General features: G+C 32.7%; 47 protein-coding genes and 1 tRNA gene (1 of these 48 running past the window's edge). 15 read left to right on the top strand and 33 right to left on the bottom strand.

Annotated features, from left to right (window positions below; translation table 11 throughout):
• Nucleotides 1–493, bottom strand: the 5' portion of a protein-coding gene (locus AABL87_RS11305; RefSeq protein WP_341277357.1) for a hypothetical protein. The gene continues 197 nt to the left of window position 1, outside the view; 493 of the gene's 690 nt are visible here — the first part of the coding sequence; its start codon is at nt 491–493; its stop codon lies beyond the left edge, outside the window.
• 180 nt (nt 494–673) lie between these two features.
• Entirely contained in the window at nt 674–1,228 is a 555-nt protein-coding gene (locus AABL87_RS11300; RefSeq protein ID WP_006265373.1) for a lipocalin family protein, read from the bottom strand.
• A 215-nt stretch (nt 1,229–1,443) separates the two neighbouring features.
• Between AABL87_RS11300 and AABL87_RS11295 the strand changes: the two genes are divergently transcribed.
• The 5 genes from AABL87_RS11295 (at nt 1,444) to AABL87_RS11275 (ending at nt 5,853) form a co-directional block, all read left to right on the top strand.
• Nucleotides 1,444–2,442, top strand: a complete 999-nt coding sequence (locus AABL87_RS11295) for an OmpA family protein (RefSeq protein WP_341277356.1) — start codon at nt 1,444–1,446, stop codon at nt 2,440–2,442.
• An 87-nt stretch (nt 2,443–2,529) separates the two neighbouring features.
• Nucleotides 2,530–3,420, top strand: coding sequence for a helix-turn-helix domain-containing protein (locus tag AABL87_RS11290; protein ID WP_016649351.1), 891 nt, complete (start codon nt 2,530–2,532; stop codon nt 3,418–3,420).
• Nucleotides 3,421–3,487: 67 nt separating this feature from the next.
• Nucleotides 3,488–4,513 (top strand): DUF6268 family outer membrane beta-barrel protein, encoded by a 1,026-nt coding sequence (locus AABL87_RS11285; protein WP_006263656.1) that lies wholly within the window; start codon nt 3,488–3,490, stop codon nt 4,511–4,513.
• Between the two features lie 31 nt (nt 4,514–4,544).
• Entirely contained in the window at nt 4,545–4,946 is a 402-nt protein-coding gene (locus tag AABL87_RS11280) for a hypothetical protein (protein WP_016649350.1), read from the top strand.
• Nucleotides 4,939–5,853, top strand: coding sequence for an NmrA family NAD(P)-binding protein (locus tag AABL87_RS11275; protein ID WP_016649349.1), 915 nt, complete (start codon nt 4,939–4,941; stop codon nt 5,851–5,853). The genes AABL87_RS11280 and AABL87_RS11275 overlap by 8 nt, the downstream gene beginning before the upstream one ends.
• A gap of 128 nt (nt 5,854–5,981) precedes the next feature.
• On the opposite strand, the gene AABL87_RS11270 is transcribed toward AABL87_RS11275, so the two are convergent.
• The 5 genes from AABL87_RS11270 to AABL87_RS11250 form a co-directional block, all read right to left on the bottom strand.
• Nucleotides 5,982–6,746, bottom strand: coding sequence for a hypothetical protein (locus AABL87_RS11270; protein ID WP_016649348.1), 765 nt, complete (start codon nt 6,744–6,746; stop codon nt 5,982–5,984).
• A gap of 128 nt (nt 6,747–6,874) precedes the next feature.
• Nucleotides 6,875–7,012, bottom strand: coding sequence for a hypothetical protein (locus tag AABL87_RS11265; RefSeq protein ID WP_006260146.1), 138 nt, complete (start codon nt 7,010–7,012; stop codon nt 6,875–6,877).
• Nucleotides 7,013–7,100: 88 nt separating this feature from the next.
• On the bottom strand, nt 7,101–7,919 hold the full coding sequence (locus AABL87_RS11260; RefSeq protein WP_006260145.1) for a GLPGLI family protein: 819 nt from the start codon (nt 7,917–7,919) through the stop codon (nt 7,101–7,103).
• A gap of 217 nt (nt 7,920–8,136) precedes the next feature.
• Nucleotides 8,137–8,925 (bottom strand): PhzF family phenazine biosynthesis protein, encoded by a 789-nt coding sequence (locus AABL87_RS11255; RefSeq protein WP_006261303.1) that lies wholly within the window; start codon nt 8,923–8,925, stop codon nt 8,137–8,139.
• A gap of 18 nt (nt 8,926–8,943) precedes the next feature.
• Nucleotides 8,944–9,474: an NAD(P)H-dependent oxidoreductase gene (locus AABL87_RS11250; RefSeq protein WP_016649347.1), complete on the bottom strand. Its 531-nt coding sequence runs from the start codon at nt 9,472–9,474 to the stop codon at nt 8,944–8,946.
• Nucleotides 9,475–9,576: 102 nt separating this feature from the next.
• Between AABL87_RS11250 and AABL87_RS11245 the strand changes: the two genes are divergently transcribed.
• Nucleotides 9,577–9,945: a winged helix-turn-helix transcriptional regulator gene (locus tag AABL87_RS11245; protein ID WP_006260142.1), complete on the top strand. Its 369-nt coding sequence runs from the start codon at nt 9,577–9,579 to the stop codon at nt 9,943–9,945.
• Nucleotides 9,946–9,955: 10 nt separating this feature from the next.
• On the opposite strand, the gene AABL87_RS11240 is transcribed toward AABL87_RS11245, so the two are convergent.
• The 10 genes from AABL87_RS11240 to AABL87_RS11195 form a co-directional block, all read right to left on the bottom strand.
• On the bottom strand, nt 9,956–10,204 hold the full coding sequence (locus AABL87_RS11240) for a hypothetical protein (protein ID WP_006263662.1): 249 nt from the start codon (nt 10,202–10,204) through the stop codon (nt 9,956–9,958).
• Between the two features lie 171 nt (nt 10,205–10,375).
• Nucleotides 10,376–11,398, bottom strand: coding sequence for a cytochrome-c peroxidase (locus AABL87_RS11235; RefSeq protein WP_006263663.1), 1,023 nt, complete (start codon nt 11,396–11,398; stop codon nt 10,376–10,378).
• Between the two features lie 79 nt (nt 11,399–11,477).
• The gene (locus AABL87_RS11230; protein WP_006260139.1) at nt 11,478–12,344 is read right to left on the bottom strand and encodes an MbnP family protein; all 867 of its coding nucleotides are present in this window, start codon (nt 12,342–12,344) and stop codon (nt 11,478–11,480) included.
• Between the two features lie 25 nt (nt 12,345–12,369).
• Nucleotides 12,370–14,358, bottom strand: a complete 1,989-nt coding sequence (locus tag AABL87_RS11225) for a TonB-dependent receptor domain-containing protein (protein ID WP_006263664.1) — start codon at nt 14,356–14,358, stop codon at nt 12,370–12,372.
• Between the two features lie 5 nt (nt 14,359–14,363).
• Nucleotides 14,364–15,260: a hypothetical protein gene (locus AABL87_RS11220; protein WP_341277355.1), complete on the bottom strand. Its 897-nt coding sequence runs from the start codon at nt 15,258–15,260 to the stop codon at nt 14,364–14,366.
• Nucleotides 15,261–15,661: 401 nt separating this feature from the next.
• Entirely contained in the window at nt 15,662–16,024 is a 363-nt protein-coding gene (locus AABL87_RS11215; protein ID WP_225581577.1) for a hypothetical protein, read from the bottom strand.
• Between the two features lie 375 nt (nt 16,025–16,399).
• Entirely contained in the window at nt 16,400–17,680 is a 1,281-nt protein-coding gene (locus AABL87_RS11210; RefSeq protein WP_341277354.1) for an erythromycin esterase family protein, read from the bottom strand.
• Between the two features lie 14 nt (nt 17,681–17,694).
• The gene (locus tag AABL87_RS11205; RefSeq protein ID WP_341277353.1) at nt 17,695–19,761 is read right to left on the bottom strand and encodes a S41 family peptidase; all 2,067 of its coding nucleotides are present in this window, start codon (nt 19,759–19,761) and stop codon (nt 17,695–17,697) included.
• A gap of 721 nt (nt 19,762–20,482) precedes the next feature.
• Nucleotides 20,483–22,282, bottom strand: a complete 1,800-nt coding sequence (locus AABL87_RS11200) for a WG repeat-containing protein (RefSeq protein WP_341277352.1) — start codon at nt 22,280–22,282, stop codon at nt 20,483–20,485.
• Nucleotides 22,279–23,625: a hypothetical protein gene (locus AABL87_RS11195; RefSeq protein ID WP_341277351.1), complete on the bottom strand. Its 1,347-nt coding sequence runs from the start codon at nt 23,623–23,625 to the stop codon at nt 22,279–22,281. Before AABL87_RS11195 ends, AABL87_RS11200 begins: the two co-directional genes overlap by 4 nt.
• 123 nt (nt 23,626–23,748) lie before the next feature.
• Between AABL87_RS11195 and AABL87_RS11190 the strand changes: the two genes are divergently transcribed.
• On the top strand, nt 23,749–24,765 hold the full coding sequence (locus tag AABL87_RS11190) for a PTS transporter subunit IIC (protein WP_006263671.1): 1,017 nt from the start codon (nt 23,749–23,751) through the stop codon (nt 24,763–24,765).
• Between the two features lie 181 nt (nt 24,766–24,946).
• On the opposite strand, the gene AABL87_RS11185 is transcribed toward AABL87_RS11190, so the two are convergent.
• Nucleotides 24,947–27,433, bottom strand: a complete 2,487-nt coding sequence (locus AABL87_RS11185; protein WP_016649337.1) for an outer membrane beta-barrel family protein — start codon at nt 27,431–27,433, stop codon at nt 24,947–24,949.
• Nucleotides 27,434–27,812: 379 nt separating this feature from the next.
• On the opposite strand from AABL87_RS11185, the gene AABL87_RS11180 reads away from it, so the two are divergent.
• Nucleotides 27,813–28,505, top strand: coding sequence for a hypothetical protein (locus AABL87_RS11180; RefSeq protein ID WP_244154041.1), 693 nt, complete (start codon nt 27,813–27,815; stop codon nt 28,503–28,505).
• A gap of 43 nt (nt 28,506–28,548) precedes the next feature.
• Here the strand turns inward: AABL87_RS11180 and AABL87_RS11175 are convergent, their stop codons facing one another.
• The 3 genes from AABL87_RS11175 to AABL87_RS11165 all read right to left on the bottom strand — a co-directional run bounded on the left by AABL87_RS11175 (nt 28,549) and on the right by AABL87_RS11165 (nt 31,169).
• The gene (locus tag AABL87_RS11175; RefSeq protein WP_006263673.1) at nt 28,549–29,757 is read right to left on the bottom strand and encodes a TCR/Tet family MFS transporter; all 1,209 of its coding nucleotides are present in this window, start codon (nt 29,755–29,757) and stop codon (nt 28,549–28,551) included.
• Nucleotides 29,758–29,836: 79 nt separating this feature from the next.
• The gene (locus AABL87_RS11170; protein ID WP_341277350.1) at nt 29,837–30,712 is read right to left on the bottom strand and encodes an AraC family transcriptional regulator; all 876 of its coding nucleotides are present in this window, start codon (nt 30,710–30,712) and stop codon (nt 29,837–29,839) included.
• A 106-nt stretch (nt 30,713–30,818) separates the two neighbouring features.
• Nucleotides 30,819–31,169, bottom strand: coding sequence for a winged helix-turn-helix transcriptional regulator (locus AABL87_RS11165; protein WP_006263675.1), 351 nt, complete (start codon nt 31,167–31,169; stop codon nt 30,819–30,821).
• Nucleotides 31,170–31,255: 86 nt separating this feature from the next.
• On the opposite strand from AABL87_RS11165, the gene AABL87_RS11160 reads away from it, so the two are divergent.
• Entirely contained in the window at nt 31,256–31,771 is a 516-nt protein-coding gene (locus AABL87_RS11160; protein ID WP_341277349.1) for a dihydrofolate reductase family protein, read from the top strand.
• 181 nt (nt 31,772–31,952) lie between these two features.
• Nucleotides 31,953–33,407, top strand: coding sequence for an aminotransferase-like domain-containing protein (locus tag AABL87_RS11155; protein WP_341277348.1), 1,455 nt, complete (start codon nt 31,953–31,955; stop codon nt 33,405–33,407).
• Nucleotides 33,408–33,558: 151 nt separating this feature from the next.
• Here AABL87_RS11155 and glyA read toward each other — a convergent pair whose 3' ends face one another.
• Entirely contained in the window at nt 33,559–34,836 is a 1,278-nt protein-coding gene (gene glyA, locus AABL87_RS11150; RefSeq protein ID WP_341277347.1) for a serine hydroxymethyltransferase, read from the bottom strand.
• A 272-nt stretch (nt 34,837–35,108) separates the two neighbouring features.
• Here glyA and AABL87_RS11145 point away from each other — a divergent pair, with 272 nt between their 5' ends.
• Nucleotides 35,109–36,062, top strand: coding sequence for an alpha/beta fold hydrolase (locus AABL87_RS11145; RefSeq protein WP_341277346.1), 954 nt, complete (start codon nt 35,109–35,111; stop codon nt 36,060–36,062).
• 114 nt (nt 36,063–36,176) lie between these two features.
• Entirely contained in the window at nt 36,177–37,613 is a 1,437-nt protein-coding gene (gene pdxR / locus AABL87_RS11140) for a MocR-like pyridoxine biosynthesis transcription factor PdxR (protein WP_006263680.1), read from the top strand.
• Between the two features lie 265 nt (nt 37,614–37,878).
• Here the strand turns inward: pdxR and AABL87_RS11135 are convergent, their stop codons facing one another.
• The 5 genes from AABL87_RS11135 to AABL87_RS11115 form a co-directional block, all read right to left on the bottom strand.
• Nucleotides 37,879–38,274, bottom strand: coding sequence for a cytochrome C (locus tag AABL87_RS11135; protein ID WP_286417631.1), 396 nt, complete (start codon nt 38,272–38,274; stop codon nt 37,879–37,881).
• Nucleotides 38,258–38,545, bottom strand: coding sequence for a hypothetical protein (locus AABL87_RS11130; protein ID WP_006260114.1), 288 nt, complete (start codon nt 38,543–38,545; stop codon nt 38,258–38,260). Before AABL87_RS11130 ends, AABL87_RS11135 begins: the two co-directional genes overlap by 17 nt.
• A complete protein-coding gene (locus AABL87_RS11125) occupies nt 38,545–39,558 on the bottom strand; it encodes a cbb3-type cytochrome c oxidase subunit II (RefSeq protein ID WP_341277345.1) in 1,014 nt (337 codons plus the stop codon). The genes AABL87_RS11130 and AABL87_RS11125 overlap by 1 nt, the downstream gene beginning before the upstream one ends.
• A 5-nt stretch (nt 39,559–39,563) precedes the next feature.
• The gene (locus AABL87_RS11120; RefSeq protein WP_341277344.1) at nt 39,564–41,699 is read right to left on the bottom strand and encodes a cbb3-type cytochrome c oxidase subunit I; all 2,136 of its coding nucleotides are present in this window, start codon (nt 41,697–41,699) and stop codon (nt 39,564–39,566) included.
• Nucleotides 41,700–42,102: 403 nt separating this feature from the next.
• Nucleotides 42,103–45,840, bottom strand: coding sequence for an nSTAND3 domain-containing NTPase (locus AABL87_RS11115; protein WP_341277343.1), 3,738 nt, complete (start codon nt 45,838–45,840; stop codon nt 42,103–42,105).
• A 744-nt stretch (nt 45,841–46,584) separates the two neighbouring features.
• On the opposite strand from AABL87_RS11115, the gene AABL87_RS11110 reads away from it, so the two are divergent.
• Nucleotides 46,585–47,382 carry an aminoglycoside adenylyltransferase family protein gene (locus AABL87_RS11110; RefSeq protein ID WP_059050918.1) on the top strand — a complete coding sequence of 266 codons (798 nt, stop codon included), beginning with the start codon at nt 46,585–46,587 and terminating at the stop codon, nt 47,380–47,382.
• A 384-nt stretch (nt 47,383–47,766) separates the two neighbouring features.
• Here the strand turns inward: AABL87_RS11110 and AABL87_RS11105 are convergent, their stop codons facing one another.
• The 4 genes from AABL87_RS11105 to AABL87_RS11090 all read right to left on the bottom strand — a co-directional run bounded on the left by AABL87_RS11105 (nt 47,767) and on the right by AABL87_RS11090 (nt 50,511).
• Nucleotides 47,767–48,459 carry a CPBP family intramembrane glutamic endopeptidase gene (locus AABL87_RS11105; protein ID WP_016649322.1) on the bottom strand — a complete coding sequence of 231 codons (693 nt, stop codon included), beginning with the start codon at nt 48,457–48,459 and terminating at the stop codon, nt 47,767–47,769.
• A 34-nt stretch (nt 48,460–48,493) separates the two neighbouring features.
• Nucleotides 48,494–48,721, bottom strand: a complete 228-nt coding sequence (locus AABL87_RS11100; protein ID WP_144964297.1) for a hypothetical protein — start codon at nt 48,719–48,721, stop codon at nt 48,494–48,496.
• A 90-nt stretch (nt 48,722–48,811) separates the two neighbouring features.
• Nucleotides 48,812–48,896: transfer RNA gene (locus AABL87_RS11095), tRNA-Ser, on the bottom strand.
• A gap of 214 nt (nt 48,897–49,110) precedes the next feature.
• Nucleotides 49,111–50,511 carry a serine hydrolase gene (locus AABL87_RS11090; RefSeq protein ID WP_341277342.1) on the bottom strand — a complete coding sequence of 467 codons (1,401 nt, stop codon included), beginning with the start codon at nt 50,509–50,511 and terminating at the stop codon, nt 49,111–49,113.
• Nucleotides 50,512–50,768: 257 nt separating this feature from the next.
• On the opposite strand from AABL87_RS11090, the gene AABL87_RS11085 reads away from it, so the two are divergent.
• Complete coding sequence (locus AABL87_RS11085; protein WP_006260072.1) at nt 50,769–51,440, top strand: endonuclease III domain-containing protein; 672 nt, start codon at nt 50,769–50,771, stop codon at nt 51,438–51,440.
• 295 nt (nt 51,441–51,735) lie between these two features.
• On the opposite strand, the gene AABL87_RS11080 is transcribed toward AABL87_RS11085, so the two are convergent.
• Entirely contained in the window at nt 51,736–52,323 is a 588-nt protein-coding gene (locus tag AABL87_RS11080; RefSeq protein WP_006260071.1) for a sigma-70 family RNA polymerase sigma factor, read from the bottom strand.
• 727 nt (nt 52,324–53,050) lie between these two features.
• Here AABL87_RS11080 and uvrA point away from each other — a divergent pair.
• A complete protein-coding gene (gene uvrA / locus AABL87_RS11075) occupies nt 53,051–55,864 on the top strand; it encodes an excinuclease ABC subunit UvrA (RefSeq protein ID WP_341277341.1) in 2,814 nt (937 codons plus the stop codon).
• Nucleotides 55,865–56,074: 210 nt separating this feature from the next.
• Here uvrA and AABL87_RS11070 read toward each other — a convergent pair whose 3' ends face one another.
• The gene (locus AABL87_RS11070) at nt 56,075–57,370 is read right to left on the bottom strand and encodes a glycosyltransferase family 4 protein (RefSeq protein WP_016649319.1); all 1,296 of its coding nucleotides are present in this window, start codon (nt 57,368–57,370) and stop codon (nt 56,075–56,077) included.
• Nucleotides 57,371–57,671: the final 301 nt, after the last annotated feature.

Genomic DNA, 57,671 nt, shown 5'->3' with positions numbered 1-57,671 from the left:
CTGTATGTGGAAAACCAATAGAAGCTGTAGCAAATAGTACTCCTGGGTGATCACGAACCAACATCTCTACTGGTCTCCCCCATTTAATAAACCTTGGTATCTGTAAGAACTTCATCCTAGCCACTGTAACTGCTACAACTGAAGCGGATTGGTCTTCGCTAATAATCTCTAATTCCTCTGGTACAAACCCTGAAACATTTCCCCATTGTCTGATTAATTTTAACTTGAGATACTCTCCTTTTGCAAGTGTTCTACCAACCTTATTATGGGTTAAAAAATAATCTAATATACGTTCATCTTCCCATTGAGCAAATATAACTACATGCCTAAGTTTTAATCTGGATAGGGAAAAAATAGGAGAACCTAACACCATGCTAGACATTACTTCTATATGTAATAAACCTTTTTGTCTCTTTAATCTATATAAATTAAATAGCAATTTTAGTCTCATCCATAAAGATACTTTCACTAAGTGATAACTATATATAGTCATAGATTTAAACGTTTTATTACATTATCATTTGTACCCTACCTGTAATATAACGATATATATTTAAAAAAACATATCCTACAGTAAATAATGGTTAGATACTCACAACTGTGTTAATAATAAACGTAACTTACATATTCCTAAGCTATATCTATAAAGTCTCTTTAGAGAATACTCTTCTTATTATTTTAAATAGGGATTATTGTTCTTATCATGCTCTACCCATATAAGCTTGCTAGTATTATATCCAACTTCTTTAGCAATTTCTAAATACTTTACTTTCACATCTTCAGGCAAAGTTTTTTCTCTAGATAGAATCCATAAATAATCAAGATTCTTCCCTGCTATTAAAGCATATCGATAATCTTCATCTAAAGCAATGACATTATAACCAGAATAGAAAGGCCCAAAGAAACTAACTTTTAAAGCTGCTGTTCCTTTATCTTTTCTAAACTTTGCTACTCCTTTTGCTACAGACCACTCCTTCTCTACGTAATTATATCCACTATTAAGAACCTCTACATTCCCATCTTTATCTAGACTGTACTGAGCTGAAGTATTATTCAAATCTTTTTCAAATCGAAAGTCAAAACGCGCTATCTCATACCACGTTCCCAAATAACGGTCAACATCAAAATTAGTAACTGGCGTAGCTTTCTCTGGAATATCACTATTATTACACGATATTAAGAAGGTTGCACAAAAGAATAATAAACTGAAACGGATAAAGTAATTCATAATTAGTACATTTTGAGTTTTATCAAAAATAAAAAAACTACTTTTAATACAACTATATTATTTAGAATTATTTTAAACAACATTTATTATTGAATAAAAAGGTCTATCTATATTAAGTTTTCATTCCTTTTTAAAATTTAATATCCTATCTATCATTTTTTTACCGATTTTTGAATTGTCAAAAAACAACAATAATCGAATCAAAAGCTCAGATCATGAAAAAAACCACACTTTTATTAGCAATGGCATTAATCGTTATGTCTTGTAACCAAAAGAACAAAGAAGAAAATAACCCCGAAATAACAACTGAACAAACCTCAACAAATGTTGAAGAAATAGACACACCTAAAGCTGGATTTAATATTGAAGATATAGCTTATAGCAAAGCAGATATAGGTACTTTCCCATTCTTTACCTTACCTAAAGGATTAAAAGAAATGAACAAACCATTTCAGAAAAACTTTGATGTATGTTACTTCCCTATTGATGGAGTAATGATTCCTATTGAAGGAAAACTGTATAAAACTAATGTAACTGCTGTAGCAGGGGAAGAGTTTTCTCAACGCTACTTTGAAAAAAGCTTAGAGGATTATTTAAATTCTATAGGAGCAGTAAAAGTTTTTGAAGGAGAAATCACAGGGGAAGAATATGAACGTTATAATAAACAAGATCCGAATAAAGGAGATGAAGGAGATATCGGATATACTGGAGAATTAATTAAACTTTATATTATCCGTACACATAATCAAGGAAACGTTTATATCCAATACACTGCTAATAATGCAGGTGGTAAGCTTAATATCTTACAAGAAGAAGCCCTACAGCAGACAATTACTAAAATTACAGCAGACGAAATAGTAAAAGACCTAACAGAGAAAGGTAAATCTATCTTATATATCAACTTTGATATCGATAAGTCTACACTTACTCAAGATGGAGAAAAAACAGTTGATGAAATAGCAGTTGCCTTAAAGAAAGATTCTTCTTTAAAGATTTCAATTGAAGGACATACAGACAATACAGGCGAAGCATCTCATAACAAAAAGCTATCTACCGATAGAGCTAATGCAGTGATGAATGCCCTAATAAAACAAGGCATCGCTAAAGAGAAACTATCCGCTAAAGGCTTGGGTGCAGAGAATCCATTAGTTGCTAATGACTCTGATAGCAATAAGGCTAAGAACAGAAGAGTCGAATTAATTCGAATAAAATAATCTACAAAAAGCTACTCACAAGATAGCTTTTTGTTTACAATATTAATCAGATATTTGCACTGAGGTATAATCAATACTATTTGTGTTATGACGAAGATAAAGAGAATAACTCCCTTAGACTTTAGAGGAGAGTTTATGTCAGAGATGTCCGCAGACTTTGCTGTCTTGCGCACGCCTATACAAATACACAATATAGCACAAACCTCAGGGTTTATCAAAGTACCTACACCACTGCACAGACCAGAGTTTAACTTTATCGTGCATATCACTAAAGGTACAGCAGTACAACAAGTAGATGCAAACCAAGTCGCTTTAAAAGAAAACGAGATCTTATTCGTCAGACAGGGCAATGTAACTGCTCTTAATGCCGTAAGCCCTGATGCTGCAGGATATATCATACTATTCGAAGATCAGATACTCAATCAAATCTTGTCTAAACAAGAGTTGATTAAACTCTTCTCGGTTAATATGGTGATTAACTTACCACAAGAAACCAGCACTTGGCTAAACTCATTATTTGAACTACTCAATGTAGAATTGTACCAAAGCACTCCTAACCTTGGTATTTGTTATTCTCTATTTCAAGCAGCCTTGCAAAAGGTATTCTCTTCTACTGCCGAATTAAATACAACTATGAATAGAAGTGCCGAAATTACCTTTCACTTTAAAGAATTGGTCTATAAGCACTATCAAGATCAAAAGTCAGTTCCTTTTTACGCTACAGCCCTATCTGTATCAGAAAACTACTTGCACAGATCTATTAAAGAAACCATAGGCGAAAGTCCGAAAGAATGGATTAATAAGGTAAGTATCTTACAAAGTCAACTACTGCTACAAGACCTAACTAAAAGCATTTCAGAGATTGCTTTTGAACTTAATTATGGAGATCCGAGCTACTTCGGCAGACTGTTTAAAAAGGTAACAGGAGTAACTCCATCCGAATACAGAACTTCTATCATGCAAGATTTGTCCGAGTAAAGCGTGGTTTAGTTTTAATGGTTGAGCTGTTTTCAAACCATCTTTGCATCAATAAATACAAAGAAAAATGAAAACAACAAATAGCGCTAATAGCTATAAACTAAGCAATAAACACTGTAATACTCTTCACAGTAAAAGTAAACCAAATACAAAGTGGCTGAACCTCTCTATGGTCACCCTAGCCACAGCCTTCTACACACACGATTCTTATAGTCAGATTATTCAGGATGTAGGTGGAGTATCTTTTACGGCTCATGCCAAAGCTACTTTTAAAGATATGCCCTCTTCTGGAGATAATCAAGATACGAAGTTTCAGTTAAACACGTACGATGCTTGGCTACCTCTACCTCCTGTTACGATAGGCAAAACGACTATATTCAGCAATTTGAACTATCGTCTGATGGATTTTAACTACGATAATAATAGTACAGACGATCCTAATCACATCCAAAAGATACAAGAGACGAAGTCGGTTATCATAGTCAGAAGACCTGTCACTACTAGATGGTCTATACTAGGGATTATTATGCCAACATTAGCCTCTGACACAAAGACTAAGATCTCTTTTGACGATTTTTATATGGATGGTATACTAGGGGTGTCTAGACGCTTTGGTCCCCATTCTAATCTAGAGATTGGTTTAGGGGTACACGTTATGTACTCTTATGGAGAGACTATCGTTACGCCAGGTATATCTATTGACTACCGCAGTACAGATGACAAATGGTTAGCTCAGTTCTATTGGCCAAGACTAAATGTATTGTACAGTATAACACCTAGAACACAAGTGGGGTTTGCAGGATCTATTGATTGGACGCGATTCAACCTAAAAAACTATACTCATAAGCAAGAGAACAAAGAGGTAGACTATGCACAATTCTCTACTGTACACTTTGGACTACAGGCGCATCAGCAAGTCTTCAAAGGGCTTACTCTGCAAGTACAAGCAGGTATGGGGCTAATCAATAGTTATGAGTTATATGACAGCAATCAAAAGTCTATAAACAAATACTCTGTCTCTAGTTTGCCTTATACCAAAATAAGTTTGAGCTATCGCATCAGTGGTCAACCTAATCAGACTAGACGCAAGTAAATAAACTAATCCTTCAAACAATTTAAGCACCATGATAACAACCAATATACAGCCATCAGCTTTTAACACAAAAAGTCTAATAGCAGCTGCGCTACCAGCTTACTTCTTCCCTACTGTGATGTCATTCATACCAGGATATATCACTAATAATCACGAATTAATGAATGCCAGCTATAGCACCATTGGGCTTCCGTCTCTTCTCGCTACTATCTTGAGTTTCTTTATTCTGTGGCAATTTGAGTGCAGACAAATCTTAGTACACAGTAAGGCATTAAGAGCCTTGCTTATTATCCCTTTTATGGTAGGTTTAGGGGCACTTAGTGCTTATGTACTACACTTACCTTCAGAGTACTTTAATATTATGTTATCTGCCTTTATAGGCGCTACAATTATCACTATTCGTCAAAAACTAACGATTTATACACATGAATAACATAAAACCAACCATAGTTATTTTTGGATGTACAGGTACTGTCGGAACAGAAGTAATGCGTCTGTTACAACATCAAAACTGCAATACAAGAGGAGTTTTAAGATCCCCAGAGCGCCCATACCCTATCCCTGCAAGTGCTTATCCATCTAATATCACTTACATCAGTGCTAACCTACTTGATAAAGAACAGTTGCGCAATGCCTGTTTAGGTGCTAATGCTGTATTTTTACTTACAGCAACTTCGCCACAGCAAGTAGAATATGAAATAAACATCATCGATGCTGCCAAATATTGTGGAGTAAAGAGAATCGTAAAACTATCTGCGCCTATTGTTCAGTCTAGTGCACACGTTGAGGTTAGCCAATGGCATCATCAGATAGACAATTACTTAATTGAGCAGATGGATGAGTATTGCTGTTTAAGACCTCATTCTTTTATGCAAAACTGGGAACGCAATACCTTCACCATTCAGCATTTTGGCAAGATATACGGAGCCTTAGGTACTTCCAAAAGAAACTATGTAGATTGCAGAGATGTGGCTACTGTAGCTGTACACTATCTATTGACACAAGAAGAAGTTAACGTACTTTCGATAACCTTGGCAGGACCACAAGCTATCAGCAATCAAGAAATGGCTACTAAGCTATCATTAGCTACCAATAGAACAATAGAATACATCGATATCACAGCAGAAGAGCTATTCAAACAATTGACCAAAAGGGCAAACCTACCTACTTGGCTCGCTAACCACATCGTAGAGTTAGACAACTTAGCGATACAAGTTCCCGAACCTAAAACAGACAGCATCACAGCCCTAATCGGTGAAAAACCTCGTACAATGGACGAATACCTTCAAGAGAACAGACACCTCTTTAAAAGAAAACCTCTCTATAAAATGTTGTTTTAATTGTCAAAAAAAACACCAACAGATATACTGCAGGTCGTTCTATCTGAATATCGTATTAAAATCATATTATATATTTGTATCATGTGGTATACACAGAACATAATATGCAATTACCTATTTCTAATACATTAAAATATTCCCTTAAACGTAGGAGGACTAAACTTAATTCGCTTTCCTTCCCATTCAGTTATATTACCAGAACTATCCATAAAGGCAAACTCTATTTCATAATCATTATCCCTTTTAAAACTAAAAGCCCCTGAACACATACCATGCCCTACACTAATAGTATCTTTATAAGCAACTAAATAATAAGTAGTTTCTTCTTTTGTCTTTACATTTTTCATTGTAGTCTTTACTAAGAACTCTGAATCATCTTTGGCAGGATTAGAAAATATCACATTAGAAGAAGGACCACATCCATACATAACGTTTTCTTTCTTTTCTATCTTAGGCTTAGAAGCAACCACAGGTTTATCAGTATCTACAGTAGGCAATACCTTATACTTTATGGCTTCATATTCACCCGACTCTGTATTACGTCTTTCTAATTTGTCATGTTGAGGTAGATTATCAATTACTAAGGTATATTCAAGGCCTGCCTCTAACTCGGTCTTAGGCTTTAAGATAGCTTGTGTCAAATTAAAACTGCCTACGTAAGTCTCTGTCACAATTAAAGGCACTATCTTATCCCCACTTTTAAGATATATGGGATATTCCTTATTAAGCGCTTTAATGATTGATTGACTGTCAGCATAGCCCTCTATCATAAAGATAGCGTTCTGATTAATGGTCGATCCATTAGGGAAAGCACTTAAGCCAAACGATCCACATTTTGCATAAACAGACATCATGCTAAACAAAGCGATAAGTAAGGTTAAAACTTGTTTCATATTATTACTCTTTATTAATACCTTATCTAAGATAATCTATTCTTATAAAAATTATAGCTAGTAAGCATAAAAAAGCCTATATCAATAGTAATCCCTTTGATATAGGCTTTATATTTTATGTCCAAAAACTACTTCTTATTAGCCATTTGGTTAACTATCTCTTTTAGAAGTGCTTTGCGTTTAACAGCTGCTTCCTGTTCTTTCTTCTTCTTTTTGTCTATTTTATCCTTGACAGCCTTTCTATTGGCAGGTGTATTTCTTCCCATTGTTATCTGTATTACTATATACTTTAGTGCAAAGTTATCATACTCCTATCAATCAGCATTACTTCCATCACTAATAAATATGATTTAATTAAAAATCTTTTTCTATAGGATTACTACTTAAGATCAGTTTCTGTTTCATCCCTGCTGGATATTGATCTATATTTTTTGCATTTCCAGGATTTAACTCTATCAGTAAATCTACAGCTGTTTTATTATAAAAAACCTTATCTGCTTTCTTAGCTTGTTTTTTAGACACCTCTTCATAATTAGCTAATCCATCTAAAGCATCCTTAGCTAATTTTATATTTTGGCTGTTGGTAAATTCAAAAGCGTACTCTCCTGCCGCATCCCATGCCTTAACTACAAACCCCGGTAGATTATTAAACTTATAAGGGCCATTTAAGGCAGGAATGTCTGTTGTAAATAAAGCATACCACACACGTCCACCGTAGCTTGTTGTAGCCTCTTGTACCTTATATCCCTCCCATTGAGTTACTTCAGGAGCAATTGTCCATTTGATACTATTTTTATCCTCTTTATAATAATACTTTTGTCTATTTTGTTCAAGATAAAACTTATTTTCATCAGCATTACTATATATAGACCAAGCAAAACCAGATTTAAACTGCCTTAGTTTATTCATTATATCCATTCTAGACAATGATTTATCTGTCTTCGAGATTGTCATAAACTCACTTCGCTGTAGGCTTCCATAATCAGTAAAACGAGAGTTACTTTGATTAATATCTAGAATAGCTACCCCTTCCGTTATCTGATCTGTTTTTTGAGGATCCTTTAAGATTTTTGTGCTATAAAAGAATCTACTGACAGCAATAGAATCATTAGACTCTTGTGCAAAAGTGTTACCTACCAATGCTAAGGTTAAAATAAGACAAAGTTTTTTCATGATAAATATTTAGTTTTTTTAAGTGTTTATTACTAGACTAGTAAACATATAAAAAAACTTCTAATTACCTCCTAAATATTTAATATTGATTTTATTGCCTTGATAACAATCTAGAACTAATCTCCATCTGTCATTAAGAAATAGACTGTTAATAATCAGTAAACTCCCCCTAAAATACAAAAGAGGATAAGCTTTACTTATCCTCTTTTGAGTTATATTATTCTATCCCAAACTGTCCCTTAGAATAAACTCTTGCTTTACCAGCTACGATTACCCTTTCGGCTTTATTCTCACAGTATAACTCACCACCTCTTTCTGATATTTGCTTTGCAAAAAGTATATGCTTGCCTAATCGTGATGACCAGAATGGAATAAGAGAACAATGTGCTGATCCAGTTACGGGATCCTCAAGAATAGTAGACTGAGGTGTGAAATATCTAGAAACAAAATCACTCTCTACCCCTGTTGATGTTACCACCACACCCCCTGGGTCTAGGTTGATTAAATCTAATACAGATTGATTCACTTTAATATTCTTTATCTCTTCCTCTGACTCATAGACTAAGATATAATCTCTAGATTTAAAAACTTCTTTAGGCTGTATATTAAGTGATTTAGCAATAACATCAGGTAATGATGAAGCCTCTGGCATTCTTGAAGGAAAATCCATATAGTACATTCCGTCCTTAACCTCTACGATTAGCTCACCACTTTTGGTGTCAAATACAATTCTGTCCTTTGGATAGTTTAATATACTAGATAGACAGTGTGCTGTAGCCAATGTAGCATGACCACATAAGTCCATTTCTATCTCAGGAGTAAACCATCTCAAATGAATACTATCTCCGTTATCAATAAAGAATGCTGTCTCTGCAACCGCATTCTCTCTTGTTATTTTAAATAATACCTCGTCAGGTAACCAACTTTTTAAGGGTACAACACAAGCTGGGTTTCCATGAAAAATATGTTCTGTAAAGGCATCTATTTGATATAATTCTAATGTCATTATCTACTTTTTAAAATATTATATTGTTTCTATAAATTGTACGTAAGGAATTACACTGTTTTTGATGGTTTCTACTGAGCTATCCTGCTCTATACCATAGTATGCATAGAATCCTTGATAGTCAGCCTTAATGTAATTAAAGGTTACTTCAAAAGGGGCTAACAGTTGTTCTAGAGTATATTTATACTTTCCATCTGCACTATATTCCTGCTCATCAATCCCAGCTGTTATAGCTAATCCTATTTTCTTATTACTCATCTTATAACCACTCTGACTACCATAAGCCCAACCATAAGTCAGTACTTCATCTAACCACGTTTTAAACAAAGGAGGACAATTAAACCAGTAAAAGGGAAATTGAAATACAATATGGTCATAGGATTCTATCAATTCCTGTTCTTTTTGAATATCAAGTATTCCGTCAGGATATTCACTGTGTAAATTATGAATACAGTATCGCTCAGGAGATTGTTCTAACTCCTTTAACCATAACTTATTTACAATAGATTCTCCAAAATTAGGATGGATTAAGATCACTAATGTACGCATCATTTCTTAGCATTAATCGTTATTACTACCGCAAAAATAGGGAGTTCAAACAGCTTTTTGTACCTTAGCGCCCAATTGTTAGATACTATCAAAAAAGTAAGTATGACCAAAATTAAGGAGACTTCTACTCACTTCGAAAACAAAAAAGCCCTTGAAAATGAATGTAATGAGGTATATGCCACAAGTATAATTGGAGGGCAATGGACGATGGCTATTTGTTGTTATTTACTTGAAGGGAAGATGCGTTTTGGAGAGATTAAAAAGGTATTACCAAATATTACAGAAAGAGTGCTTACTCTTCAACTACGCAAATTAGAAGAGAATAAGGTTATTATCCGCACTATTTATCCAGAAGTACCGCCACGAGTAGAATACGAACTTACACCTATAGGTCTAAAACTAGCTCCCATTATTAAAGCTCTAGGCAAATGGGGAGCTGAGCATAAAAACCTTGAAGAAGAAACTAAATAAACATAGCAAGTTATTTCTCTTGTCTAGATTCTATCTCTTTTCTAATATTTTTAGCAGTAGTGAATAAGTTTATCACAATTGGCAAAAGTGCAAAAGGAACAGCTATTAAAGCATTGAAGCCTTTTGTCAAAGCTCTATATCCCAAGAACACCAAGAGAACAAGAAGCATCCCTACCAATAAACCAGCTAATACTTTTGACTGTTTTTCTTTTTGTTTTAATTCTTCAGTAGTGTAATTTGTGTAATCTGCCTTATTCATCTTTTTTAGTATTTAATATCTTATCTAGCTAATAAGTAGTTCAATATAATAATTTGTTACACTCTTTTTAAAGTATTCAATTAAAATAACTATCTATAAAAGAATATCCTAACTACAAACAAACACTTTACATAACAACCAATAAAACACACCATATCAATAACTAACACATTACTTACCAATAAACTTAGAATCACTTAAAGTAGACATAAAAGCAATTAAAGCTTCTTTCTCTGCTTCACTAAGTGCGATACGATTGTTTGCCTCTTTGAAAATAGGGTCTAAGTTATCTGCATCTAATACTCCTCTATCAAAGTAATCCAACACCTCTTTTAAAGAGCTAAACTGCCCAAAGCTTCCATAAGGTGCAGTATATTCAATATTTCGAAGAGAAGGTACCCTAAAGCTCATATAGTCTTTTAAATCACCCGTTACCCTAGCTCTCCCTGCTTCATTACTATCGAGATTGATAGGAAAACCAATATTTCTAAAACTTTGATCTGTAAAAAGTGCTCCACTATGGCAGCTACTGCACTTCTGAGTAAACACCTTGTACCCATAAGCCTCTTGACTAGTAAATTTCTCTTGTCCTAACTGAACACGATCGTACTTACTATCAGCAGAGATCAGCGTATACTCATACTGAGCGATACTCTTATATATTCTCTCTGGAGTCATAGACTCATCTCCATAAGCTTTTTTAAACAGCTTTTTATACTCTATATCAGTTCCTATTTTATCTAGTACTTCTACGATAGAAGAGTTCATTTCTTCATGTGTAATAATAGGCACGATAGGTTGATTCTCTAATTGAAGTTTACTACCATCCCAATTGTAATATTTCATAAAGAGTAAGTTCTGAATAGGAGGCGCATTGCGAAGCCCTACCCTTCCTTCTATACCTATCGCTTGAGCGTGATGATCTGCATAAGCAGATTCTTGTATATGACAGCTAGAACAGGAGATTGTATTATCCTTGCTCAACCTTGGGTCTGTAAACAGCTTTTCTCCTAATTCAACTCCATATTTTGTAGGTTTATTTTTTAAAGCAGCGGAGTTCCACTCTGGAAAACTAGTAGGAATTCCTAACTCTATCTCTGGATTGTCAATCACAATATCTTCATACTCATCCTTATTACAAGAGATTAAGCACAGTAGAAGTAATAGTACACTTATTTTTGTTGTTGTTTTCATTTATAATAGCAATTATATAAAACCCTTTAGAAGACAAAGAGCTGTTATGTAGATAACAGCTCTTCTATACTTGTACTTCTTATTTTACACTGATAATAGAGAACATTCCAGTAACATCACTCGTTCCATTTCCTCCTAAATTATCTACAAACTTCACCATCTGTACTGCTGTATGAATATTAGGTGTAGCATTGTCATTTGGTCCTTTACCTGTACTTAATTTAATTGTATTCGATTTCCCTGTTAATAGTTTATCAAAGTCAGCTTTAATCTTAATCGTTGGCGCAGAACTTCCCACCACTGCATGCGTTGGTAAGTTTAAGACTACCTCTCTATACGCATCTACACCTTGTATTAGCTCACCATTATCTCCATCATCTAGAGTACTTCCTGTGTGTATAGACATCTGCTTTTTATCAGCATCATAGAATCCTTCTATTTTAGTAAAACGATATCCTGTTCCCCATTCCCACATCATTTCAGTATCATTAGCTCCAGCGTTAGCATAAAAAACAGGAAACTTAATTTGATCAAGGACATTTAAATCACTGCGTACCCCTAGACCAAATTTGATTTGTTTATACTCTCCTCTAGGGATATTAGTTAATAAGTAATTTAATGTCTCTGTCTTCGCTTGATTAACAACAGTCGCTCCTTTATCTAAGTCATTCACATGATAAGGAATCTCTTTTCCATCATTTTTAATTAGGCGAATATTACTAATCACATATTTTAATTCAGAAAATTGATGTTCTTGCCCCTCTGCAGATTTATTAACAGTAGCAGAAGAAGAACTAGCGTCACCTAGAACAATTACTTTATCCTTAAATGTATTTGTAAACTCTAAAGTCACATTATTAGCAACAGCATTACTATCATCATTAGAACAAGAAACAACAGCTAATGAAGCTGCAAATAGTAAAAAGCTCTTTGTTAAATTTTTCATTTGTCTTATTTATTAGGTTTTATTTTTAAAAGTTTATTTTTAGAGACGTGAATACATTACGTCCCATTCTAGGGATATTACCCCAATCTGCATAAGTACTATAGTACTCATTCAGTAAATTCTCTGCTCCTACTTGAAACACTGTTTTAAAGTTTTTGATATAAAAAGTGTAATCAACTGAAGCATTCCAAATCGTGTATGATGGAGTCAAACTCTCTCCGTATTCTGGACTAAAATCTCGTTGTTTCGCATCACCATTGATAGAAGTCTGTATACTAAAATCTCTGAATAGATAGTGTAAAGATGTTTGATAACTAAATGGTCTAATGAAAGGCAAGTTTCCCTTCTCGTTATCTTGACCTCTAGCATACGTCACACCACCTTTCCAATGCAAATCATCCATGATGTGATAGTCTGCATTAAGAGCGAAGTTAAATAGCGTAGCGTAGTCTAAAGAGGTATATCCTTTTACACCAACTGACTGATAATTCATCGGACTACCTAAGCTCAATATTCTTCCGATAACATAATTCTTGATATAGAAGTAATTCACCTTAGCTTGTAGTGAAAATTTATCTCCTTTATACCCAACACTTGCATTTAACTCATTAGAAATCTCATTTTTCAAATTAGGATTTCCGATGTAGTCATAGCGATCATAACTATTGTAGATATAATATCCATAAGCTTCCGACACAGAAGGTGCTCTATGCCCATATCCTACACCAACAGAGAAATTAAATCGATTAATATCCATTTCATAGCTAGTGTGTAGACTTGGTAAGAACCTTGTCTTCTCTTGTGGGCTACCTGGATGAAAAATCCAGTTAAACTCTATATACTTTGAGTAATTATAGTTTATTCCTGCTGATCCTCCGAAATTCAGTCTATGATCATCTGAGAACTCTATCGTATTGTTCAATGATACCCCTGCATAAGTCGTCGTTACCCATGGCCAACTATATGCAAACATTGTTTGTTTAGAGCGATCCTGTGGGTACATACGCATTTCTGCAATAGAGAGATTATTATAAGCGTTCAATTGTAATTCAGAAGAATACTTTCCACTTTTAAAGTTTGCTTTAGACAGTAACCCGTAAGTAGTACTCCACCCTGGCATATCCATGTGTACCAAATTCTCTGGACGTGTAGTATCATCCATATAATGCTCTATCGCATTAAAATAAGCCTTGGTATCCCAAACACGTATAAATTTGTCCTCAAATAACTGTTTATAGGATACAGAAGTAATCAATGCACGAGAAAGCCATAAGTCCATTGGTAAAGCAGGGAAACCAACATCTTTAGCAACGTCAAAAATAACATCTGCTCGCAATGAAGATAATCCACCTGTCTTATATGCCAACCCTAAAGCTGTATTAAATTTTTTGTACTGTGAGTGCTTTACTTCATCGTTATTTCCATCTTTATAATTACTCGCCTCTCGATAAGCAATACTAGCATCACCAGCTAGTTTTTCACTCGAAAACGAAATATTACCAAGATTAAAGAATTGTTTATTATTAAACTCGAACCCACTTTGATAGGCTCCAGTCCATACCTGCCCTATCCCAAAGGCTGTAGTTTTTCGTTTAAGATCAATACTCCCAGCCACAGTAGCTCCGTGCATTCCTCCTTCTTGACCAGATTTAATATCTATAGTAGATAGATTATTACTCTCTACATAAGAAGTAACAGGGTCCATCTTATCTGTACATGCACCAAAAATATGCATCCCATCAATAGTCAAGGTAGAGCGTTCTGTACTCATATTATTCAGCATAGGCTCCCATGCGTAAGCCCCTCTTTTGATAAAACTTATTTGTTCAGAAGAAGCCAAAAACTCATCGACAGACACAGCCATTTTCATCTCTGTCTCTATTCTCTTCTTCGCTTGAACTAGCATAGAGATTTCGTCTAATACAGTTGGTATACTATCTTGTAGGCCTTTATTATCTTGTGCTACACTCACTGTTGTAACCCCTAAGACTAATATGGTAATAAAAGGTTTCATAATAATTAAAATAAGGTATCTATATGTAGTTCACTTTTCTTGCCTTCTACACCTGGTGTAAAGTCGCTAGGTACATTCGTTCCCTTTAGAATACGACCATGTTGGTTTAGCATAATAAAGTTCAATGTCCAGTTACCTGTCATTGTATAGTTCACTACACCATAATAGAACTTATCCTCACGTTGTACTAGATCTTTATTATTAGGAGAAGAGTGATTTCCCATCGAAGGCTCAGGCATTCTAGGATCTAGTAATAAGGTATAATTATCAACTACCGTATAAGCATCTTTTAAACTACTGTTTTCAGCATTAAGTTTATATATCCCAGCTACAAGTTCATTTTCTGCTACCTTTGGTTTTATAGGTGCTACTAATGCTATAATATAATCCTCATTGTCAATCCCTCTAAAAGAAGTCATATTCAGATTCTTATTGTTTTGCTTTTCAACGAAAACAAGCTGACTCGCTGTTACACTTTGATTCTTATCCTTAAATGTGATTTCCACTTTCCAGTCTCCTTGAGTATTCTCTTGCGTAAAAACAGAAAAACCTTTATAGACTTTCTCTCCTTTATCATACACCATATCATATTGATTAGGGCATGACTCTATCTTCCCTTCTGCAGTAGTATAGATAGGTAAGAATGTTACTTTTGCATTCTCTACGACTTGCTTTGTAGTTACATCAGTGATTTTTAATCTTACTTCATTATACCCTTTGTACAGATGTCCATTAAGGGCTTCTAAGCTTATTGTATAGTTGTCTTTTTGGATTGAGACCACTTCCTTAAATTCATTATGCTCAGGATTAGTAATATTACTTTCTGATTCATAATCTGTTTTATCAATAGTACAAGCTGTAGTAAACAGAAACAGTACTACTATCCACGTTAAGATTCTCATTGTTACATAAAAGTGTGTACATGACTAGGCGAATCTGTATGATTCTTTTTTATAGATCAAATCATACACCTGATCTTTTAACCCAAAATCAGTGTACAGCATTAAGGACATCATCAAGTATATTGACAATATCATCGGTTAAACTATTTTACTTATTTTACCCCAAAAGCATACAGTAGATGCTTATCATCAAAGAGATACAGAAACTCTCCTATAAAATCACTTAGCACCATGCAGTACATACTACAAAAGATACAACTGATTATATTGGTACCTACAAATCAATGTACTGTACCAATGTCTGATCCACTATACATGAAATGGGATATAATTACTTACTATCTAGACCAGCCATCACGTTAGGTACAGAAACAAATAATCTACTAAAAGTTAATAGTTTATTAGACAGGAGGTCTAAAAAGGAAATCGTTGAAAGTATAAGTATATACACTATCAAGGCTAAAGAACGCCTTAAACGTATAATTCTTAAATAAATGAATAGATGTGTTATTTACAATATCTTGAAAATAAACCAGCTGTATTTCTGCCGAAGCAAAATTGCTTTTACTTTTATCTTTACCTGTATCAGAAGCATTAGCCATCTCTTTAGATAGATGACACATTCCATTACATTCTAACTCTGGCTTATCTCTGTTCACACAAAGTTCATCCTTGATATAATCATATAGCACCACATATTCAACAACCGGAAGTACTGGTTTGAATAACATGAATAGGGATAATATGACGATTGCAAATTTCACGAGTACAAAATTCAGACTATTTTTTCAATCTACAAAATCTAGGATTGTTTATGTAAATCAATAGCCTAAAAATGTAAATAGACATCCCCTATTTTCGGAGGAATAAGGTATAATTCCAAAATCCCATTAACCAAATACTGCTAAGCAATTCTACTTCATAACTCCTCTATCAGTTGTAAAACTATACTATTGTATGTTTGTATCACACATTTAGATCTATTTTGTACAATTACTTACCGTTTATATGTCTATTGCATATTTTGGGATAATCATAAAAAAAACAAGCCTTAAGAGTTACTTAAGGCTTGCCTAAATTAACAACAAATGATCAATACTAAAAGTACATACTTTTGTGTTATTAAAACTATTTTCATTCTATAAAGGGATAGAATTACTTTCGTTAAATTCAGTCCACACTCTTTTCCTTTCTTTAAATTCTGGTAAATACTCTTGTCTCATATAGAAAAAACCATCCACTACAGTAGATATATCGGTCTTATATGGGGTTAAACCTATTAATAATGACTTATTAATCTTATGGTTATTAACTATCTCTTTACTCAAATCAGTTCTAGTAGACATAAAGGCGTACTCCTCCTTTATTGATTCTTTAATATATCTTTCTATGCTGCCTTTAGTGGCAACAGCTCTTTTCTTTCCTATACCTAAATACCCTTTAAGACCAGTAACGCCGCTACCTGGTACAAAAGCAATATGGTAGTACTTCTCTTTATACTTCTCTTTTAAAAAATATCCCATAAACTGCTTGTCCCTCTTTTTAGTGTCTTTAGTAGAGTTTTTATCTGCCAATAAGTGGACTGTTGCAGCCCATAAAATCATTTTTTTATTAGGATATTCATTGTTAACTAAGTAGTCAACATTTTTAGCCATCATGTAATCCCTGTCATATAGCTTATAATTCATACGGTATCTAGACTCTAGATTAACTAAAATCTGTTCCCAGTATTTAAAGTATTTATCTTTAACCTCTAATTTATCTAATGATTTTTTTATTTCTTCAAATTTACTGTAAAGCACTAAAGTATCAGAAACTGGTAGTGTCTTAATTGAATATGATTTTCTTACTGCATGATTTAAAGAAGAAATAAAAATGCTATCTGTTGTAATTTCAGAGATAGTTGCTTCATTTAGCTTTGTTATAAACTTTGTGAAATTTTCTTCAATTTGACTGTCCAAATGGAAGAAGCTATTATCAAAACCTGCATAAATTAATGGTCTATCTGTTTTTTGTGTTTCAACGATATAATTAAATAGCTCAAGCATATCGTCCGAAAGCCATACTCCACTTATTGCTCCACTTCTTAGAAAATCATCGCCTGTTACTTTTCCTTGGCTAATACTATCATTATAATACTCCTTCGCATCATATAATGGTGACTCTATCGCCAATACGTCAAAACCACATTCTTCATGAAGATATTTCACCATCTTTACTTTAGCTCTATAAGTTTCTCCCATAAAATGAGAAGACTCTCCTAGTCCAACAATACTGACATCTTTTAAATCTGACTTCAACGTAGTTAAAGATTCAAAATTAGAATTGATAAAATCTTCTTTACTTAATTCTTGTACTTGTCCAAAGGATACAGAAAGACCAAAACAGACAAATAATGTAGCTATAAATTCTCTAATCATAAATATTCTTTTTTTTAAAGCAAATTCTCAATTCCTTTTTCTAGTATTAAATCTCTCTTTTCTTTTAGAGCTTGTACAGTAGGGATAACTTCTTCATCTATTCTCACTCCTACTTTCTGAGTCTCAGAGCTATCAGGATAATATATCCCGATACCTGAGAAAATAACTTGTATATTCCCTGGTAGTATTAGAATACTGATATTACCATCTGCACCAGCTGTCTGTGTACCTATTACTTTTACATTAGGTGATGTCTGTAATCCCATCACATTAAATTCTGATGCACTCATTGTACTTTCATCTACTAGAATAGACACTTTCCCTGGATAGTAATGATTAGGATCACCATACGTCTTACTTTCATCGTCATTTAATTTACCTAATTCATTCTTGCTTGGCATTTTATATTTAACAAAAGGTACTCCTGATTGGGTAAAATATTTCATTAACTCTCCTAAACTAATAATCGGATAAGAACGAAAATCTAAGATAATCCCCTTTTTAGATTTAAAACGCGACATAATATCAGTCAACTCTCCACTCTTCAAAGCTCCAATATTGAGATAACCTAGATTATTATCTAAGTCCTGATGCGAAATTAAAGGATCAGTAAAAAAAGCAAAGTCATGTAAATCAACAGTAGGTAATGATTCTTTAAAATCGCCTTGTTCACTACGCAATCCTAATTCTAACTCTGCTTTATTCGTTCTCAACATAAAACTTGCTAAATTATATAGCTTAGCGTTATTATTAGAATAAGGATAGAACCCTTCTCTTTCCTGCATTATTTCTTTAACACTTCTTCCTCCGATTGTTTTTATTTCATCACCAATGCGAACTTTGAACTCATCTTCTCTTCCCTTGATTAGTTCTGTGACCACTAATCTGTCTTCTATAAACCTAACTTTAAGAGGTATAATCTTTAGACCTAAATACTCCCCCATCAGCCTATCTCCTTTTGCATTAAAGAAAGAATGTCCATCCCCTAGTTCTTTAGTCAATTTCATCAGGTCCATCTTATATTCTAACTCATCTCTACTAGACAATAACTTGAAAATATATTCTTCTAATACTGTATCCCAATCTTTAGAAATCAAATTTTTATAAGGATAAAAGTATTCTATCACATTCCAATAACGAAATAGCGCTAATAAACGATAACCGTGATCATCAAAACTAATATCTTTATAACTCTTCTCATTCTCAAAAATTGCATTACCTACATTTGGAAAAAAATCCACATAATAGTGGTTGCTAGGAATTGTCAAGGACTCTTCTCCAAAACGATTTTTCCATAGTACTAATTGTTCTTGGAAGTCATTTCTTTTTACTATTGGTAATATCCTAAAGAGTTCATAATCCCAATTGTAATTACCCTTTGCGATATCTGGATGAGTATACTTAAGTCTCCCCCACACCTTACATAATTCTGCTAACCTCTTTACACTCGTCTCATTCACTTTATCCACTGTAAACTTAGAACCTGTATCAAACTCATTATCTAGTTCTGCTTTAGGAGGTAACTTTTTAACATTTTCTAGCTCTTTTAGATTCTTACCATCTAGTGTCACCTCAAAGTCTTTAAACCATACCTCTCCTTTTCCTTGTAATCCTCCAACAATAAAAATCGTATCTGTAGCTGTATCGAGAGGAAGCTTTACACTATACCTTTTCCAATTTGTCGTTCCTACTATCTCATTATGTTCTAGCATAGCATATTTTATAGAACTTCCTCTCTTTAAAAGATTAATCATAATCTTAGCATCTCCCTTTTCAATATCTTTACTTCTAATAAACGCTGATAGTACAAGAGTATCTCCCTGATACCCATTCGGTATTTTGCTTAACACACTACAATAGGAATGATTATCACCAGAAGATTTTATATACAGAGACCTCTCTTTTTTATTTAAGCTATCTACTACTATACTATACTCAGTAGCTCCTTTTTCTATATACCAGTTACTCTCTAAAGATTCCTTCTCATACAAGTTTTGAAAGCGTACTGTCTGCTCTACTTGAGAAAAACACGTTATAGGAGTTATAAGTAATAATACTTTTAAAAAAGTTTTCTTTATCATCTAATTTGAGATTTAAAGTTTATCCATAGTGATAATGATTTGTATATTATCAACTACCTTGCTTGTTTATATCTAATACTAAATCTAGTACTAAATAACTTTTATTCTCTAATAAGAATGCTAAGTTTAATAAATATGAGTGTTTTCATTCCATATATGTTAAGAGCATATTAAAATATATAATAAATTAACCCCTACACAATTTTTAAATCTCGCCCCAAGAGAACTAATTCTTCAAAATCAGATATCATCTTCCCGATTCTTTTTAGGTATAATACTGTCACTTAAAGGAGATATCCAAAATATAAATGAGATGAATACCATCTCTATTCTGATTAAAATAGAATAAAATTAGATATATTTGAAGTATAATATACTCTTGTGATAATTTAGTCTATTATAGCTATAAGAGGTTAATAATCTATTTTCCTTGCACTTTCTAGGAGTTTGCTTGCAGTTTCCTTGGGGTTTCCTTGCCTAGAAGGCTGTTTTGTCGAAGAAACCTGCAAGAATACCCCTAGCAATCCTCAAGCAAAGCAACAGAAAACCGAAAAAAAGTTCTCATCAATAGTCTAAAAAAAGATAGCTACCTAATAGTGAAAATTAAGAGATAATATATAAAACCACATTACACTAAACAGACACCCCTCCATTGATTTCTATCAATGGAGGGGTGTCTCTAATAACTTACGGAAGTATAATATCTATCGAATACTGTTCCTTATTTCTTTTCTTTCTCTCCTTTATGATTATAAGTACCGTCACTTAAGCCCATCGTTCTCTTACCAAAATTACTAGAACCAAAATAATTTCTGTCCATAAACTTAGATACTTTCTCATTTTTTAAATTAATTAATCCTAAAGCATCATTTAAGTATACAGGTGCTATTCCATAAGAAAAAGGTCCTTTAACATCATCATACATAAATGGAATAACAGTCTTATTATGTATATCTACAAAGCCCCACTTCTCATTCTGCTTGACAGCAAATAATAAATCACTTGGCAATAAATCAGTCATATCGTCAAAAGCATGTACATCATCATATTGAATAGGTACAACAATCTTTCCCTCTGTATTCATAAAACCAAATTTATTATTCTTCTCTACAACGAAATATCCTTTTTCAGCAGTTCGAACTTTATCTACGTTATCGATTTTCTGTGGTGCTAGGGTGTTCTTATTTAGTAAATAATATGTATTATTTGCTTCGATTAAAGTAAAATCATACTTACTATTCATTTCGTAGTTATCTACTTTCATTATTTTTTTATTCGTTGGATCTACTAATTCCCATGGAGATTCATCATCCTCTTTTATAACTATAAACTTATTGACTAGATTATCCACTTTATAATAAGTAAGGGGGTGCATCTCTAATTTATCATTCAAATAAAAGTATTGTCTGTTTGTTCTAAAATAACAATCATTAATAAAAGTATAAGTGCCTAAAAATTCTTTTACTAGTTTTAGATCTTTATTGTATATCAATGTTTTATCATCTTTATAGTCAATAAAGCGAGCACTAGGCATACTATTACTCAATGTCATGGTTATATCTCTTTGATAAGTTTCACTCCCCTTATAAAGAACTATTTTATCTATAGGCTCTCCAAACTCATAATATAGATAAGTAACCTGCACTGATTTTTTATAATCAGTTGATAATTGCTTCTCTAATGCGTCCATTTTAGCACCTATATCCTTTTTAAATTGAGAATGTTCCATATTGATATTCGCTTCAGAAAGTACTAGAATCTCTCCAATTTTCTTTATACATAGCTGTAAAAAAAGATCAAACTGATCTGGATGCATACCAGATCGCTGAGATCTATAGCTCTTTACACGTCTTTTATCTTTTAAGATTGCTTGAATATCATCAAACTCTAATTGATTAGAGGAAGTCTTAAGCAGTACACTTTTATCTGATACTTCCACTACCTCTATATCTACTCCATCATATTTCACTTTTTGATGAACTGTAGCAGGAAGTACGATACTATCTAGTTTTTTCATGGTAGAAAAAGGAATCCTAATATCTATCTTATCTACAGCCTTAGTAAGTCCTAGCTCAGTAGTGAAATGTGTATTCACATCCTTCTTCACCTCCATATTCTGTGTTGTACCATCGTAATAATACACCTTTTCTACATAGACAGGAGCCTTAATATCATCTAGAGACTTATAGATGGCAGGGTCTTTTATAAGTTGTATTGTCACAGCGTCTCCTGCTATAAAATCTATAAACTGAATATTAGCTTGGATTAATAGATCGATATTAGCATCATACTCCTGTTGATTAAAAGCTAGTTTTAAGGGAGCGACTACAGTAGGTTTACTTGGTTTATCATTGCTTTTGCTAAATAATCTTACAAACCGATTAAGGTCTTCTAAATCACTTTTAAGTAAATCAATATACTCTTGATTGGTAGCAGTAGCCTTATACTTTTTTATATCAACTTGTGCTGTTGCTACCTGCGTGATTAAAAAAAGTATACATATATTTAGGTATGTTTTCATCGGATAATTTTTAATTCGTCTGTATTCTGATCTATGTAAAACATAAAGGATATATTCTCTATATAACTTAGACCAACTGCTTTTAAATATGAAGTTTTATCTAGCGCTTCTAAGTAAGCTAATTTTCCATCATTACTGATATGCAGTTTGGTTTGTTGTGCGGTTACAACCTTCAAAGATTGTTCTAGCATATATTCCATATTGTCATAGTCATGATATGATTTTTGTTCAGTACTATTATAGTTATACGTATATTTTTCTAAGAACGAATCATATAGTAGTTGGGTAATCTGATTAAGATTTTTATCTAATATCAGGGCTGCGTACTCTGCATAGAACTGTTTGATTCGCTTTTCGAGATTCTTTTCTTTGCGAAGGTTTTTTCCCTTAGACCATCCTGTAACTTTATAATCTACTAAAGGTTTTAGTTGATGATTAAATCTAATATCTTTCTTTGTATAATCATTTGTACCATAATAATGATGGTATTGTATTTGGCGATTTTCTACAATGGTATCTATTAGATAAACTTGATTATTAAACAGATCTATAGTTTCTATAATATCACCTTTTCTATTGACATATTCGATAGCTACACTAGCATTTGATTTTTTAGGAATATGCGTCATGATATTACCTTTATCATCAATACCAGGTGTGAAGGCAAAGGACAAGTCAATAGGTGTCTCTGGATTTAGGATATATGGGTTAAGTACAATAGTTTCATAACACGAATACTTATCTTTCTCGTTTTTTGACAATATAGGGATACCATTTACTAAAACACTAGGTACAACATTATTACAGTTTACATACAACTGACAAATAAGCCCCTCTTTATTTATCATTAATTCATCTGATAAATTAGCAATAGGGTTATCAACTACTCTTGAGAAAGTGATTTGCATTCTTCCCTTGGTATCCTCCGTTATTTCTTCTTTCGTTTTTGCTTTTACTGTAAGCTCAATAGTAAAGTTACGAGTAGCAACCTTATAAATAAGCTCATAATACATTTCCTCAACTGTTAAGTTATTTGGATATACTTTTTCTAAATAGTCAATTAATTTAGTAGTTGTATTTTTAACTGAAGTATCAATAGAACACATTAAATAATCTTCATAAAAATATACCTCCTTAATAGGTATATTATTCCACTGCCCTTTATCATTAGACTTAAAGTAACTGTTATTATGATCAAAAGTATTCGTTTCATACAGTTTCTTATAACTATCTAATGATGTAATCTTATCTAGTATAACGGGTGACTGAGCCGTTATAAAAGAAGGAAAAAGGAAGATGAATAGCAATAATATTGATTTAATAGAAGTATTGAAAATATTCATTTCTTTAATTTGTTAATGAAGACACTAATTTAAGAATAACATTAACATTACTACTATAATTATTAATACTTTCGCATCGATTATAGTACCTTATAATAGGTACTTTATTAAATTAAAGACTTAATGAAACAATTTCTTCAAAGAAAAGATATACAGATTTCAAGCAAACGATACTTTATCGATGCTATGGGGGCTATGGCCTACGGGTTATTCGCTACTCTACTAGTAGGAACTATTCTAAAGACGATAGGAGAAGAATTTGGTATTTCGTTTTTAAAGGAGGTCGTTTGGCCATTTGCGAACCAGGCGACAGGCCCTGTAATCGCATTAGCCGTTGCCTATAGCTTAAGAGCGCCACAGCTAGTGTTATTCTCATCTGCAGTGGTAGGTGTAGCAGCGTATCAATTAGGAGGCCCATTAGGTGTGTTTATCGCGACTATTATTGCGGTAGAAATCGGGAAAGCTGTAGCAGGTGAAACAAGGATAGATATAGTGATAACACCAATAGTCACGGTTTTAGTAGGAGTAGCTTTAGCACAATGGATTGGCCCTAGTGTTAATCAGTTGATGCAATGGATTGGGCAGGTTATCATCTTTTCTACAGAGGCTAACCCTCTAATCATGGGTATGGTTATCGCTGTGGTAGTGGGTATGGTTCTAACCTTACCAATCTCTTCAGCTGCTTTATGTCTCATGTTACAACTAGATGGGCTGGCAGCAGGAGCAGCGACCATAGGTTGCTGTGCTCAAATGATAGGTTTTGCAACCATCAGTTATAGAGATAATGGTATAAAGGGCGTACTAGCACAGGGTATCGGTACTAGTATGTTACAAGTCCCTAATATTTATAAGAATTGGAAGATATGGATTCCACCAACCTTAGCCTCTGCTATTTTAGGTCCAATAGCTATTTTGTTCTTTGATATGCAAAATACGGCATTAGAATCAGGTATGGGAAGCTGTGGATTAGTCGGTCAGATAGGAACCTTTAATACCATGAAAGAGGCCTACTCTACTTCCTATATTATATTGGCTATACTAGGTTTACAGATTATATTACCTATGATTTTATCATACCTAATCTACTATATCATGAAAAAGAAACAGTGGATAAAAGATGGTGATATGAAAATATTTTAATCTAAGAATAATGTACTATACACAAGGAGAATACCATCTACCTCTACTCTATTTTGTGTAGGAAAGTGAATATATAAAGAAGCTGCTTCAATAGATCTATTGAAGCAGCTTCTTTCATATAAATATCATCTTATCTCAAGTCTCAATATAAATTAATCAATACCTAGACTATCTTCTATTATTAATTTAATCGTTCATTTTGTTCTTTTGAAATTACATTCTTTATTCTCTTATTACCTAATGTATATCTCATACTTATAAAATAGCTCTTAAAATATTCTTGCTTTTTATTAAAGCTATAAGCAGAATTACTAAACCTCATATTAGTATCTGGCTTCAATAAGTCATACGCTCCGATACTTACGTAAAAATCATTAAACGATCTTCCTAAATCAAGGTTAAGAGAGTGTTGAGCATTCACTTTACCGAATATATCCTCGAAGCCATTGTCATAACCGTAAGTTAAGGTTAAAACAGTGTTCTTTTTCTTGTCAAAAAACAGGTTGTTTTTAATGTTGAAATAAAAGTTTGTATTGTCAATTTTTACTGGAATATTATTATACTCTCCTCTAACTTTATACATCTCTAAAGACATACTAAACGAAAAACTCCAATGGTTCTTAAAGAGATTCTTATTAAAATAGAAATTACCTCCATACCCGTCTCCGTTTCCAAAATTATCTATCGTATTCACAATGACATTATCAATTACAGCATCAAAATTATTAAATAGATTATGGGTCTTCGCATAACCTAATTCTAAATTATAATCATCAAAAAAGGTATAAGTCAAGCCTACAAATGATTTTTTAGTATTTTTAAGGTAAGGGTTATTCACCCTAATTGAATTCGGTGAGTTTATATATATAAACGGATTGAGATTGCTATAAGGAGTACGAGTTATAGAACTAGCAAAATTTAGAGTCAATTGGTGCTCGTCATTTATTCCATACAAAAGGGCTAAAGATGGAAACAAGTTTGAATTACTTATTTTTACAGTTTCAGAATCTGATTTTAAAGTACCTTTTGCTGATAAATATTCGTAGCGCAAACCAATAAGCAAACCAAAAGATTCTGAAAACAACTTACGGTAATTCGCGAATAAAGCAAAGTAGTCTTCTTTATATTTAAACACATTAGTTTGCCTATCATCAGATACATATTCAACACCATTGTAATTCCCAAAAAAATTGTCACTTTGAATATTACTCTTAGAATAATTAATCCCCGTAGTCAGCTTACTACTATCTTTGAAGTTTTTCTCATAATCTGTCTTAAACTCTATTAACTCAGTAGTATTGTCAGGATTTTGTAGAAACCTCTTTTCTATGTCATTCGCGTAAGAGAACGTATTAAACATATCTCTATTATTCCTAGAATTATAATAGTTAAAATCTGAACTTATATTACTATCTAAAGTATCTAATACAATCTTATGATTCAAATTATAATATACTACATGATAATTACTTATTTTATCTTTATTTTTTGCAATATTCAAGGAATCTAATTGGTTGTTTGTTACATTGTAATAAGAACTAACAATGTCTCTATTGGTTTCGTTATTACTGAACCTAGAGCTAAAACTCATACCTATAGTCTGATTTTTGCTAAGAGTGTAATCAATATTTACATAAGGAGTATAATTTGTTCCTTTTGTAATAGCATTATTTTCTATTTGAGTTTCGTCATTACTTTTAAAGTCAATATAAGAATCATATCTATATGCTTTATTTTTAGAATTTTCTAATTTGACTCCAGAAGTGACTGCCCATTTATTTTTAGAGAAAGCAAGGTATGCTGAACCGTCTTGTGTATTATAGAATGATTGTGTAGACTTAGCATTTAAAACTACTTTAAAAGGCTGTTCCTTTGTTTTGTTTACAATCACATTGATGATTCCATTATCACCAGCCCTATAACTACTCCCAGGATTCTCTATCACTTCAATTTTCTTTATATCTACTGCAGGGATAGACTGTAACATACTCAACGCAACATCATTCCCTCCTACATTTCGACCATTGATCAGAATCGATACGCTCTTGCTATTTTTAATTTTAACTGATTTACCATCTGGAGCAACATTTACAATAGGAACAGTATTTAGAAACTCTAATGTTGATTTATTTTTAGCTAATATTGAATTAGAAATATTGGTCACTTCATATTTATCGAAGTTCTTTTTCATTTTAAGCTTCGACTCTATCATTATTTCTTTCAATTCAGTTCCATAGTCGATTCTAATCACTCCTAAATCAACATTCTCTTTTATGTTAATTTCTTTTTCAAAAAGTTCATTTCCTAAATAGGCTATTTTAAATAGGTATTCCCCTTGTTCTTCTTCTATTTGAAAGAATCCATTCTCATCAGAAATATCGGATTTTAATAGCTTCCCCTCTTTAGTTAGTAATAATACTGTTGCAAATTCAATAGAATTACTGTCTGTAGTTAGAACTTGTCCTTTTATTTTAGTTTGTGAAAACAAAAAGAAAGGTGATAAAAAAAGAAAGAACAATAATGTGCTTTTCAAAATCATTTTACGACCTCTCATATCAGAGTAGATTTTTTGAACCATATTTACTTCTTCAATCCTATACCTATAGGATTCTGAAAAGTTTCTTTCTTGTCTAATATTTCGTTTTTCTTCTAAACCTAGCTTATTCATTAGTTCTTTTTTTCTAATCACCCACTCTTTTTTATTGCACCTATTTTTAAATACAAAATTCTTATAAAATAAGAAATAAACACACTTATTTAATCAAATAAATATAAAACATTTAAACATCAAATATATACAACTTTTTTTATTAGCATAATTTTATCATTATTAAAATAACTATCCTCTCGTTATTATATTCTTGTATACAATCAAAAGAGATTTTATCTAACAAAAAGTAATTCTTCTCTCTTATATACTTAGGAATAGTTATCACTGAAATAATCCGAGGAATTTATCCAATAGTTATTACTACTGACCACTTAAATTATTCAACAAAAAGCACTTCAAAAAGTCTCCTTTTATGCTTTTTTTGTATATTCGACGAATGCAAAAGAATTGTCAAAAAGATTTTTTACCACTATACTCTAAGGATAATGTACTACTTACTTGGATCTTCAATATTTCTGGAGGTGCGCTGTTAGTGAGCTTATTTATCTTACTGGCTTTGTTGCCCTTATTGGTATCAACGCAGATCAAGACATTGGTCATTATAGGTCTATTCTACTACCCTATATGGGCTATAGTATTATATCGCTTTTATCGTTATATAAAAAGTAAAATGGCTGTAGCCATAAGAAATATAAAAATAGATGATCAAGGTATCCACTTTTCTAAAAAAGATGGAAGTACTGCTGAAATTCTTTATGATCAATTAGGGCATTCTTACCGTTCAGAGTACTATGACGTATACTTAGTACCTGTAAATAAGACATGGAGGCTAGCTGTAGGAATAGACGGCGTTCAAACTGAAGTTGTATTTGACGGCGCAGATGTTGGGAGCGTATATCAAATCAAAAATGCAAGAGCGTTAAGAGCAAAGTTTATAGAAGGTATTGTTCGCTTTAGACCTGATTTAAAAATAGACCCTTCTATATTTAAAGAGTTTAGTATTCATCCTCAAGACTTCACCTTTGATGGAAAAAGATATATGAAGCATATAGGACAAGGAGTACTTATCATAAGTGGTATCCTAGTAGTCAGTGTATTGCTTGGGCTGCTTATTATTAAATTGTCTTAAAATCATGATTACTATCTAAAATATTTTTCACAATACCCCACGCTTATTTTTTAAAACTATAATAGATAAACACTGCACTGATAAACATCAATAGCGACGCCAATAAAAATGGAGCTCCCGAAAACTCAAAAGGTGCACTCTCGTGAGTGAAATAATAGAATAAGTTAGTCATAACAGGTGGACCTATTATAGAAGTAACACTCACTAAACTTGTTAAGGCTCCTTGTAATTCACCTTGTTGATCAGAAGGTACACTTTTACTAATTATAGACTGAAGAGAAGGACCACAAATACCCCCTAAAGAATACGGTATTAAAAAGACTAACATCATCCATCCTTGATTTGCAAAAGCAAACAATAATAGTCCTAATGCATAAAATAAAAGCCCTAAATAGATACTTTTTTGCTCTCCTAATTTAGGCGCACTCCATCTAATCAATACTCCTTGTACCAATCCAATTAACAATCCTAATATCCCTAATGAGATACCCACTAGCCTTTCTGTCCAACTAAACTTATACATCGTAAAGAAATGCCAATTACTCTGAACTGCATGTAACCCAATATAGACAAGAACTAAAGCGAATACTAGATTAGAAATTTTAGGATGTTTAAATAAAAACTGAAAAGAACCAATCGGATTAGCACGTTTCCACTCAAATGACCTTCTCTTACTCTTATCTAGGCTCTCTGGAAGCATAAAATACCCGTAAAGGAAATTCAGAAGACATAATACAGCTGCTACATAAAAAGGCACTCGCGCTCCATAATGTCCTAATAAACCTCCTAAAACAGGCCCTATTATAAACCCTAAACCAAAAGCAGCTCCTATTACCCCGAAGTTCTTTGTTCTGTTCTCATCAGTGGATATATCAGCAATGTATGCACTTGCCGTAGAAATACTAGCTCCTGTCAGTCCTGCTATAATACGACCTACAAATAACCATCCTATAGAAGGTGCGAGAGCTAATAAGATATAATCTATCGAAAAACCAAAAAGAGAAATCAGTAAAATAGGTCGTCTACCATACTTATCACTAAGATTACCTACTAAAGGTGAAAACACAAACTGTGTAAATGCATAGGCGAAACCAAGCCATCCACCGTACTTAGCGGCTTCACTAATATCACCTTGAATAAGCTCACCAATCAGTTTCGGAACGACAGGAAGTATGATACCCCATCCTGTTATATCTAGCAATAGGGTAATAAATATAAACCCTACTGCTGCTTTTTTATCTGTTTTTTTCATGTGGTAAAAGTAAACAGAGTGACAAAACGGGTTATTGACGATTTAAGAGGTTTTAAGTACTATTTCTAAGCTCTTGATATTACTCTTCCTCTCGATATAACTTAGGAGACATTCCTGTATTTCGTTTAAAGTATCTACAGAACACGCTAGTGTCTGTGAACTCTAATTCATTGCTAATCTCTTTTATTGATAAACTTGATGATTTAAGCAGTGTTTTAGCATGTAATATGAGTACATGGTCAATCCATTGCAAAGTAGATTTACCCGTATTCTGTTTTAGAAACGACGAGAGATACTGTGTACTTAAATGTAGTTTATCTGCATAAAACTGTACATTTCGTTGCTTGTGAGCATATGTAGATACCAAAGAGTAAAAGTTATCGATGATTTCGTGTGTTCGATTCTTCGTTCGGTTTTTAGTATTAGGCACATCCTGATACTTTTCGATAATCAAATTAATCAATGCCATAACAAGATGTTTGAGCATTTCTATTTTATTAGAGCTTTGCTCCTTATTGTATACTTTCTCAATAAGCCTGATTAACTCCTGTTGTAAAGGAAGCTCTTCTGGATCTAATCTTATAATCGGTTGCCAACGAATCTGCTCATTCATTACAAATTCTCTTAATAAGGGAAAAGTTGAAATAAAATCCAATGAAAGACCAATAGTTACTATTTCTGCATCTTCACTTAAAGACTTTGTCTCTATCATAACCTGTGGAGGTATAACAGCGACATCTCCCTCTTTGACTTCATACTCAGAAAAGTGTATCTGAGCTTTCATTGATCCTTTTAATACAACACCTAACAACAGTCCTTCAAATAGACGACTATGTTTCTTATAGTTTTGATTTGTCTTACTGTATTGATGAAAAACAACAATACCATCTATCTTCCTTGCCGCATCAAGATCATATAGTTTATAAACATTATCAAGGGTTATAAATACAGCCATATTCACACATATTTTTAAATCTTCAAAAAAGAAGTACCTCCCTCCTTTTGATGACAAGTACCTTTATCCTTCACTATTTAATGTATCGTTAATCACATTACTTACACTATTTATCTTTAATTTTATCTCTATGCTTTTGGCCAAACTCTATTAAAGATTCTAAAACAGGATAACTCTCTAGAGCGTGCTCAGTAAGACTATAAGATACTGTAATTGGTTTGGTTGAATTAACCGTTCTAGTAATTAGTAAATTATCCTCCAACTCCTGCAGTTCTTTAGACAATACCTTAGGAGAAATTCCCTTTGCGTGTTCTTGCAAGTCTTTAAATCGCATTACCCCATTAGTACGTAGATGATTAAGAATACAAAATTTCCACTTGCCACTAAGTAATTCAATAGCATCTCTTAGTGCCAAAATTGTTTGTTTAGATACTGTATCGCTTTTTCTTGTTGCCATTGTTTTAGTTACTATCCTTGAGGTAAGTCATAGCAAATATAAAGGAAGCACGTCTTAGATTTGTTGAAATTCTAAAAAACAATCAAATGAAAGTATCCTTAATCGCAAATATTTCTATCAATGGAAGAATATTTCTATCAGACAACCCTGCTTACCAATTGCCTCCAGAGGCCTTAAGTTTCTACCTTGAACTTGCACATCAGATTGGAAACTTAGTTATTGGCATGAAAACTTTTCAAAACTTTCAAAAGTCACCTCAAAAGGTTAAAGATCTTTTTATGGGGATAGAAATAATTGTACTCTCTAATAATACACATTCCTCTATAGAAGGTTATACCTTTGTTAATAGTCCTGAAGAAGCGATAACCTATATGGCTACAAAAGGAATTACAGAACTAGCTATTGGTGGTGGAACGGGTACTTACAACGCCTTTATAGAGAAAGAACTCGTAACTGATATTTACTTTAATATCAACCCAATCATTATAGGGAATGGTGATCTTTTAGGAGTGTATGATAAACTAAACACTAAATTTGACATTGTAACTCATAAAATAACAAATGGTTTTCTTCAATTACATCTAACTAACTCCAAAAGCTAAAATTACATTAGACACTAATTGATATAAAAATAATAAGTTGTCTTATTGGCCAACATTAGAGTTGAATAATCGGTAAGAAAAAGACATTTTTTCCCTTACCGATTATTCAACAAAAACAACAATTCTTTCTCGTTATTTACTCTATATTTATGCATCCGTTATAAATCAACTTATAGTTCATATGTACCCAATAGAACATATCATTCGTATCGATAAAAAAAGCAAAATGCCTATCTATAGACAAATTGCTATATCAATTATCAATGCAATAAAAAATGGATACCTAAAAGCAGGAGATCAACTCCCAGGAAGTAGAGATTTAGCAGACTCTTTAAACCTTCACAGAAAAACTATAATTGCAGCTTACGAAGAACTGTATACACAAGACTGGATTTCTATGTCACCTCGAAAAAGAGCAACTATATCAGAGTCCATTCCTAATCTCAAAGCGTCAAAGTGGGAAGAGTTCTCTAGTATACACTCCTATGATATTGACTTTAATTTACCATTTAATCAATATCATGATGTAGATTACTCTGTAGAAGAAAACACAGTTATTCCAGATATTATTATCGATGATGGTTTTCCAGATATTAGGCTTTCTCCAATAAGTGCATTATTAAAGACCTATCGTTCTTATGTTACAAGAACCTATTCAATTAAAAATGCTAATCTTGAAAACCCACAGGGAACCCTCGCTCTAAGAGAACAACTTGTCAATTACCTATCCGAAACTAGAGGGCTTATTTTCTCTAAAGAGAATATTCTTATTACTCATGGAGCACAAATGAGTATTTATCTTTCAGCACAATTATTACTCAATAAAAAGGTAAAAATTGTTGTAGCTAAGCCTAATTACCCAAAAGCTAGTCAAACATTCAGCAATACTGGAGCGAAAGTGTTAGAAATAGGAATAGATGAAAAAGGACTAAAAACAGACGAACTAGAGTCACTTTGTAAAACAACAACAATAACAGCTGTTTATGTTATTTCTCATCATCACTACCCTACTACTGTCACTTTAAGTGTTGACAGACGTGTGCACCTCTTAGAACTTTCTAAGCAATATCACTTCGCTATCATAGAAGATGATTATGACTTTGATTATCACTATACAACTCCTCCATACCTTCCATTAGCTAGTGGCGGGCATAATGGTAATGTTATTTACATCGGTTCATTTTCTAAAATATTAGGACCATCCATTCGTATAGGTTTTATGGTCGCTCCAAAAAACTTCATTCAACAATGTGTTGAACTAAGAAAAACAATTGATGTAGGAAATGATGCGTATATGCAAAACTCTTTAGCTAGCTTGATTAAAGAAGGAGAATTTACAAGGTATTTTAAAAAAGCTAAAAAGTTTTATCAGGAAAGACTAGAGTTATTAGATCAACTATTAAAAAAGGAACTGAACAAGTATATTTCTTACACTTTGCCTACAGGAGGGATGGCAGTATGGATAAAAGTAGATAAACAATATCCAATATCAGCAATACAAAACCTATCCAAATTAAGGATTAAACATATTAGTAAAGAAGAGAATGCTTTTAGATTTGGATTTGCTTCTTTAAACGAGAAAGAAATCCTTCAAGCTATTCATATTCTGAAAGATCATTTTATCAAACATCAATAAATGCAATACCTCGTGAGAAGTTGCACACGAGGTATTCCATTTATAGCATAGTTAAAGTTAAATATAGAGACTACATTTTCTACTCACAACACACGATCTCTAGAATTAATGATTCTATATTGATAAACAATGACTGCTATTATATCTAATATTATCTAGAAAACATAGGATAATCTTTCATCATATTTTGAATTTCTTGCTTTATCTGTTTATGTTTCGTTGCATTATCTTTATATATTAATACTTCATCAATAAAGTGAACTATTTTTTTCATATCTGCTTCTTTTAACCCTCTGGTAGTTACTGCCGCAGCTCCCACCCTAATACCAGAAGTAATGAAATTCGATTTATCATCATAAGGAACCATATTCTTATTCACTGTAATCCCAGCGTGTTCTAAAATACTTTCAGCCTCCTTACCAGATATATCTTTATTTCTTAAATCAATTAATACCAAATGGTTATCCGTTCCTCCAGAGACAATATTATATCCGCGCAACAAAAAAGCATCTGCCATTACTTTCATGTTTTTTTGAATCTGATTAGCATATACCTTAAAATCATCTGTCAATACTTCATTAAAAGCCACCGCTTTGGCTGCAATAGTATGCATTAGTGGACCACCTTGATTACCAGGAAATACAGATGCATCTAGAAGACTAGACATCATTCTTAGCTCTCCTTTTAAGGTCTTATATCCAAAGGGATTTTCAAAATCTTTTCCCATTAAAATAACTCCTCCTCGTGGACCTCGCAATGTTTTATGTGTTGTTGTTGTAACAATGTGACAATGCGGTATAGGATTACTTAATAATCCTTTGGCTATTAACCCTGCAGGATGTGCCATATCTGCTAATAATATAGCTCCTACCTTATCCGCTATTTCCCTAAAACGACTATAATTAATATCTCTAGAATATGCACTTCCACCAGCTATAATCATCTTAGGCTTTTCTTTGATAGCTATCTCTTCAATTTTATCATAATTAAGTACCCCTGTTTCTTGATCTACTCCATAGAATGAAGGAACATATAATCTGCCTGAAAAATTCACAGAAGAACCATGAGTCAAGTGCCCTCCATGCGTTAGGTCAAATCCTAATATTTTATCTCCAGGTTTTAAGCAAACTGAAAAAACAGCAACATTAGCTTGTGATCCAGAATGTGGTTGAACATTAGCATATTCTGCGCCATAAATCTCTTTTAAAGATGCAATAGCCATATTCTCTACAAAGTCAACATATTCACACCCTCCATAATATCGTTTATCAGGATATCCTTCTGCATACTTATTAGTTAATATAGATCCATTGGCCCTTAAAACATCCTCGCTAACAAAGTTCTCTGAAGCAATTAATTCTAAGCCCTCCCTTTGTCTTCTTTCTTCTCTTTTGATTAATTCAAATAAAATGCTGTTGTTGTTGTGCATAGTTGTATAAATTAGTTTAGCTATGATTACTAGTTTATAATCTAGATTAAAAAGCCTATAAACTAGTGTCTTATTAAATTTAAAAAGCAAAAATAACAGTTAGTAGCCTAATAATTTGGAGACAGATTTTTTATTCTTAGGCATCCAGATTGATCCTTTTAACAATTAAAGAGTTTAATATTTTTTATTCCTAAAAACAGTGCCATTACTTAGTTATGTTTTTTTATCTCAAATCATTTTAAGTACATTTAACCTTATTAAACTAAATAGACATGAAACAGTTTTCATATAAAAAAACAGGGATAATATTCTTATTACTATTTCAATTATCTTTAATTGAAGTATTTGCACAAACACCTTCAAAAATAGAACTAGAATATTTTACAATTGAAAATACCCCTCTTTATATTATCAATACTAATGATATTGATTTAGCTATACGCTATAAAAAAGGGCAAGGTATACCTATTGTATTTATACACGGTTCATGGGATGATCATAATTCTTGGTTACCAGTGGCAGAAGAGTTAATTAAAACTACTACTAATCCCATCATTTTATATGATAGAAGAGGACATAGTGCTTCTTCTCCAGATAAAGAACAAGGTACAATATCAATGGATGTCCAAGATGCCGTTTCCCTACTCGATGCTTTACAGATTAAGAAAGCTCATTTTATAGGACATTCTTATGGAGCAAATATCACAATTGAACTAGCCAATAATCACGCTGATAGAGTTGAGAGTATTGTTTTATATGAACCTCCTATTTTTGGGATGCTTAAAGGACAAACTGAATACAAACAAATTCTATCAGAGGTACAGAATGAAATGCAAAAAAGTAAAACTTTACTTGAACAAGGACACATTGAACAGGGAACCTTTAATTTTATTGAAAAAGTAGCCTTTGGAAAAGGTAGTTGGTATTCTGTTTTTGATCAAAGAGCCAGAAATACAATGACAGCTAGTTACACTACTTGGCTTGATCAAGCTAATGATCCTGAAAGGTTAAATATAAAACCAGAAAACCTTAATCAATTTAATGGTAAAATAACACTTATTACAGGATCAGATTCTATCTTAGTATATACAGCTGTTGCAAAAACAATAAAACAGAAAGTTAATTCAATAGAATTACAGACTATTCAAGGCGCAGGTCATGGAGGACTTATTTCTCACCCCAAACAAACTGCTCATCTGATTACTACACACTTAAATCAATTGTAATAATATAATCAGAGTTCTCTAGCTTAAAGCTGTTTTTACAACTCTTTATAAAGTTTAATTTACTACATTTGGAGTATTGCATTTTATAAGAGTTAACTATATCAAGTAATCCAGATGAAGAGATTATGGAAATTAGAAATTAGATTAGAGAATACATCTAATAAAGCTTTGTATTTACAAATAGCTGACGCCATCATTGATGACATCAAGAAAGGAAGGCTAAAAAAAGGAGATTTACTACCTAGTACGCGTACACTCTCTACTCTACTAAATGTCAATAGAAACACCGTAGTACGCGCACTGACTATCTTAATTACCGAACAATGGCTGGTATCGGTAGAAAGGAAAGGAATTTTTGTAGCTCATACTATTTCGCAAGATAGTCCTGTAAAATCAATAGAGCCTTTATTAGAAAGACAAGAAACAGACCTATTACTGAACAATAATATTGTCTTTGACAATGGCTATCCTGATAGTAAAATAGTTCCAATAGCAGAACTGGCACGCGCTTATAGACAAATCTTTAATAGAAGTGCTAAATGGCAAATGATGGGATATGGAAGTGAACTAGGCGATTCTAAATTCATTACTCATATTGCTAATATGCTCAATCATCAAAGAGGGATGAATGTAGCCGAAAAAAACATTTGTATTACACGTGGAGGACAGATGGCTATCTTTATGATCGCTCATTCCCTCTTGACTAAAGGAGACTATATACTAGTAGAAAACCCTGGGTATAATTCTGCTTGGGAAGCTTTTAAACATGCTGGTGCTAATCTTATTCCTATTCATGTAGATGACCAAGGAATAGTGACTAGTGAGATTATAGAACAGCTAAAAACGAATAAAAGAATTAAAGCCATTTACCTAACCCCTCATCATCAATTTCCAACAACAGTTACCCTTAGTCTTAAAAGAAGATTAGAAATAATCGAACTTTCTAACCAATACGGGTTTACTGTCATTGAAGATGACTATGATAATGAATTTCATTATAATACAAGACCCATTTTACCCCTTTGTAGCCATATTAACCTAGAAAATTATATATACATAGGAACTTTAAGTAAGGTAGTCGCTCCTTCTCTTAGAATAGGTTACTTAGTGACTAGTAAGACCTCTTTAATAAAGAAAGTAAGTAAACTAAGAAAGATAATTGATATTCAAGGTGATAGAATAATGGAGCTAGCTATACTAGAGTTAATCAAAGAAGGAATTATTAAAAAACATATCAAAAAAGCAACAATTCATTACAAAGAGAAAAGAGATTACACCTATAGCTTATTAAAGCATTATTTAGACCAATCCACCCATTTCACCTTGCCAGAAGGAGGACTTGCTTTTTGGATTAAACTCAATAGGACTATAGATTTTAAGAATTTCTGTGCTTTATTAACCAGCAAAGGCGTTGATATAGTAAACCCTAATGAGTATTACCTAGACCACTCTAGTAACGGATTAAGAATTAGCTTCGGTAGATTAACTAAAGAAGATTTAGAAAAAGGAATAAAAATCATTGCAGAATGTTTAACCCAGATTAAGCATTAGCCAAATACTGCAAAGCAATTCTACTTCATATCTCTTTCATTTCTTCTAAAACCATACTACAGTATGCTTTTTTCTTGAATTCAGAGCTATTTTGTATAATTACTTTTCGTTTATATGTCTATCGCTTAATCTGGGTTAAAATCAAGAGCTACATTCCTAACTCTATTGTGTTTTTCTAATTCAGCATTTTTATTCCTTCTTTTAATATTGTCTCTACCTATGATAGGTGATCCAGTTCCTAATGACGCTTATTGTGGCTTACACTTTATAAATAACGCACAAGATAATACATCCCCCAAGCAAAGATTACAATAATGGTTGTCCATACCCAAAAGGGAATACTCTGAGGAGTTTCACTACCTACAACTAAAAAAGTCTTTTGATCACCTTTTCCATAAGCATTAATGCGTATAGACAATAAACCATCTACCACAGCCTTTTCCTTTATTCCTTCTATATCTATAGCCGGGCCATTCTTTACTGTAAACGGAATAATTCTAATCCCCTCTTTTCCAGTGTGATCTTTACTTACAATTTTTAAGGTATGATCCCCATCCACTAATTTATGCGTATTGAGTTCGAAATTTACAGGTGTTTCGAGCTCTGCAATAGGTTGATGTTCATCATCAATAAAAATGAATACTCTACTTCTCTGCTCCATCTAATAGGTCGTTTAATACAGTTCTTTTAATGTGTTCTTTAGATTCTTCTCCTGGTTTTACTAACCATTTAATAGAGAAGATTAACGTAGCTAAAACCAGAATAGCAATCACCACTATAATAGTGTAATCCCATTTACTATCAGGTCCTACACCATGTACAACTCCTTTTAGTAATTTAGGTTGATTGCGTTCACAAACAGGACAAGCATAGATTACATTGGCAAGTAATAGTCCTATTATAGTAAGAATCCTTTTACAATTTACTTTCATTATTTATCCTTTATTTGGTTGATATAATCCATGATCTGTTTTACTTCTTCTACTGTTACCAAGGGAGCTTTATTTCCCCAATTATTGCGCTCGTAGTTAACTATTGCAGTAACTTCTTCCTCCGTCCAATTCGCATTAGTACCTACTGCAGGCATTACTCCATACTCCTCTCTAGCATCATATCCATTCATTATAATATCGACAAATAGTTGGAGGTTATCTCCAGTAACAATAGCACTGTTTTTTAAAGGAGGAAACGCACCAGAGAGTCCTTCTCCATTGGCCTGATGACAGGCTGCACAATTATTCATATAAAGGTTTTTACCATCCAAAGCCGTTTTAGTCTGTCCTGTAGTTACTCCTTGCGTTACATCTTGTTCTTTAGGATATAAAAACTCAGGAGTCATAATCGTTCCAGGCAATGGAGTCTGCTTTAAAGCTTGTAGATATGCAACTAAATCTAAAGCGTCTTGAGTAGCTACAATCTTTAATTTTTTATCCCTTAAGAATGTTTCTGGTACACTGACTACAACATCCTCTTTATCAGGATGCTCTTTAGATGTAAACAGAAAAGAATACGAAGGCATAATGGATTCTTTAACGACAATACGAGGATTATAAAGATGAACTAAATGCCAGTCTAGACTAGGTTGACGTGTACCTATATCTATAAGATCAGGACCTGTTCTTTCTGTTCCCATCAGCGTAGCAGTATTAGTCCAAAAATCAACTCTTTTATTACCCGCATAATCTGCAGATATAGAAGGTCTACTCCCCCATTTTCTATCCATTTCTACATTTCTAACTTGCTGACTATGACAAGCTACACATCCATTAGCTATAAATATATCTTTTCCTCTTTTCTCTGATTGTGTTAGAGGGATCGCATCAGGTAAAGGATGTATTTTAGACTGATTATCTAGGGCTGGTAGAATAGCTACAAATAGTGTTAGAATCAAAAATAAAATAGTTGCTATTACATAAAGTTTTTTATGGTTGCTAAATATATCCATGTCTACTAATTATTAAATATTTTGTCATTATCTACGCTATCATCAGCTAGTTTCTCAAAGGTTAAGTCTACCCTATCTAAAGAACCGGATTCGTCTTTTTGAATCATCTTATAAAAATTATAGACAAAGAATAAATGAGATAACCACATTAGACTTCCTCCAATAGCTCTCCATAGCCAATAAGGCATCATAAACTTGACACTCTCTATAAAGGCAGAGTCTTCCATCCACATTAAGCCTCTTAATGTTCCCCCGTACATTAAAGGGATTGAATAAAACAACAATCCTATTAAGGCTAACCAAAAATGAGCTCCGATTGTAATCTGTGGCGCTTCTTTACCCGTTATTTGTGGTACTAATGCATATATAGATCCCCATAAAAGAAAAGTGATAATTCCATACATCGTCAGATGAGAGTGAGCCACTGTAAAGTCTGTAAAGTGCCAAAGCAGATTTGTAAATCGAAAGGATTCTGCTGTACCTTGCAAAGAACCCGTAAAATAGAACATAATACCTATTACAAAAAACGGAATGGTGTAACTATCCTTGATTTTATACCAGACTCCTTTAAAGGTTAAGAAAAAATTAGTTGTACCCGCTACTACAGGAATAACCATTCCAACACTAGCTACAATAGCAACAGTCTGTAACCACCATGGTATAGCACTAAAAACAAAGTGATGGGTTCCAATTAATGTATAAAACAATATCTGGCTCCAAAAAGCTAATATTCCTAAACTGTATGAATATATTGGTTTATTAAGTTGTTGTGGCAGAAAGTAATATACTATCCCTAGAGTAAAAAGCATAAACCACATCCCTACTGCTTGATGCATATAATACCCCTGCACGATTGTCTCTCCTAAACCATCTTGCCAAAAAGGTAAATATCCAACAACAGCTACTATAGTAATAAAGATAACAGCAGCAACGATATACCAATTAGAGATATAAATATCCTTATCCGTTCTATTGGCTATAGTCTTTAAATAGCATCTAAGCGTAAAGTACAACCCTAAAGCAAACAATAACATAATAGGCCATATATACTCTCTATACTCTCCTCCTCCATTGTTTACACCAGCCATTAAACTAATAGACCCGATAAAAACGGAAGCATTAATTAAAACAAGTGAATACCATCCCCATTTAATATTGACCAAGTTTGTATTACTAACTCTAGGTACGATATAATACCCCAATCCAATCATCCCTAAAGAAGCCCATCCCCAGAATACAGCATTAGTATGAACCGGTCTTAGTCTTCCAAAGCTAAGCCAACTACTATGATCTATATCTGGTGCTATAAATTTAATCCCTAAATACTCTCCAATAGTAGTACCTACAATTAACCAAAAGCTAGCTGTTCCTAAAAACCATAAAATAAGTTTAGCCAAACCTGAATCTATATCTACCTTGACAGAGTTTCTTTTCTTATTAGCAACAACGGGTGCTAGTTCAGTCTTTGACAACGAAATCAATCCCTTTTGATCTTGAATTAAACTTTCTCCTGAGAGTTCTTTATTGGTCAATGAAAACCCTAGGGCAATCTCTCGTTTTTTTAAAGAGTCTGACTCCTCTTCAGACAAATGCTCTAAATATTCTTTAAATTGTTTTGTATGCTGATCCTCTAGCTTATTTTTTTGCACACTAATAATATTGGAAATTTTAATAAGCATAATTACTACGCCCAATAGAATAGGAATTGCGATTAGAATCAAAATAATGATAATCCCTGGCTCTGTTAAAAGAGATGGTTCTGTTGTTTTGATATTACTCTGTGCAAAAAGATTTGATGCAGAAATAAAGAAAATAAACCCGATCAGGTATTTTAACTTTGTACTTTTTAATAAAACACGGATTTGACGTTTTGTAAGGCTTGTGATAGATATCTTTACTAAATTTGAATCTAATTCTTTGTTTAAATTATACAACTTATCAAGATAAGATGCCTTTAAATATAATGATCTAAAAAAAGCACTCAGTAGCACTATTAGAATCAGAGCGATAACAATAAAGATATCTTGGTTGTTAACCCTAAACTTTAAAGGCTCCATATTGTTAGCCCAAATCGCTGTTGGATGCATAAAAAGTAGAAAACTTATAAAAATAGACCACGGAGCAAAAGACAGTATTTTCATTATGAGTATTATTAAGTAAGTAAACCATACACCTAGTTTATAGATAATTGTGTTGGCAAACCATGTGTTTAGTATTTATTATCTAAAGCAAAGGTATTGTGCTCCCTCATTAAAGAGATGGTACAGATTAGAGATAATAACATAGACCAAGTAATGAGATTGAGGATAAAACAATTACTCTATGGGTGCTATAAACGAAATAATTCTTTATGCGTATTTTTAAAAGGATGAGGTACACCAGCACATAAAAAAAGCCCGATAACGAGTGTTATCGGGCTTTTCAGCGGAGAAAGAGGGTTAGCCTCTTTATACCATATGTTTTATAAATAAGGATGCTCACTTTTTTAATAGTTTGTCAGGCGTTATAAATTGGAAATACATATAGCTTTTCTGCAATACCATTTTAATAATTATTGCTCAAAAACTTTCTTTGTCTTTCCCTATCTCCACTTCTTAAGCACGATTCAATTTGTTCATTTATATAGGTTTTTATAGGAATCAACTTTATTCCCACATCTGATTTATTTGTGATTTCCAATAAGTTTCTCCATTCTGAAGCTTGAATGTCTCCAATAATTACATCTCCAGAATAAATTCCGCCATTTCCTCTCCACATTAACCTGCTAAAAGTTCCTTTATCTTGATTTAATGATATGAATAATAGAAAAATTTCTTCAAACAATTCTTTTCTTGTGTGTCTGATTAGATCAACAACAATTTGCATCTTTTTGTAATTGTTATTATTATTGATTACATATTGTCTAATGAAATTATCTGCTCTCAATGTATGTTCTTCTTTAAGATTTGTAAAGAAAACATTGCAGTAATGCTCCAAAATACCAAAGTATAAATCTTTCTCAATAACTAAGTCAAATACTTGGATAAGCGTATCTTCTATATTATCTATATTCCATACATAACTCATATTACTATGGTCGCCACTGAGGCTATGTCTTTCAGTGGAAGAATATAGGCTTTCAACAAACTCAATTAAGAAATTTTTATCAACTCTTAATATTTGCAAAAATCCTTGTCCTTGATAATCAAAATGATGTTGAATAAGATTTTGTTGGATATAAGCCTTTTTAATCAATTCAAAATCTTCTCCAAGATTTTCAAAATGTTTACTGAACAAATCCATCCAAACTTGTAATCTTGAACCTTCCCTCTCGTTCTTTTCAGTAATTAATTTTAAAATTAACTGAAATAGGTTTGGTCTAACTTTTAAAAATCGAACAAGACTGTCAAAATGAATTGTATTGGGTTTATTCATTTTTGAAATTGTATTAATTAATGAATCGGCTAGTTCATTAGTAATTAAAGGATCATCTATATAATCATAAAATGATAATTCCCAAAGCTCTTTATTTTCAAATTGTGATTTCTGAATAAGTTCCCAAATTTGATTTACAGAATCTTTAACTTTCAAATGATTTCTAAAGGTAACTCTTGGAACATAGTTAACTTGATTATCATTTTCAATTACTTTTTTTAACAAAAATAGGCCTATTTTTAGGTCTTTTGAGCAATTTTCATCAATAACAAAATCTAGTGCATTATTATAACTCCAATTATTTTCTGTTGAATTCTTAAGTAAAATGAAAGTATTATAAAAATCGTTGATTTCGTCCTCGCAGGATAAAATGAATGAACTTCTTATGTCCGCCTCTTTTAATCGGTCATATTCACGAAAATCTTCAAATTCATACATTTCCTTATCTCTAAATCTGCCCCAATCAATTTTCAAAAAAGCTAAATATGTTCCATTAACAAATTTGTTTGTTAAATTTGAAAATTCAGGTAAATCTAAATCGTTTCTTCTAAACCATCTTATTTGGTTTTGAACATATTTACAATGTTCAAAATTTTCATTAATTAAATGTTTATCAATTATATTAACTACAAATGGAATATCGAATAACATAATCTCTTTATTAACATCTGGATGAATTCTTGAATAATTTTTTAAAAGACTAAAAGCCAAACCTGGTCGAGAGTCAAAACTACTTTCTAAAGTATTCCAAATTTTAGTTCGGAATTCCTGAATAGTCTTATTGTTTGGAATGGGATATTGATAGTGAACAAAACTATTATTTCTTCCTCCCTTAAATTGCTGAAATTCATGAGAAAGAAAAGTCTTAGCAAGTTCGTAAAAGGATATAGAAAGTAACTCATCATTATTTTCAACACCTTTTATTAGAATGTCAAAAAGAGTTCTTTGTCTATAAAAGTTGGTGTATTCATCATCTCTATCAAAAATCAACAATTCTCTAATTTTATGTATTAATTCGGGTAATTTATCTGATTTACGTGATACATACTCAAATAACAATTCAATTGAATCCTTTAAATTCTTACTATTAAGACGAAAAAAATTCCCTAGTAATTCAATGATTTCATCTTTGTTATAATTGAACTGATTTGTTTTATAAAAAGTATCATATATAGTTTCTTCTGCTTTTGGAAATGTTTCTATTTGCTGATATGTAAACTCTAAAGTTTGGTCTTGTAAATAAAACCAAAATGAATTGAGAAAATCAAAAGATTTATTGCTATCAGAACTAATGTGTTGCCAATAATTTACCAAGTCAGGTTTAATTTTGTCCATTACATTTTGTGGGCCGAAAGTATTATTGGCAGGAATTATAGTATCTGTAAATCTATGTTTATAATTCTCAAAGTAGTTGTTTAAGAGATTACTGAATGAAAGTAAATTATCTTTGATAAATGCCTTATAAAAGAAAAAAGTCGCAAGATTTTGCTCTGGCACTTTCACGTGCTCAAATTGAATTTCCACCAACTCTAATTTGTCGAGAGTATCAATTATATCAATAAAATCATTATATGAAACATCGAACTCTTTTAAAATTAATTCCGTTACTTCTCTATTTTTATATGGAATGGTATAAAAAAAAGCAATTAGTCCAAGACATTTTATGTTTAATGGTTTTTCAAACTCGCCATCATCTTTGATGAAAGTTGAAAAATACTTTTCAAATAAATCAGATACATTATGAAGGGCATATAAATTTTGTTCTTGTTTAGCTAAAAATGATGTCATTATAGCTAATCTTGGATTTCCATCAGAAATTCTAACTATTTCTTTGTGGTAATCAGGGTTTAATATTTCAAATGGTTCAGCTTTTATTATGTCAATAATTTGTTCATCTGATAGTTTATACAAGTCTATTCGTTGAGTTGAAAATTCTTGACATTTTCTACCAATTTCTTGAAACGCATAATCCCTAACTGTAATTATTATCTTAAGTTTTCCCTTTCTATTGGCTTTGAAAAAACCTGTTATTTGTTCAAATGCATCAATTCTGTTTGCATCATCCACAAAAAGTATATAATTCTTGTCTACGTCAAAATATTGGTACAAATCGTCAAGTAGAGTATGACTTTTGTAAGAAACACAGTAAGCCTGAAAAGGATCGTTTTTTGATAAATAATTATTTATAGCTTCAAGTGCTAACTTTGTTTTTCCAACTCCTGGCGATCCTGTAAGAATTATAAAGTCGTGACTATCTATTGCATTATTTAATTCTTCGAGTTCTGTTTCTCTATGTAAAAATGTGTTGTTTAATGGCGTTGCAATACCTTTTGAAGCTCTATCATACTCCTTGATGAAGTTTTCTATTGAAACTATTTGACCAGTATCTAAAGGTAGTCCTAAATAATGATGAGCTAAATCTCTATGATTCAAGTGAAGTTCTAAAGCTAGTTCTTGTAGCATCAAATAACGAATTTTAATATCAGCTTTATAGGCCTGAGCAAGTGTATTTAATTCAGTTATTTGATTTTGGTCTATGTTCCAATTGAAACAAAGAATGATTTCTTGAATTTTTTCAACAGGAATTTTTGTCTTGATTGGATCAAAACAAGCTTCTATATCATTGGCAAGCTTGTTTTTTGTACTTGTATCAGTTGTTATTTCAGAGTACAAAAAATTTCCGTTAGGTAATTGGAAGAATGTATCAGGGGTTCCTTTTGTTGTCTTTTGTTTCCCTATTTGACTGCCTGTCCTAGAAATAGCTAAGTAATTATTATTTCTAATAGTTAAATAACTATCGCAAAGTTCTTGAAAGACAGTTCCGTTAATTTCTTTCAGTCGATTTTCTATTGTTTGCAGTCTACTCATATTAATTATTTATTTCGAACTTTGGTAAAAAACATCTCTTTTGTTTTTTTGAGTTAGCTTTTGTGTTGGGAAAAAAATATGTTGTTTTGGCGGCTAACATCTTTTCTCATGAAATACAACTATCTATTTTATGAAAAGATCTATAGTGATATTTCAGATTCAAACATATTAAAACTTTCTTTAATCCTATTACGGAAATCCGTAAACCCCTCAATATTTTGAGTCTATCTACTATTTCAACAAAAAAGTTAATGACTTCGGAGTAGTTTTCCTACCCTCTGCAAGAGCAAGTAATTTTGATGGTACGAATGTAACTTCAAGTGCCTAAAAATTCTATACTTTTATTGCTATGACACAACTAATTAATCTATTGATTATCAAACGTTATTAGCAGTGGTCGCATAATTATCGCATACTGGTCGCATAATTTTGCGCCTTTTTGATGCGAACAGTATGCTATCAAACTACTATCCTTGTTCCATCATTACATTTCACTATATTGACAGGCTGCTTTTTGTCTGTCTTTATCACTCTCTCTTATGTTTATGAAGATAATTGCCGATACTTTGGTAAATGTCTTTGGAAAATAGACTGAATGAGGTGCTGTAGAAGTTTGGAGTTGTAGATGGCTTTTATGCAATAAACAATTGATTAAAAGGACTTATTATATTTTTTCTTACTTTTACTTAATGACAAGTCTGTTGTTAAGTAAATACATTATCTCAAGAATTTTTTAATCTAAAAATGAATACCCCATCTTTACCTCTTCAAGTTACCCAAGCCACAGAGTTTCTTATCGATACTTTAGGGGAAACTCTTCAAGGGATTTACCTTTATGGTTCTTATGTAATGGGAGGATTACAGCATAAAAGTGATATTGATCTTTTTGTCCTTGTTAATCAAACTTTATCTCTAGAAATAAAGAAAGTACTCATAGAACAATTACTTGTACTATCAGGAGAAATTGACAATAACCAAGGTAAACGATATTTAGAAGTAACCATTATAAACCAATCAGAACTAAGTAGTTTAGAATTTCCTCTATATAGGGAATTTCAGTATGGTGAGTGGCTAAGAGAAGAATACACAAAAGGATACATTCCTGAGACTGTAAAGGATGAAGACCTTACTATCTTACTTAGAAAAGTAAGACTAAATAGCTTAACTCTATATGGAAAAGAAGCCACCGAAGTAATACCTACTATCTCCGATACGGTATTTAATAAGGCTATTTTATCCTCATTACCTAATTTAATAAAAGAAATAGAAGATGATGAAATAAATGTGATTCTTACACTTTGTAGAATGTATTATTCTGTTCAAACTGGGGAAGTAATCTCAAAAGACAAAGCAATAGATTATTTACTGCCTATTGCACCTGATGAGTTTAAACCTTTACTCCTTAATGCTAAAGCTGTTTATTTAGGAGAAAGCAATAATCTTCAAGATACAGATGTAGATTTATTACATCAGTTTAGTGCTTTTATGACAACATTAATAAAAACAAAAAATGAAATCAAATCACAAAACACCTGGTATTAACATGGGATTGATCTAATGGTGAATTAAGGTTAACTTTTTCTATTCCTCTAAAGCTAACTATATTGACTTTTATTCTTAATTTTATTCAATTAGAGCAAAGCCCAGACACGCTAGTGACAAGCGTAGAACCCAACACTGCGAAAAAATGAACAGAATAAACGAACTGACAAGAACGCGAGCCAGTAACAAGAGCTTTACAAAGTAGCGAGGGTTCTTCTAAATTCAAAACTTGTACTTCGTTTACCTATTTATAAAGTTGTAATGAGCTTGTTGTATTTAGAGCTATTTCAATGGTGTGCTGCGTACAGCTTAGAAAGAGTTCTTCTAATTTTTCTATACCTACGAGAAATAATAATATACTAAAAACCACTTCTGTATGGAGTATTATTCATTTCTTTTAAAAGAGAAGAAAAGTAGTAATAAAGATAATAAACTAACTACTAAACTAAGCATTTTCAGATTTCCTATATTATCTATTGTAAAGAAAGCAGGTGAATAAAATGATGTAATATTAAAAACCATGTGCCATAAAACACATAAACTTATGTTTTGAGTTTTATTATATATCCAGAATAAAAATATACTTGAGATAAATGGTATAATTAAAGGTATTTCACCAAAAATATGTGTTAAACTAAACACAAGAGAAATGAGAATAATAGAAACAACTCTCTTATGTTTCTCTGTCAAAAATCTAAACCAATATTTTCTATACAAAAGTTCTTCAATAACGGGACTTAGTACAAATAAACCAAACAAACTAAATGCAGAATATTCATAACGTTGTTGCATTACATAATTAAATTCATCTCCTCTAGCATAAATAGCATTACCTAAAAAAGCCAAAGAGATTGCCGTTACTATAAGTAAAGTACAATTCAATAAAGAGCACCTTATTTTTAAAAAGCTATTATAATCCTTATACTTAAATATAAATAGAGTAAGAATACTAATTGTAAAAACATCTATAACTTTAAAAACAAAACCTGCACCATAAATAGCTATAACAAAAAACAAAATAGTATAGATTATCAATAATAGTATACGGTTATACTTAGTTTCAAATTTCATATTCATATTTAAAGGTTTTTATAATGATATTTTATAAGTCCTACTGCCACTTCTGCAGAATAACTATACTCAGATATAATCTTTCATGGTAAAGCTTTTCAGCACCATAAGAGAATGGAAATCTATTAATAGAATTCATAATTCCATTGATTACAACTCCAACACTTATACCAATTAAAACAGAAATAACCTCTCCATTTGGACCTGCATAAAGTAACGGATTATTTAATACATATCCATATCTATGTGTTAGTATTGTCTTGCACAAAGTTATCAGGTAACCTATTTATGGAAGGTGCACTTTCGGTGCACAAGCACATAAAAAAAGCCCGATAACGAGTGTTATCGGGCTTTTCAGCGGAGAAAGAGGGATTCGAACCCCCGGACCTGTTACAGTCAACGGTTTTCAAGACCGCCGCATTCGACCACTCTGCCATTTCTCCAGTGGTCTGCATTACTTCCGTATTGCGAGTGCAAATGTAACACAAATATCCAAACCTCCAAACTTTCGAGATAAAATAATTGAAAGTTTTTTCAATGAAGCTCCTACTTCATAGCATAGCTGTAGAATAAAAAACTAAGTATCAGTCCTATACTCCCTTAACCGATTCGCTGTCTTCTAAAAACAAAAAAACTCCTAATAAGGAGTTTTTAGTATTATTTATCTTCAAAAAGCTTAACGACTAATTTATAACTTAAAGAATCTAGTCCATTAAGTGCTCCTTCAGAAGAGCTATTAGAAAGAACGATTAGACCTTTCTTTCTTACTGGGTCAAAAGCGACATAGTTAGAATATCCAGCATCTATACCTCTTGTGAAGTAAAGAGGCTCTCCAGAACCAAAAGGATACCCTATCTTCCATCCTAAACTAACCCAGTAATTAGGACTTACAATAAGAGTAGGCTTCTGTGTTAGCTGTAGTACCTTATCTTCACTATTAAATTGCGCTTGAATGAACTTCGTCAAATCTGCAGCTGTAGAGATCCCCCCACTAGATGGTAATAAAGCACCTACTTTGACTGGATATACTTCCTTTAGATTGACATTAATCCCTTTTACTACCTCACGCTTCTTTTTAGGCATGTATACGGTAGAGTTATGCATACCATATCTTGCGAATACTTTCTCTTCGATTAATTGATTAAAAGGCTTGTTATACACCTTACTCAAGGTATTACCTAGTATAGCATATCCTAAGAAAGAAAAACTCTGTCTCTTCTCTGGACTTATCGTATCTGTCTCTAGATTATGTTGCAAATAGTCTTCTAGCTGTGCACTAGTCAGATTAGTCAAATAATCATCCTCTACCTTTGGATCATTAGACTTTACCTCAGGCAGCATAGGTACTAACGAAGAATGATTAGCTAAAGCGATGAAGGGAAGCTTAATATTCTTATTAAAGCTAAAATCATAATACTTATTTACATCCGTAGTCATATCCAGACCTTGCTCTAGTACAGCATCCGCTAATACAGTAGAAGTAAATATCGTCATTACATTAGCCATAGAAAACTTACTATCTGTATTGTTCTCTACTTTCACTCCATCCCCTACTTTCTTAAAGCCGTGATATTCTACCTTATCATCATCAATGATAGCGATAGCATACTGTCCTTTATCAGGTAGGTTAACCGTTTCGTTTGCGATAATTTCTTCTACACTAGACTTCTTAAATGAATCATCTACAGGCTTAGGCATGTCTAATAGTCTAAATCCTACTACCTCCCCTGTATCATTCATCGCTAGATTAAGTAAAGCAACTTCATTATTCTCAAACTCAGTTTTAAACAACGCTAATTGATTATTATCTAAGCCGTAGAACTCCATACTCTTAATATTACCAAGTTTCTCTTTCATCTCTACAAAGAATAACTTAGCCTTAGCACTAGGCAACTCTTCTTTTAAAGATGGTGCGAAGTGACTGTAAATATCATCGTAATCATTGGTGTTGTAATCCTTTACAAAAGTATCTATTAAGGGTTTAAACTCTTTCTCTTGAGCGAAAGAACCAAAACTCATCAATAAACACATCGCTATGGAAATACTTAATCTCTTCATTTCTTAATTTTATTTTGCAAGGATAAATATATCAGTTATTATCCGATAAATATCTCCCTTTAACAAGAATAAAAGAAAAATAAAGAATTTCTTACTTCTTTTAAGTATAAGACAACAACCTCAATATAAAGCATCAAATCACAGCTCCCTTCAAAAAATACAATACCCCTATTCTCAGATAAAGAAACTCTATCTGAGTAGAAAATAGCCTATCTTTTTTTTTAAGTATATTCGCCCTAAATAAAAACAGAAAGACTATGACCAAAAGTGAAAAAGTAAAATTCGCTATGGAGACCTTAGACGCTCTTTATCCAGAAGTTCCTATTCCATTAGATCATAAAGACCCATATACTCTACTGATCGCTGTACTTCTATCAGCACAGTGTACAGACGAACGCGTAAATAAGATTACTCCTCTACTATTTGCTAAGGCTGATAATCCGTATGATATGGTCAAAATGACGGTAGAAGAAATACAAGATATCATCAGGCCTTGTGGATTATCTCCTATGAAGTCTAAAGGTATTTATGGACTATCACATATCTTAATTGATAAGTATAATGGAGAAGTTCCTCAAGATATGGCTGCATTAGAAGAATTGCCTGCTGTAGGTCATAAGACAGCTAGTGTTGTTATGTCTCAGGCATTTGGAGTACCTGCTTTTCCTGTAGATACCCATATTCATAGATTAATGTATCGTTGGAATTTCTCTAATGGAAAAAGTGTAGAACAGACAGAAAGAGATGCTAAACGTTTATTTCCAGAGGACAAATGGAATCTACTTCATTTACAACTCGTATGGTATGGAAGACAATACTCTCCTGCACGTGGCTGGAATCTAGAACTAGATATTATAACGAGTGTGATAGGTAGAAAAACGGTTATCAATGAATACTATAAAAAGAAAGAAAAAAAAGAAAAGAAATAACACTTCTAATCCTAGCACATCAGTGTAAGATAGTATAGAGAGGTATCAAAAAGCAAAAAAAGAGGTTAAGTATAATGACTTAACCTCTTTTTTTTAATTCTCTTTCGAGTAAAGCGATAGATTATTGATTAACCCGTTTAGCCTAACTAGGCTCAATCCTTTAGAGTAACTCAAAAGGAATTTAATGGTTTCTTCTTTGGGTAAACTAAATGAACTAGTTTTCGTTGTGTAATTTTTCTTCATATGTGGCGCGTTTTGTTGTTTATACAATAATAACGACAAAACGCTTTACATATTATATCTCTGTCAAAATAATATTTTTTTCGTCAATTAATTTTCTTAAATTAAGCAGTGCATATCGCATTCTTCCCAGAGCAGTATTAATACTTACATCTGTCAACTCTGCTATCTCCTTGAAGCTCAAGTCTTGATACATACGCATCGTGATCACTTGACGTTGATCTTCTGGTAATTCTTTTAACAATAAATGTAGATCTGACTCTATCTGTTGTTGGATGATATCTCCTTCTACTGTATTAGAATCATCTTTTAGAAATGAAAAGATAGGCAATTCCTCAGAATCATATTGAAACTGTACACGCTTCTCTCTTCGGTAATGATCCATTACTAAATTATGAGCAATACGGATAACCCAAGGTAGAAACTTACCTTCTTCATTATATCGACCCGATTTAAGGGTATTAATTACTTTTATGAATGTATCTTGGAAAATGTCATTTGCTAACTCAGCATCTGATACTTTAGAAAAGATAAAACCATAGATCTTAGACTGGTGTCTTTTGATCAAAACCTCTAACGCCTCTTCACCACCTGCAATATATAATGTTACAAGGGTTGCATCAGGCATATTTATATATACCATACCAAATTTCTTTTTTAAAACTGTAAATAGATTTTTATAAAGTAATTTTGTATTATAGGCTTTGATTTTTATCGTTTAACGAGACAAATATATAAAATTATATTTGTTAAAATAAATAAAAAATAAAAGTTTTTTTTAGAACCTCAATCAACAAACGTTATCATATCTCATCATTTAGCCGGAAAACAATAAAATTCACATCTCTTAAATTTATCTAAATGAAATAATCACAATATTAGGCTGGAATAGATGTAGAAAACACAATTATATTTATGTATCGAACCTTTACATTTTTATAATACGGCCTCCCTTTTGCTCCCATGTGGTATTTCATCCTTATTCCTGTCAGCTCTTAATCTCGTTTGTGTCGTGTTCCCAAGAGATACCCTAGAAGCGACTTTTTGGGAACAACTCGAAAACAAAATAGGATAACCACAGCGTCCAAACAAGAGGCACGTTAGATCAACACTAGCTTTCTCTTTAAAACAACTACTCCCTTCTACCCCCATTTACTCCTATTTACTCCACTTTTTGACTTTCTATTATATCCACTTTCTAGTTCTTTCTATATTTAGACCTCTGATCGTTCTTCCATCCTACTCTTTATACAAGGTGATAATGCGAAATATTATAGCATATTCAGCATTTTGCACAAGATTATACCTTGCAGAGTTTTAGTGGAATTAAAGAAAGCATTATCTTTGTTTATTAAACCTTTATAGGCTACATGAAAAAAATAGATTTCTCCAATATAGATCCAAAAAAGAATATTATCATCAAGGGCGCTCAGCTACACAATCTAAAAGATTTAGACGTTGTCATCCCTCGTAATAATCTTGTTGTTATAACAGGGTTGTCTGGTTCTGGTAAGTCCAGTTTAGCCTTTGACACCTTATATGCAGAAGGACAAAGACGTTATGTAGAGAGCTTATCTTCTTATGCTAGACAATTCTTAGGACGTATTAACAAACCTAAAGTAGAATACATAAAAGGAATTGCTCCTGCGATTGCGATTGAACAAAAAGTAAACACTAGCAATGCTCGTTCTACAGTAGGTACCTCTACTGAGGTATATGATTACATCAAATTACTGTACGCACGTATCGGAAAGACCTTCTCGCCTATCTCAGGAGAGGAAGTAAAGAAGGATACTGTAAGTGATGTATTAGACTATGTTAAGAGCTTAGCTATTGGAGCCAAATTATTATTGCTTGCTCCTATTGATTTAGGAGAAGACAGAGAGCTTTATGAGCACCTTAATGTCCTTCTTCAGCAGGGATATGCTAGAATATTAGTGCATGGAGAGACTTTGCGTTTAGATCAATATATAAATGACAATACAGAAGATATCGTTAATCAAGTAGATGCCACTCAGGTTTATCTAGTTGTAGACCGTATCGTAGTCAGTGATGATGAAGATTTCTTTAACCGCCTAGGAGACTCTGTAGAAACAGCTTTCTTCGAAGGAAAAGGATACTGCTATATAGAGGATCTTAAAGATAAAAAACGCAAAGAATTCAGCAACAACTTTGCCTTAGATGGGGAAGTTTTTCTTGAACCTAATGTACACTTATTTAGCTTTAACAATCCTTATGGAGCTTGTCCATCCTGTGATGGATATGGTAATATCATCGGTATTGACGAAGAACTAGTCATTCCTAATACAGGGCTTTCTATATATGAGAATGCGGTCTTCCCTTGGAGAGGAGAGTCGATGAGCTGGTATAGAGATCAACTGGTTAACAATGCTTATAAATTTGACTTCCCTATTCACAAACCTTACTTTGAGTTAACAGAAGAGCAAAAAGCATTGGTATGGGAAGGAAACTCGTTCTTTACAGGACTTAATGACTTCTTTAAAGAATTAGAAGACAAAAACTATAAAATTCAGAATCGCGTCCTTTTATCTCGTTATAGAGGAAAAACAAAATGTCCTACATGTAAAGGAAAAAGACTGCGCAAAGAAGCGAGCTATGTAAAAGTAGGTAACAGAACAGTAAGCGAGCTGGTAGACTTACCGATCAAGCATTTGATTACCTTCTTTAAAGATTTAAAACTAAATGAATACGAAGCCAAAGTAGCACAACGCTTATTAATCGAAATCAACAACAGACTTGGCTTTCTAAGTAATGTAGGACTTGATTACCTAACATTAAATAGAAACTCTGCTACGCTATCTGGTGGAGAATCTCAGCGTATTAACTTAGCTACTTCATTAGGAAGTAGTTTAGTGGGGTCAATGTATATCTTAGACGAACCAAGTATAGGATTGCACCCTAAGGATACAGAAAAGTTAATCGATGTACTGAATAACCTTAAACAACTAGGGAATACAGTTATCGTGGTAGAACACGATGAAGACATCATGAAATCAGCTGATCAGATTATAGACATCGGTCCTGAAGCTGGTAGCTATGGAGGACAACTGGTAGCTCAAGGAGATTACAATACTATTTTAAAAGCAAACTCTCTAACAGGGAAATACCTTAGTGGTGCTCTTGAAATAGCTGTTCCTAAAAAACGCAGAGGGTACAAACACTTTATCGAAATAGTAGGCGCTAGAGAAAACAATCTAAAAAATATAGACGTTACATTCCCACTAGACTGTCTAACAGTGATCACTGGAGTATCTGGTAGTGGTAAGAGTACCTTAGTCAAAAAAATATTATTCCCTGCACTACAGAAAAAACTAACAGGACTTAGCGATAAACCTGGTCAGTTTACAGAGATGAAAGGGGAATTTGGTGGTATTAAATCAATAGAATATGTAGATCAGAATCCAATCGGAAGAAGTTCTAGATCTAATCCTGTAACCTATATCAAAGCCTACGATGATATTAGAGATTTATACTCTAAACAACAGTTATCAAAGCTAAGAGGTTACCAACCTAAGCATTTCTCGTTTAACGTAGATGGTGGGAGATGTGAAACTTGTAAAGGAGAAGGAACTGTAACAGTAGAGATGCAGTTTATGGCAGACGTTCACTTAGAATGTGAAACTTGTCATGGCAAGCGCTTTAAAAAAGAAATATTAGAAGTTAATTTTGAAGGGAAGAATATCGATGACTTACTGACCATGACGATAGATGATGCCTTAATGTTCTTCCAACAACATAAGCAAACTAAGATTGCACAAAAACTACAACCCCTACACGATGTAGGACTAGGCTATGTGCAGTTAGGGCAGTCTTCTTCTACCCTATCAGGTGGAGAAGCACAGCGAATCAAACTTGCTTCTTTCTTATTAGCCGGTACAACCAGAGACAAGGTATTATTTGTTTTTGATGAGCCTACAACAGGATTGCACTTCCACGATATTCAAAAGCTATTAAAGTCATTTGAAGCTTTAATTGAAAAAGGGCATTCTATTATTGTGATTGAGCACAACCTTGATTTAATCAAATGTGCTGATTACATCATAGATATCGGGCCTGAAGGAGGAGAAAATGGAGGGCAATTAGTTGCTTTTGGAACACCTGAAGAAATTGTAAAAAACAAAGCTTCACTAACAGGAAAGTACCTAAAAGAAAAACTTAAGTAATCCATTGGATAATTACGAATTACGACTATATACCTCATAAGAAAAAGGCTGTATCAAATAATGATACAGCCTTTTTTAATTGTTTCAGCTCAGGTTCCGCTAACAACGTGCAATAAAAAAGGTAACCTCGAAATTCAAAATTACCTTTGTCATAATTATAATATCATGTGATATAAGCCCCTCATATTGAAGGTTAATCACTCCTATTTTTTAATTCTTAATTACTTTAACTAGTTTCTCAGTCAATCTTTTTCTACTGAAATACTGCAGTCCCATAGCGAATACTTTTAATTGATTCTGTTGATACTGTTCGAAGTATTCTAATAGAATATCTCTCACCTTATCTTTTTCAGAATACAACACTACTTTTCCAGTATTTGTTTCTTTGATAATATCGAAGAAATCAGAATCCTCAGGCCCTATCCCTAATATTGGGCGTTCTGATGCCATATACTCAAATAACTTACCAGGAATAATCGCTTTAGTATCTTCTGAATCTATTTCTACTAATAACAGTACTTGTGAAGCACGCATTTGTCTCAATGCCTCTACATTATCTACATAACCATGATTAACAACACAATCCTCTAGTCTAAACTCTTTTATGGTATCTAATACTTCACTACTTACCTTTCCTACTAGTTTTAGTTGAAAAGCATCTTTAAATGCCTTATTCTCTTTTCGCAATTCTGAGATAGCTTTCCATAAAATTCTAGGATTTCTATCAGATAAAAACGAGCCAATATGTGCTAAAGTAAATTTCTCGTCTAGAGGTACTTTTCCAAGGTTCGTAATATCATAACCGTTTGTAATCACTGTTATAGGTTTATCCGTTTTAGTCTGGAACTCCTTTTTAGTTGTTTTACTAGTGACGATAATTTGATCTGCTTTATTTAGAACTTCTTTCTCTAATTCTAAATGCTTAGTTGCACTAGACTGATTTAGTTTTAATTCTTTATGATACCCTATAGTCGTCCATGGATCTCTAAAATCAGCTATCCATTGGATGTTTAATTGCTCTTTAAGAGCCATTCCTATCAAATGCATACTATGAGGAGGCCCTGTCGTAATAATGGTCTCTATATCCTTGTTTTCCTTTAAGTACTTAGACAAATAAGCCACAGAAGGTTTCACCCAGCTCACTCTAGCATCAGGAATAAAAAAGTTTCCTCTCACCCAAAGCAATAGTTTATCCGTGAATGATTGTTTCTTCTTATCTGGAATAATTCCCGCACTTAAAGTATCTGTATTCTTACCACTTACTAATTTAGCCTTGCTATAAGGTTCACTAATAGGCTGTCTAAGAATCGTTATTTCAGAGCTTACCTCCTGCTCATTACTAGAATCTAATAATGGATAACTTGGATTTTCAGGTATATATACTATAGGTTCAATATCAAAGCTTGGTAAATATTTGACAAACTTTAACCAACGTTGTACTCCTGGTCCTCCTGCTGGAGGCCAATAATAACTTATGATTAAAACTTTTTTCTTTGGCATATTCATACTACATTTTGTTTTTTTGTGAAATCGTTTTTCTGTGAAACCGTGAAATCGTGAAGGTGTAAAGTCGTTTAGTCTACTTTATCTATTGTTAGTCTATCTCGTCTTCTAAGTACATTATGACCATAGATCAAGGTTGTAAACCATCAACTGTAAACCGTAAACTGTAAACCATCAACTGTAAACCGTAAACTGTAAACCATCAACTGTAAATCGTAAACTGTAAACCGTAAATCATCAACTGTAAACCATCAACTGTAAACCATCAACTGTAAACCATCAACTGTAAACCATCAACTGTAAA

Origin of the sequence: Myroides sp. C4067 (assembly GCF_038039665.1) — a bacterium.
In the GTDB taxonomy this organism is placed as follows: domain Bacteria; phylum Bacteroidota; class Bacteroidia; order Flavobacteriales; family Flavobacteriaceae; genus Flavobacterium; species Flavobacterium odoratimimum.
The sequence above is the reverse complement of the archived record's forward strand: the minus strand, read 5'-3'. Positions and strand labels throughout refer to the sequence as shown.

Coding starts and splice junctions, on each gene's coding strand:
- AABL87_RS11300 (WP_006265373.1), bottom strand. CDS start 1,228: ATGAATTACTTTATCCGTTTCAGTTTATTATTCTTTTGTGCAACCTTC.
- AABL87_RS11295 (WP_341277356.1), top strand. CDS start 1,444: ATGAAAAAAACCACACTTTTATTAGCAATGGCATTAATCGTTATGTCT.
- AABL87_RS11290 (WP_016649351.1), top strand. CDS start 2,530: ATGACGAAGATAAAGAGAATAACTCCCTTAGACTTTAGAGGAGAGTTT.
- AABL87_RS11285 (WP_006263656.1), top strand. CDS start 3,488: ATGAAAACAACAAATAGCGCTAATAGCTATAAACTAAGCAATAAACAC.
- AABL87_RS11280 (WP_016649350.1), top strand. CDS start 4,545: ATGATAACAACCAATATACAGCCATCAGCTTTTAACACAAAAAGTCTA.
- AABL87_RS11275 (WP_016649349.1), top strand. CDS start 4,939: ATGAATAACATAAAACCAACCATAGTTATTTTTGGATGTACAGGTACT.
- AABL87_RS11270 (WP_016649348.1), bottom strand. CDS start 6,746: ATGAAACAAGTTTTAACCTTACTTATCGCTTTGTTTAGCATGATGTCT.
- AABL87_RS11265 (WP_006260146.1), bottom strand. CDS start 7,012: ATGGGAAGAAATACACCTGCCAATAGAAAGGCTGTCAAGGATAAAATA.
- AABL87_RS11260 (WP_006260145.1), bottom strand. CDS start 7,919: ATGAAAAAACTTTGTCTTATTTTAACCTTAGCATTGGTAGGTAACACT.
- AABL87_RS11255 (WP_006261303.1), bottom strand. CDS start 8,925: ATGACATTAGAATTATATCAAATAGATGCCTTTACAGAACATATTTTT.
- AABL87_RS11250 (WP_016649347.1), bottom strand. CDS start 9,474: ATGCGTACATTAGTGATCTTAATCCATCCTAATTTTGGAGAATCTATT.
- AABL87_RS11245 (WP_006260142.1), top strand. CDS start 9,577: ATGACCAAAATTAAGGAGACTTCTACTCACTTCGAAAACAAAAAAGCC.
- AABL87_RS11240 (WP_006263662.1), bottom strand. CDS start 10,204: ATGAATAAGGCAGATTACACAAATTACACTACTGAAGAATTAAAACAA.
- AABL87_RS11235 (WP_006263663.1), bottom strand. CDS start 11,398: ATGAAAACAACAACAAAAATAAGTGTACTATTACTTCTACTGTGCTTA.
- AABL87_RS11230 (WP_006260139.1), bottom strand. CDS start 12,344: ATGAAAAATTTAACAAAGAGCTTTTTACTATTTGCAGCTTCATTAGCT.
- AABL87_RS11225 (WP_006263664.1), bottom strand. CDS start 14,358: ATGAAACCTTTTATTACCATATTAGTCTTAGGGGTTACAACAGTGAGT.
- AABL87_RS11220 (WP_341277355.1), bottom strand. CDS start 15,260: ATGAGAATCTTAACGTGGATAGTAGTACTGTTTCTGTTTACTACAGCT.
- AABL87_RS11210 (WP_341277354.1), bottom strand. CDS start 17,680: ATGATTAGAGAATTTATAGCTACATTATTTGTCTGTTTTGGTCTTTCT.
- AABL87_RS11205 (WP_341277353.1), bottom strand. CDS start 19,761: ATGATAAAGAAAACTTTTTTAAAAGTATTATTACTTATAACTCCTATA.
- AABL87_RS11200 (WP_341277352.1), bottom strand. CDS start 22,282: ATGAAAACATACCTAAATATATGTATACTTTTTTTAATCACGCAGGTA.
- AABL87_RS11195 (WP_341277351.1), bottom strand. CDS start 23,625: ATGAATATTTTCAATACTTCTATTAAATCAATATTATTGCTATTCATC.
- AABL87_RS11190 (WP_006263671.1), top strand. CDS start 23,749: ATGAAACAATTTCTTCAAAGAAAAGATATACAGATTTCAAGCAAACGA.
- AABL87_RS11185 (WP_016649337.1), bottom strand. CDS start 27,433: ATGAATAAGCTAGGTTTAGAAGAAAAACGAAATATTAGACAAGAAAGA.
- AABL87_RS11180 (WP_244154041.1), top strand. CDS start 27,813: ATGCAAAAGAATTGTCAAAAAGATTTTTTACCACTATACTCTAAGGAT.
- AABL87_RS11175 (WP_006263673.1), bottom strand. CDS start 29,757: ATGAAAAAAACAGATAAAAAAGCAGCAGTAGGGTTTATATTTATTACC.
- AABL87_RS11170 (WP_341277350.1), bottom strand. CDS start 30,712: ATGGCTGTATTTATAACCCTTGATAATGTTTATAAACTATATGATCTT.
- AABL87_RS11165 (WP_006263675.1), bottom strand. CDS start 31,169: ATGGCAACAAGAAAAAGCGATACAGTATCTAAACAAACAATTTTGGCA.
- AABL87_RS11160 (WP_341277349.1), top strand. CDS start 31,256: ATGAAAGTATCCTTAATCGCAAATATTTCTATCAATGGAAGAATATTT.
- AABL87_RS11155 (WP_341277348.1), top strand. CDS start 31,953: ATGTACCCAATAGAACATATCATTCGTATCGATAAAAAAAGCAAAATG.
- glyA (WP_341277347.1), bottom strand. CDS start 34,836: ATGCACAACAACAACAGCATTTTATTTGAATTAATCAAAAGAGAAGAA.
- AABL87_RS11145 (WP_341277346.1), top strand. CDS start 35,109: ATGAAACAGTTTTCATATAAAAAAACAGGGATAATATTCTTATTACTA.
- pdxR (WP_006263680.1), top strand. CDS start 36,177: ATGAAGAGATTATGGAAATTAGAAATTAGATTAGAGAATACATCTAAT.
- AABL87_RS11135 (WP_286417631.1), bottom strand. CDS start 38,274: ATGGAGCAGAGAAGTAGAGTATTCATTTTTATTGATGATGAACATCAA.
- AABL87_RS11130 (WP_006260114.1), bottom strand. CDS start 38,545: ATGAAAGTAAATTGTAAAAGGATTCTTACTATAATAGGACTATTACTT.
- AABL87_RS11125 (WP_341277345.1), bottom strand. CDS start 39,558: ATGGATATATTTAGCAACCATAAAAAACTTTATGTAATAGCAACTATT.
- AABL87_RS11120 (WP_341277344.1), bottom strand. CDS start 41,699: ATGAAAATACTGTCTTTTGCTCCGTGGTCTATTTTTATAAGTTTTCTA.
- AABL87_RS11115 (WP_341277343.1), bottom strand. CDS start 45,840: ATGAGTAGACTGCAAACAATAGAAAATCGACTGAAAGAAATTAACGGA.
- AABL87_RS11110 (WP_059050918.1), top strand. CDS start 46,585: ATGAATACCCCATCTTTACCTCTTCAAGTTACCCAAGCCACAGAGTTT.
- AABL87_RS11105 (WP_016649322.1), bottom strand. CDS start 48,459: ATGAATATGAAATTTGAAACTAAGTATAACCGTATACTATTATTGATA.
- AABL87_RS11090 (WP_341277342.1), bottom strand. CDS start 50,511: ATGAAGAGATTAAGTATTTCCATAGCGATGTGTTTATTGATGAGTTTT.
- AABL87_RS11085 (WP_006260072.1), top strand. CDS start 50,769: ATGACCAAAAGTGAAAAAGTAAAATTCGCTATGGAGACCTTAGACGCT.
- AABL87_RS11080 (WP_006260071.1), bottom strand. CDS start 52,323: ATGGTATATATAAATATGCCTGATGCAACCCTTGTAACATTATATATT.
- uvrA (WP_341277341.1), top strand. CDS start 53,051: ATGAAAAAAATAGATTTCTCCAATATAGATCCAAAAAAGAATATTATC.
- AABL87_RS11070 (WP_016649319.1), bottom strand. CDS start 57,370: ATGAATATGCCAAAGAAAAAAGTTTTAATCATAAGTTATTATTGGCCT.